Source organism: Gammaproteobacteria bacterium (assembly GCA_022340215.1).
Lineage (GTDB): Bacteria > Pseudomonadota > Gammaproteobacteria > JAJDOJ01 > JAJDOJ01 > JAJDOJ01.
This window is the reverse complement of the sequence record JAJDOJ010000024.1, coordinates 1-40,829: the sequence shown is the minus strand read 5'-3', so window position 1 is coordinate 40,829 and position 40,829 is coordinate 1. Positions and strand designations below refer to the sequence as shown.

The 40,829-nt window shown below is 60.4% G+C and carries 40 protein-coding genes, 1 tRNA gene and 1 pseudogene; 26 read left to right on the top strand and 16 right to left on the bottom strand.

The features are described from left to right. The 5 genes from LJE91_01590 to gmk form a co-directional block, all read right to left on the bottom strand. A partial coding sequence (locus LJE91_01590; GenBank protein MCG6867449.1) for a DEAD/DEAH box helicase occupies window positions 1–1,001 on the bottom strand: 1,001 nt, incomplete at its 3' end. A gap of 5 nt (window positions 1,002–1,006) precedes the next feature. Then, window positions 1,007–1,396: a RidA family protein gene (locus LJE91_01585; GenBank protein ID MCG6867448.1), complete on the bottom strand. Its 390-nt coding sequence runs from the start codon at window positions 1,394–1,396 to the stop codon at window positions 1,007–1,009. A 106-nt stretch (window positions 1,397–1,502) separates the two neighbouring features. Continuing rightward, on the bottom strand, window positions 1,503–3,671 hold the full coding sequence (spoT, locus tag LJE91_01580) for a bifunctional GTP diphosphokinase/guanosine-3',5'-bis pyrophosphate 3'-pyrophosphohydrolase (protein ID MCG6867447.1): 2,169 nt from the start codon (window positions 3,669–3,671) through the stop codon (window positions 1,503–1,505). 131 nt (window positions 3,672–3,802) lie between these two features. After that, the gene (gene rpoZ / locus LJE91_01575) at window positions 3,803–4,150 is read right to left on the bottom strand and encodes a DNA-directed RNA polymerase subunit omega (GenBank protein MCG6867446.1); all 348 of its coding nucleotides are present in this window, start codon (window positions 4,148–4,150) and stop codon (window positions 3,803–3,805) included. A gap of 279 nt (window positions 4,151–4,429) precedes the next feature. After that, window positions 4,430–5,059, bottom strand: a complete 630-nt coding sequence (gmk, locus tag LJE91_01570) for a guanylate kinase (GenBank protein ID MCG6867445.1) — start codon at window positions 5,057–5,059, stop codon at window positions 4,430–4,432. A gap of 124 nt (window positions 5,060–5,183) precedes the next feature. On the opposite strand from gmk, the gene LJE91_01565 reads away from it, so the two are divergent. Continuing rightward, on the top strand, window positions 5,184–5,696 hold the full coding sequence (locus LJE91_01565; GenBank protein MCG6867444.1) for a DUF1269 domain-containing protein: 513 nt from the start codon (window positions 5,184–5,186) through the stop codon (window positions 5,694–5,696). Between the two features lie 119 nt (window positions 5,697–5,815). Here LJE91_01565 and LJE91_01560 read toward each other — a convergent pair whose 3' ends face one another. Next, window positions 5,816–6,103: a metalloregulator ArsR/SmtB family transcription factor gene (locus LJE91_01560; protein MCG6867443.1), complete on the bottom strand. Its 288-nt coding sequence runs from the start codon at window positions 6,101–6,103 to the stop codon at window positions 5,816–5,818. 191 nt (window positions 6,104–6,294) lie between these two features. Between LJE91_01560 and LJE91_01555 the strand changes: the two genes are divergently transcribed. The 3 genes from LJE91_01555 to LJE91_01545 all read left to right on the top strand — a co-directional run bounded on the left by LJE91_01555 (window position 6,295) and on the right by LJE91_01545 (window position 9,707). After that, window positions 6,295–7,467, top strand: a complete 1,173-nt coding sequence (locus LJE91_01555; GenBank protein ID MCG6867442.1) for a peptidoglycan DD-metalloendopeptidase family protein — start codon at window positions 6,295–6,297, stop codon at window positions 7,465–7,467. Between the two features lie 325 nt (window positions 7,468–7,792). Continuing rightward, window positions 7,793–9,076, top strand: a complete 1,284-nt coding sequence (locus LJE91_01550) for a S41 family peptidase (GenBank protein ID MCG6867441.1) — start codon at window positions 7,793–7,795, stop codon at window positions 9,074–9,076. A 73-nt stretch (window positions 9,077–9,149) separates the two neighbouring features. After that, window positions 9,150–9,707, top strand: coding sequence for a DJ-1/PfpI family protein (locus LJE91_01545; GenBank protein MCG6867440.1), 558 nt, complete (start codon window positions 9,150–9,152; stop codon window positions 9,705–9,707). A 10-nt stretch (window positions 9,708–9,717) separates the two neighbouring features. On the opposite strand, the gene glmS is transcribed toward LJE91_01545, so the two are convergent. The 3 genes from glmS to LJE91_01530 all read right to left on the bottom strand — a co-directional run bounded on the left by glmS (window position 9,718) and on the right by LJE91_01530 (window position 13,418). Further along, on the bottom strand, window positions 9,718–11,553 hold the full coding sequence (gene glmS / locus LJE91_01540; GenBank protein MCG6867439.1) for a glutamine--fructose-6-phosphate transaminase (isomerizing): 1,836 nt from the start codon (window positions 11,551–11,553) through the stop codon (window positions 9,718–9,720). 146 nt (window positions 11,554–11,699) lie between these two features. Beyond that, window positions 11,700–13,073, bottom strand: a complete 1,374-nt coding sequence (gene glmU, locus LJE91_01535) for a bifunctional UDP-N-acetylglucosamine diphosphorylase/glucosamine-1-phosphate N-acetyltransferase GlmU (protein ID MCG6867438.1) — start codon at window positions 13,071–13,073, stop codon at window positions 11,700–11,702. Between the two features lie 177 nt (window positions 13,074–13,250). Continuing rightward, the gene (locus tag LJE91_01530; GenBank protein MCG6867437.1) at window positions 13,251–13,418 is read right to left on the bottom strand and encodes a hypothetical protein; all 168 of its coding nucleotides are present in this window, start codon (window positions 13,416–13,418) and stop codon (window positions 13,251–13,253) included. Between the two features lie 210 nt (window positions 13,419–13,628). Between LJE91_01530 and LJE91_01525 the strand changes: the two genes are divergently transcribed. From LJE91_01525 to LJE91_01500, 6 genes are all read left to right on the top strand, one after another. Next, window positions 13,629–13,997, top strand: coding sequence for a hypothetical protein (locus LJE91_01525; GenBank protein ID MCG6867436.1), 369 nt, complete (start codon window positions 13,629–13,631; stop codon window positions 13,995–13,997). Further along, entirely contained in the window at window positions 13,998–15,143 is a 1,146-nt protein-coding gene (locus LJE91_01520) for an HlyD family secretion protein (GenBank protein ID MCG6867435.1), read from the top strand. Between the two features lie 228 nt (window positions 15,144–15,371). Further along, window positions 15,372–15,848: a hypothetical protein gene (locus LJE91_01515; protein MCG6867434.1), complete on the top strand. Its 477-nt coding sequence runs from the start codon at window positions 15,372–15,374 to the stop codon at window positions 15,846–15,848. 1 nt (window position 15,849) lies between these two features. Then, entirely contained in the window at window positions 15,850–17,127 is a 1,278-nt protein-coding gene (locus LJE91_01510; protein ID MCG6867433.1) for a relaxase, read from the top strand. A gap of 101 nt (window positions 17,128–17,228) precedes the next feature. Beyond that, window positions 17,229–17,480, top strand: a complete 252-nt coding sequence (locus LJE91_01505; GenBank protein MCG6867432.1) for a type II toxin-antitoxin system ParD family antitoxin — start codon at window positions 17,229–17,231, stop codon at window positions 17,478–17,480. Beyond that, window positions 17,473–17,763 carry a type II toxin-antitoxin system RelE/ParE family toxin gene (locus LJE91_01500; GenBank protein ID MCG6867431.1) on the top strand — a complete coding sequence of 97 codons (291 nt, stop codon included), beginning with the start codon at window positions 17,473–17,475 and terminating at the stop codon, window positions 17,761–17,763. Before LJE91_01505 ends, LJE91_01500 begins: the two co-directional genes overlap by 8 nt. 154 nt (window positions 17,764–17,917) lie before the next feature. Here LJE91_01500 and LJE91_01495 read toward each other — a convergent pair whose 3' ends face one another. Then, a complete protein-coding gene (locus LJE91_01495; protein ID MCG6867430.1) occupies window positions 17,918–18,103 on the bottom strand; it encodes a hypothetical protein in 186 nt (61 codons plus the stop codon). A gap of 100 nt (window positions 18,104–18,203) precedes the next feature. Between LJE91_01495 and LJE91_01490 the strand changes: the two are divergent. Then, window positions 18,204–18,723, top strand: a pseudogene (locus LJE91_01490) (DNA repair protein). A gap of 108 nt (window positions 18,724–18,831) precedes the next feature. Here LJE91_01490 and LJE91_01485 read toward each other — a convergent pair. After that, the gene (locus tag LJE91_01485) at window positions 18,832–19,182 is read right to left on the bottom strand and encodes a hypothetical protein (protein MCG6867429.1); all 351 of its coding nucleotides are present in this window, start codon (window positions 19,180–19,182) and stop codon (window positions 18,832–18,834) included. Between the two features lie 365 nt (window positions 19,183–19,547). On the opposite strand from LJE91_01485, the gene LJE91_01480 reads away from it, so the two are divergent. Then, complete coding sequence (locus LJE91_01480) at window positions 19,548–21,455, top strand: IS1634 family transposase (protein MCG6867428.1); 1,908 nt, start codon at window positions 19,548–19,550, stop codon at window positions 21,453–21,455. A 161-nt stretch (window positions 21,456–21,616) separates the two neighbouring features. On the opposite strand, the gene LJE91_01475 is transcribed toward LJE91_01480, so the two are convergent. Next, window positions 21,617–21,693, bottom strand: a tRNA-Arg gene (locus LJE91_01475). A gap of 319 nt (window positions 21,694–22,012) precedes the next feature. On the opposite strand from LJE91_01475, the gene LJE91_01470 reads away from it, so the two are divergent. Next, window positions 22,013–22,510 (top strand): c-type cytochrome, encoded by a 498-nt coding sequence (locus LJE91_01470; protein ID MCG6867427.1) that lies wholly within the window; start codon window positions 22,013–22,015, stop codon window positions 22,508–22,510. Between the two features lie 101 nt (window positions 22,511–22,611). On the opposite strand, the gene LJE91_01465 is transcribed toward LJE91_01470, so the two are convergent. Continuing rightward, window positions 22,612–24,120, bottom strand: a complete 1,509-nt coding sequence (locus tag LJE91_01465; protein ID MCG6867426.1) for a YifB family Mg chelatase-like AAA ATPase — start codon at window positions 24,118–24,120, stop codon at window positions 22,612–22,614. Window positions 24,121–24,272: 152 nt separating this feature from the next. Next, window positions 24,273–24,545 (bottom strand): accessory factor UbiK family protein, encoded by a 273-nt coding sequence (locus LJE91_01460; GenBank protein ID MCG6867425.1) that lies wholly within the window; start codon window positions 24,543–24,545, stop codon window positions 24,273–24,275. Between the two features lie 243 nt (window positions 24,546–24,788). Here LJE91_01460 and LJE91_01455 point away from each other — a divergent pair, with 243 nt between their 5' ends. From LJE91_01455 to LJE91_01405, 11 genes are all read left to right on the top strand, one after another. Further along, window positions 24,789–25,505, top strand: a complete 717-nt coding sequence (locus LJE91_01455) for a TorF family putative porin (GenBank protein MCG6867424.1) — start codon at window positions 24,789–24,791, stop codon at window positions 25,503–25,505. A gap of 325 nt (window positions 25,506–25,830) precedes the next feature. Further along, window positions 25,831–26,169 carry a P-II family nitrogen regulator gene (locus tag LJE91_01450; GenBank protein ID MCG6867423.1) on the top strand — a complete coding sequence of 113 codons (339 nt, stop codon included), beginning with the start codon at window positions 25,831–25,833 and terminating at the stop codon, window positions 26,167–26,169. Between the two features lie 45 nt (window positions 26,170–26,214). Then, entirely contained in the window at window positions 26,215–27,483 is a 1,269-nt protein-coding gene (locus LJE91_01445; protein MCG6867422.1) for an ammonium transporter, read from the top strand. 200 nt (window positions 27,484–27,683) lie between these two features. Then, the gene (locus LJE91_01440; protein ID MCG6867421.1) at window positions 27,684–28,325 is read left to right on the top strand and encodes an ABC transporter ATP-binding protein; all 642 of its coding nucleotides are present in this window, start codon (window positions 27,684–27,686) and stop codon (window positions 28,323–28,325) included. Further along, a complete protein-coding gene (fetB, locus tag LJE91_01435; protein ID MCG6867420.1) occupies window positions 28,325–29,119 on the top strand; it encodes an iron export ABC transporter permease subunit FetB in 795 nt (264 codons plus the stop codon). The genes LJE91_01440 and fetB overlap by 1 nt, the downstream gene beginning before the upstream one ends. Window positions 29,120–29,427: 308 nt before the next feature. Further along, a complete protein-coding gene (locus LJE91_01430) occupies window positions 29,428–30,243 on the top strand; it encodes a hypothetical protein (GenBank protein ID MCG6867419.1) in 816 nt (271 codons plus the stop codon). Window positions 30,244–30,258: 15 nt separating this feature from the next. Next, complete coding sequence (locus LJE91_01425) at window positions 30,259–30,510, top strand: YcgL domain-containing protein (protein ID MCG6867418.1); 252 nt, start codon at window positions 30,259–30,261, stop codon at window positions 30,508–30,510. A 108-nt stretch (window positions 30,511–30,618) separates the two neighbouring features. After that, the gene (locus tag LJE91_01420; GenBank protein ID MCG6867417.1) at window positions 30,619–31,056 is read left to right on the top strand and encodes a hypothetical protein; all 438 of its coding nucleotides are present in this window, start codon (window positions 30,619–30,621) and stop codon (window positions 31,054–31,056) included. A gap of 86 nt (window positions 31,057–31,142) precedes the next feature. Further along, entirely contained in the window at window positions 31,143–32,969 is a 1,827-nt protein-coding gene (gene typA, locus LJE91_01415; protein MCG6867416.1) for a translational GTPase TypA, read from the top strand. Between the two features lie 276 nt (window positions 32,970–33,245). Next, entirely contained in the window at window positions 33,246–34,427 is a 1,182-nt protein-coding gene (locus LJE91_01410; GenBank protein ID MCG6867415.1) for a response regulator, read from the top strand. Between the two features lie 181 nt (window positions 34,428–34,608). Then, window positions 34,609–36,009: a PAS domain-containing protein gene (locus LJE91_01405; GenBank protein ID MCG6867414.1), complete on the top strand. Its 1,401-nt coding sequence runs from the start codon at window positions 34,609–34,611 to the stop codon at window positions 36,007–36,009. A gap of 98 nt (window positions 36,010–36,107) precedes the next feature. On the opposite strand, the gene LJE91_01400 is transcribed toward LJE91_01405, so the two are convergent. Together LJE91_01400 and nadA are read right to left on the bottom strand one after the other, a co-directional pair. After that, entirely contained in the window at window positions 36,108–37,265 is a 1,158-nt protein-coding gene (locus LJE91_01400; protein MCG6867413.1) for a hypothetical protein, read from the bottom strand. A gap of 175 nt (window positions 37,266–37,440) precedes the next feature. After that, window positions 37,441–38,496 carry a quinolinate synthase NadA gene (gene nadA, locus LJE91_01395; GenBank protein ID MCG6867412.1) on the bottom strand — a complete coding sequence of 352 codons (1,056 nt, stop codon included), beginning with the start codon at window positions 38,494–38,496 and terminating at the stop codon, window positions 37,441–37,443. On the opposite strand from nadA, the gene LJE91_01390 reads away from it, so the two are divergent. Both LJE91_01390 and LJE91_01385 read left to right on the top strand, forming a co-directional pair. Next, window positions 38,480–38,824: a hypothetical protein gene (locus tag LJE91_01390; protein MCG6867411.1), complete on the top strand. Its 345-nt coding sequence runs from the start codon at window positions 38,480–38,482 to the stop codon at window positions 38,822–38,824. The two genes, nadA and LJE91_01390, sit on opposite strands and share 17 nt — an antisense overlap. A 46-nt stretch (window positions 38,825–38,870) precedes the next feature. Beyond that, on the top strand, window positions 38,871–40,691 hold the full coding sequence (locus tag LJE91_01385) for a long-chain fatty acid--CoA ligase (protein ID MCG6867410.1): 1,821 nt from the start codon (window positions 38,871–38,873) through the stop codon (window positions 40,689–40,691). Window positions 40,692–40,829 lie beyond the last annotated feature (138 nt).

Here is a 40,829-nt window from a genome sequence, read left to right as displayed (position 1 = left end):
CAGCGCAGGTGCTGCTCGGCCAGCAGTTCGGTCGGCGCCATCACGGCCGCCTGATGCCCCGATTTTGCGGCCAGCAAGCAGGCTGCCGCGGCGACCACCGTTTTTCCCGAGCCGACGTCACCCTGGACCAGTCTCAGCATCGGCCCGCTCGAGGCCAGATCATTCCTGATTTCCTCAATTATGCGGGATTGCGCAGCGGTCAGCGCGAAAGGAAGCGAGTCGAGAAAGGGCCCCAGCACCGCCCGTCCGGCGGACAGGATCGGGGCCGGGTTGCGTTTCAAGCTACAGCGCACGCGGGCAAGACCGAGCTGCTGTGCCAGCAGTTCCTCGAATGCCAGTCTCGTCCGCGCGGGGTTGCGGTGCGAATTGAGCAGCGCCGGATTGGTACCGCGGGGAGGGCGATGGAGAAAGTCGAGGGCGGCGACGGTGCCGATACGCAGTTCGTGTGGGACCAGCTCATCGGGAAGCCAGTCGGGCAGCGACCACTCGCCACGGGCCAGTAGATCGAACGCCCCCTCGATGAGGTTTCGCAGGGCCACCTGGCTCACCCCCTCCGTAGAGGGGTAGACCGCGGTAAGGTGCCCGGGCGCCGAAATCGTGCCGCTTCCCACCGCTTCGATCTCGGGGTGAATCATTTCCTTCGTTCGCGGGTCGGGTCGGACCATGCCGAAACATCGGACCCTCGAGCCGGGCCGAAGGGTCTGACGAAGGGCGGGATAGAAGTGGAAGAACCGGAGTCTCAACACATCGTCGCCGTCCGATAATTCCACGAGCAGCGCGCGGCGCCGTGTTCTCACCATTTCCGCACGGATGACCATGCCCTCGACAGCGACCTCAGCGCCGGGTATCAGCTTTCCGAAAGGTACGGTGGTGCAGCGATCCTGATACCGAAGCGGCAGGTGCAGGAGAAGGTCGCGGAGGTCTACGATGCCGAGCTTTCGCAGTCTTCCCGCAATGGCCGGACCCGTGCCCCTGAGTGCGGTGACCGGTGGCGGCGTCACACCCTCTATCGGTCGGTCAGGTGAAGGATGGCGTCCATTTCGACGCCCGCGCCCTTCGGCAGGGACGACACCCCAATGACTGCACGAGCCGGATAGGGCTCGCGAAAGTACTGCGCCATGATCTCGTTGACCACGGGAAAGTCCCCGAGGTCGGTCAGGAACACGTTGAGTTTGACGACATCCGCGAGGTCGCCTCCGGCGGCACGGGCCACTGCCGCGAGATTGTCGAAAACGTGTCGGACCTGCAACCCGATGTCGCCCTCCACCAGTGTCATGGTTTCCGGCACCAGGGGGATCTGGCCCGACAGGTATACGGTGTCGCCGACGCGGACTGCCTGGGAATAGGTACCGATTGCCTGTGGGGCATCGGGTGTCGTGATGATCTGCCTGAACACGGGTATCGGTCTCCGGTTTCTGCTGACGGTGGTTTCCGGGACAGGGCTTCGGGCAATGACGTCGTCCCGGGAACGGGTTTCCGGATTGCTTCGACCCGCGGCTGGATCATCCTCGGATGCGCGCGACCCGGTATACTTCCGGAATCTTTCGCAGCATTTGCATGATTCTGGCCAGATGCTTCCTGTTCCTGGCGGTCAGGACAAACGACATGGTCACGCTGCTGCCATCATGGCGTTCGATCGTGATGTTTTCGATATTGGATCCGAGATCGGACATCTTAGAGGCCAGGTTCGCGAGCACGCCCCGCTGATTCTCGGACTGGACCCGGATCGCCGCCGTGAACTCCCTGTCGGGTGTGGCCGACCACATCACCTGAACCCATTTTTCCTGGTTCTCCCTGTAAGCCTTGATGTTGCGGCAGGACTCGCGATGGACCACGAGCCCGCGACCGGCGCTCATGACGCCGACGATGGGATCTCCCGGCAGGGGATAACAACACTTGCCGAAGTTGACGACGATCCCTTCCGTGCCCCTTATCGCGAGCGGCGTATGCGCTGCGCTGGCGGAGCATTGCCCTGGGCCCTCTTCGTCGGCCAGTTTCCTGGCGATGATCTGGGCCATGCGCTTTCCTAGGCCTACCTGCTCGAGCAGGGTTTCTCGACTGTCGATATCCAGTTCTTCGAGCAGCGCCGCCATGCGGTCCGCACCGATGTCATCCACGGAGGTTTTCAGTGACGCGAGTTCCTTGTCGAGCAGTCGGCGGCCCAGCCTTGCCGCCTCTCCCTGGCGAAGGTTCTTCAGGTACTGGCGAATGCGTGATCTCGCCTTGGCGGTGACGACGAAATTGAGCCAGTTCGGGTTGGGGCGTCCGTTGTGGGCGGTGATCACCTCAACGGTCTGGCCGCTCTGCAGCACGGTACTCAGGGGCGAGAGCTGCCTGTCGATCTTCACCGCGACGCAGGTGTTACCGATATCCGAGTGAACCGAGTAGGCGTAGTCTACCGCCGTTGCGCAGTGAGGCAGTTCCCGAATCTCGCCTGCCGGCGTAAAGACGTAGATCTCGTCGGGAAACAGGTCGACCTTGATACTTTCCAGGAACTCAAGCGAGTTACCGGAACTCTTCTGGATCTCCAGCACATCCTTCAGCCATCGTCGCACCCGGGCCTGGGCCCAGGCGCCGCTCTTGTCCTCGGTCTTGTAAAGACTGTGGGCTGCGATGCCGGCTTGTGCGACGCGATCCATTTCCTCGTTTCGGATCTGGACCTCGATCGGAATGCCGTGGGGACCGAACAGCGTCGTGTGCAGGGACTGATAGCCATTGACCTTCGGGATGGCGATATAGTCCTTGAAGCGGCCGGGCACCGGCTTGTGAAGGTTGTGCACCGCGCCGAGGGAACGGTAGCAGGTGTCGACGTCCTTGACGATGATGCGGATGGCGAAGACATCGAAGACCTCCGAGAACGGGAGGCGTTTGGCCTTCATTTTCTTGTAGATGCTGTAGAGGTTCTTTTCGCGGCCATGGATACGGGCCTCGATTCCAACCTCTTCCAGCCGGTTGCAGATCTGTGCCTCGACCTGCTGCATCAATTCCTTCCGGTGCCCGCGACTGCGCTTCACCGCGGCCTCGAGGATCCGGTAACGCATCGGATAGAGGGCCTCGAAACCCAGATGCTCAAGTTCCACACGCATCGTGTTCATGCCCAGACGCTGGGCGATCGGGGCATAGATGCCGAGCGTCTCTCGGGCGATACGCCGGCGTTTGTCCGGTCGCATCACCCCCAGGGTGTGCATGTTGTGCAGGCGGTCCGCCAGTTTCACCATGATGACGCGCAGGTCCTTGGCGACGGCAAGCATCATCTTGCGGAAGCTCTCGGCCTCGGCCTCGGCGCGAGATTCGAAGCTCAAGTGAGACAGTTTGCTGACGCCGTCGACGAGTTCCGCGACGTCCGCGCCGAATTCCTTCTCTATCTGCCCCTTGACGGTGGGCGTATCCTCGATGACGTCGTGCAGGATGGCGGCGATGATGCTGCGAGCATCCATTCGCATCTCACCCATGGTCCGCGCCACGGCGAGCGGATGGTAGATGTAGGGCTCTCCCGATAGCCGCGTCTGTCCTTCGTGGGCCTCGGCACCGAACAGGTAGGCGTGGTAAACCTCGCGTATCTCCTCCGGTTCGAGATACGAGTCGAGCAGTGAACAGAGATTGCTGATCAGAAAACGTGTCGGGTCGGACGTGCCGGCCTTGCCGCTGTTCAGGGGTGCGACGTCTGCCACGGCGTTATGCGTCGGGCGGAACCGTTCCGGGTCCCGGTCGACACGTCCACAGGGGCCGGTTGGTGCGGGGGGCCGGTCTGGCCCTCGTCTGGGCAGCGTGAATGTTAATGCTCACGCGGGGCCCCGGGGCGTTATGGTGTGTCGGCGGGGCCCGGAGACGGCTTGCCTTCCCTGGCGCCTTCCACGGGAGAGCCGGATTCGGCGGCCTGCTGTTCGGCCTGGGCGGCCAGGCTTTCAAAGGCAGCGACGGTGTCAATGTCGGAAGTGCCAACTTCGAAGTCGTGCTGGTCCAGCAAATCTCGGCTGATCTTCCCGTCCGCTATCTCCCGCAGCGCCATGACAGTCGGTTTGTCGTTTTCCCATTCCAGGTAGGGTTCTGTGCCCCGGGCAAGTTGCCGCGCTCGCTTGCTCGCCAGCAGAACGAGCTGGAAGCGGTTGTCAACGAACGCCAGACAATCTTCAACGGTAACGCGTGCCATAGGTCTCCTCAGTCGCAGGTTTGCGGGACGCCCCCAACAGTTGGGTATTGTGCTGAGGCGGGGACCCCGCGCTTGTCTCTGCCGTTACGGCAACGTACGCCGCCATGGAGCGGGAGCGTTGACATAGCGTTTCAATACTAAACGATTGGCAGGATGCACGCTAGCCGAGTTCAGCGGAGGTTCGCAACCGCAACGCCCGTCAACCCGGACACTGCCTCCCAGCGGCGACGCCAACGGGTAGACAATCCCCGGATCCGGCAAATCCGATCTTTCAGGCGGTCAACCGGGATTATCCCTGCGCATCAATGAGTCCAGCAGTGTCGCGGAGCGGCTCTGGACGGCGGCAAGGGTGAGACGGCTGCTGCGTACGAGACAACAGAGTTCCTCGAGTGCCGTGCCGAAATCGTCGTTGATCACCACGTAGTCGAATTCGGCGTAGTGGCTCATTTCGGCTTCGGCATCACGCATGCGCCTGCTTACCACTTCCCCGCAATCCTGGCCCCGGGAGGTCAGCCGTGCCTCGAGAGCGGCGCGTGACGGTGGCAGGATGAAGATCGACGAACAATCCGGGGCGTGGTTTCTTACCTGTCGGGCGCCCTGCCAGTCGATTTCGAGGATTGCATCATCACCGCTGTCCAGGATGTTCGTGACCGACGACCTGGCGGTCCCGTAGGCATTGTCGAAGACGCGGGCGTGTTCCAGAAACTCTCCCGCGTTGATCATTTCCCCAAAACGCCTGGGGGAGACAAAGTGATAGTGCAAGCCTTCTTCCTCGCCAGGCCGAGGCGTACGGGTCGTGTGGGAGACGCAGACCTGCACGCCGTCCATGGTCGATACGAGGGCCTTGACCAGCGAGGTCTTTCCGGCCCCGGAGGGGGCGGAAACAACGAATAGTGAAGCGGTTGTCACGCGAGATCGCTCCGTGCGGAATCCGGCGTTGCCGGGGGAGACAGCGCCGGGGAAAAGACTATAATGGGGTGGGATAGAAGCATAAATTTACAATCTTCCACAGTCTTTACACTGGAGGTGGCTCATGAGAAGACGCTTGTATTTTATGCTGCCGGATATCGAGATGGCCAAGAAACTGGAACGCGAGTTGCTGCTTGCCCACATCGACGACAGCCATATCCATTTTCACGCGACGGTAGACGCCAAGCTGGCGGAGTTACCCAAGGCAAACCTACTCCAGCGCACGGACCTTCTGCATGGCATGTTCATCGGGCTGGTGGTTGGTGCGGTTGTCGGCAGCGCGCTCGGGTATCTGCTGTATCTCTACCCGGCGTTCGGAGATAGCCTGGGGATGGGGCCGATACTCGGTTTGGCCATCGCCGGTGCAGTATTCGGCAGCTGGGCCTCGGGCATGGTGGCGATCAGTATGCCCAATTCACGGCTCAAGGGGTTTCAGAGCGCGATCGACAACGGGCAAATCCTGCTGATGGTGGACGTGCCGAAAGAAAAGGTCGAAGAAATCACGCAAATGATCCATTCACATTACCCGGAAGCGGCTGACAAAGGAGTCGAGGCCCACATGCCGGCGTTTCCGTAACCGGGTTTTCGCGCGTTTGGGTTCCGACGCTCTATAAAAACGGGTAAGAGCCGGGCTTGCGGCCCGGCTCTTACCCGTTTTGCGGAAATGCTCTTCATTCGGCCGCCACGGCCGGATCGCTACCTGCTGCAGAAGACCTGATGCATCATGGTAATCAACTGCAGGGTGCGCGCGTCGCTGACGCGATAATAGACCCGGTTCGCGTCCTTGCGTGAGGCCAGAATGCCCTTGTCCCGCAGTATTGCCAGGTGTTGTGAAATATTACTTTGGGAGGTGCCCACACGTTCGACGATATCCTGCACGCTGACTTCCTGGTCACCCAGGGTGCAGAGGATTTTAAGTCGCAGTGGGTGGGACATCGCCTTGAGGGACCTTGACGCACGTTCTATGTCGTCGTCCCGGGTCATCAGGTCGGTGATGTTCGGGTCCGTTTCCAGTTTCTGCTGATTGGTGTGCATAATCCGATCCTGCATATTAGAATTATACTATAGAATTATACTACACATTCATGACGGTACCATGTGCACTCGTTTCTCTGACTGCCAAGGCCAATATTCGCGGTTGTCACGAATCATTCACCCGGCCGTTCGGAGCGGTCTTGCCGGATCCACGCCGAGCTCTGTTAACCGGAATTCTGATCGTTACCTCCTTTCTGGCCGGTATGGCGGATGGCGTATCCGGTTCCAGCCGAAACGAGGCCGAGATTAGGGCTCGCCTGGAGTCGATCCAGCGGGAGATATCCGGCCTCCGGACCCGTGTTGCCCAGACTGAAGGGCGAACCGGACAACTGGTCACTGAATTGGCGGAACTGGAGACATCCATTGGAACGCTGTCCCGAAAGGAACGCTCTCTCGACAGCCAGCTGAATGACCTGGAAACCCGCGCAGAGGGATTGATCGCCCGCAAGCAAGTCTTACGCAAAGCGCTGGCGGCTCAGCGCGAGGCTATCGGCAATCTGGTTCGTGCGCGCTATGCAAATGGTCGTGAAGCGTATCTCAAGTTGCTTCTCAACCTCGAATCCCCGGTCCATTTCAGTCGTTACCACATCTACTATGACTACCTCAATCGGGCACGCCTCGCTCGTATCGATGCAGTGACGCGAACACTCGATGACATGAGCGAGGTCGAAGTGGCGCTGAAGAGAAATGCCGAGCGTCTCTCGCAATCCAGGGAAGACTTGAAGGTGGAACGTGCCAGGCTGAAGGCCGCCCAAGACGGGAGGATGGTCACGCTCAAGGCGTTACAGGCGGAGATCGGCAAGGGCAACAGATCCATTGCCGCATTGAAGGCCGAACACGAGGGACTGAAGTCCTTGCTGAACAAATTGCGCATGGCGCTTGACGACATACCGGTCCATCCCGGTGGTGAACAACCCTTCAAACGACAAAAGGGAAAGCTACCGTGGCCGGCCACGGGTCGGATCGTCAGGGGAGGCACCGGTGGCGCCTCTGCCCAGGGTGTTCTTATCCGGGCCGGCGAGGACGAGGCGGTGCGAGCGATCGAAAGAGGTCGCGTGGCGTTCGCAGACTGGATCCGTGGCTACGGGCTGCTTCTGATCATAGATCATGGGAAGGGTTACATGAGTCTGTATGGGTACAACCGCAGTCTGTACAAATCACCCGGTGACTGGGTGGAAGCCGGAGATCTGATCGCCAGGGTGGGCGCCAGCGCGGGTCGTTCGACCCCGGGGTTGTATTTCGGGATTCGCCATAACGGCAAGCCCCTCGATCCCACCTCCTGGTGTACGAAACGCGTCAGCCTGGCCGATTGAGCAAGTCGCTGCAGGGCGGGGTGGCGTGCCAACGCGGCAGTCTCTTTGGAAATCAGCAGAGGCGGGGTTGGGCCGGAATTCGGAATTATCGGCCCGTATCCGGGTCAAACGCTTCAATTCTCATTGGGTTTGCCTTCCGGACAGCGGAAATCGTCCGTTCGTAGCGCAAGCGTGGCGCAGTTTCGGGATATGGGGTAATGTGTCCGTTTGCGGCCGCTGTCCCGTGGGCGGCGGGCCAACGGTTCGAACTGAGTCAGATATACTGAAAATGAGCACAAATCGTAGTCTTTCTGCCCGTACCCCTAAAATGGGGATAGGCCTGGTGATGGGAATCATCATCGGTATTTCCCTCGGTGTGGGGCACGGCGTATTCGCCGAAAGGGAAAAGCAGGTCAAGTTGCCACTGGAGGATCTGCGCACATTCACTGATGTCTACGCCCGCATAAAAAACGACTACGTCGTCGAGGTCAGCGACAAGGAACTGCTGGAGAGCGCCATCCGCGGGATGCTGGCGGGGCTTGATCCGCATTCGACCTATCTCAACGAAGAGGAATTCAGAGAGCTGCAGATCGGGACAACGGGCGAGTTCGGGGGTCTCGGGATCGAGGTGGGCATGGAGGACGGGTTCGTCAAGGTCATTGCGCCCATCGACGATACACCTGCCGAGCGGGCGGGGATCAAGGCCGGGGATCTCATCATTCGCCTTGACGACCAACCGGTCAAGGGCATGACCCTTAATGACGCAGTCAAGATAATGCGCGGTAAGAAGGGTACGGATATCATGCTGACTGTCGTGCGCGATGGAGCGGATAAACCGCTCAAGATCTCGATTACCCGCGACGTGATTCGCGTCAAGAGCGTCAAGTCCAGGATGCTTCAACCGGGGTTCGGTTACGCGCGGATTACGAACTTCCAGTCCAAGACGGCTCGAAACCTGATCGACGCCATCGAGGAGTTAAAAAAGGAGAACAAGGGACCGTTGCAGGGGCTGGTATTGGATCTGCGAAACAACCCCGGGGGCGTACTGACCGGTGCGGTTGGCGTTTCGGATGCTTTTCTCGACAAGGGTTTGATCGTCTATACCGAGGGTCGCGTTCAGGACTCCGAACTGCGTTACAACGCGACCGACGGTGATGTCCTCGACGGGGTGCCGATGGTGATCCTGATCAACGGTGGTTCGGCGTCCGCCTCCGAGATCGTAGCCGGCGCCATGCAGGACCACAAGCGGGCCATTATTCTTGGCTCCAAGTCCTTCGGGAAGGGATCTGTCCAGACAATCCTTCCACTCAAGGAGAGCGCTGCGCTGAAGCTCACCACTGCCCGCTACTACACACCGTCGGGCAAGTCGATCCAGGCCGAAGGCATCAACCCTGACATCGTTCTGGAAAACCTGAAGGTCTCTCAGGCGGAGGACACGGGTTTCGACCCCGTCAAGGAGGCCGATCTCGCCGGGCACCTCGATAACGGTAATTCGAAACAAAACCCTGACAAGTCAGGGAAGGACGACGCGGAAGGCCCACTCGCCGAGGAGGATTACCAGCTCAACGAGGCGCTGAACATCCTCAAGGGGATCGCTATATTGAACCGTGTCAACGCCAGCAGCGGCTGAGCGGAGGATGGTGCGGGTGGGTGATCTGGGTTGTTTCAGGTTTGCGGCTTCTCAAGACTGAGGATAACTAGCGATGACGCGCGTACTTGTTCCGCTTGCCCAGGGCTGCGAGGAGCTCGAAGCGGTGACCATCATCGATCTCCTTCGTCGAGCGGGCATCGAGGTAGTCACCGCAGGTCTCGACAGAGGACCGGTCAAGGCCTCACGCGGCACCGTGTTAATGCCGGATACCGGGCTGGACGACGTCGTGGACCAGGATTTCGATATGATCGTGCTTCCCGGTGGGCTTCCCGGCGCGGACCACCTCAACGAGGACCCGCGCATCCATACCCTTCTGAAGCGCTTGTCCGCTGAAGGGAAATATACCGCCGCCATTTGCGCGGCGCCCAAGGTCCTGGCAACCGCCGGGTTGCTGGACTCCCGACAGGCTACCGGATTTCCGGGTGTGCTCGAATCCCTGGCGCTGAACGAGACCCGCATTACGAGCCGTCCCGTACAGGTTGACGGCAAGGTGGTGACCTCCAGAGGGCCGGGCACGGCCATGGATTTTGCACTGGAACTGATCGAACTGATGCTGGGTCGGGAAGCGCGGACCGCAGTGGAGACGCCACTGCAGCGTCCCGCCGCCTGATTCCCTTCCGCTACTCCACCGTGACCGATTTGGCCAGGTTGCGGGGCTGATCCACGTCGGTACCCTTCAACACCGCGGTGTGGTAAGCCAGCAACTGAAGCGGTACCGTGAATATCAGTGGTGCAACCACCTCGTGGGTCGGTGCCACGTGCATGACGTGAACGTTCGGGTCTGCGACGAGTTCCGTATCGATGTCCGCAAATACATAGAGTTCCCCACCCCGCGATCGAACCTCTTCCAGATTCGACTTGAGTTTCTCCAGCAGCGCGTCGTTGGGTGCAACGGCGACCACTGGCATGTCACTGTCGACCAGCGCCAGTGGTCCGTGTTTGAGTTCCCCGGCCGCATACGCTTCGGCATGGATGTAGGAGATCTCCTTGAGCTTCAGGGCCCCCTCCATCGCCACGGGGTAGTGGGATCCTCTGCCGAGAAACAGGGTATGCCGTTTGTCTACGAAACGTTCCGCCATAGCGGCAATTTTCGAATCCATGGACAGAACGCGCTCGATCTGTGAGGGCAGGGTCCTGAGCTCGGAGATCAGGGCTTGTTCCGTGTCGGGTGTGATTCCGTGACGGCGGCCGAGAACCAGAAGCAGTAGCAGCAGTGCAATGAGTTGAGTGGTGAATGCCTTGGTCGACGCCACACCGATCTCGGGACCCGCATGGGTCATCAGGGCCAGGTCCGAGGCCCGGACCAGGGAGCTTTCCGGCACGTTGCATATGGTGAGCGAGCCGGCGTAGCCGGCGGTTTCCGCGATCTGCGATAGCGCCGCCAGGGTGTCGGCCGTCTCTCCGGACTGCGAAACGCTGACGAACAGGGTCCCCGGCTGGACCACGTGCTTCCTGTATCGGAACTCGCTTGCGACCTCGACGTGGCAGGGAATGCCGGTCAGGGATTCGAACCAGTATTTGCCGATTAACCCTGCGTGAAAGCTGGTTCCGCAGGCCACGATCTGGATTGCGTTCACCTTATCGAGGATGCGGGCGGCGGAGGGCCCGAGAATCTCGTCGGGTACGCGGTCGCCTTCGATACGATCCTCGAGCGTGTCCGTGATGGCAACGGGTTGCTCGAAGATCTCCTTCAGCATGAAATGGCGGTATCTGCCGCGTTCCGAGGCGTCGGCGCTCAGTTCCAGGACCCGCGCGGATCGTTCGACGGGATTTCCGTCCTGGTCGCGGATCTCGACGGAGGAGATTTTGAGATCGGCGATGTCCCCGTTCTCGAGATAGACGAAACGTTGCGTGACGGGCTGGAGTGCCTGTACGTCGGAGGCGATGAAATGTTCACCGAGACCGATGCCGACGACCAGCGGACTGCCGTGCCGCGCGGCGACCAGCCGTTGCGGGTCCTCGCGATCGAGTACCCCGATGGCGTAGCTGCCCTCGAGCTCGGCGACGGTTTTCTGTGTGGCCTCGACCAGCCCCATCCCCGTCTCCAGATGCGAGACGATCAGATGTGCGATGACCTCGGAATCCGTGTTGGAGGTGAATTGGACGCCGTTTCTCTCCAGCCTTTGCCTGATTTCGGCGTGGTTCTCAATGATGCCGTTATGTACGACGGCAACCCGACCCTCTCCACCGAAATGCGGGTGGGCGTTGGACTCCGACGGGACGCCATGCGTAGCCCAGCGGGTGTGCGCGATACCCAGGCGCCCGGGTAACGGGGTCGCAGTCAAGGCGCCGGCAAGTTCCGAAACCTTTCCCTGCCGGCGTACCCGATTCAGCACGTGGTCATGCAGTACGGCGATGCCGGCCGAGTCATATCCACGATACTCGAGCCTGCGTAACCCCTCCATCAGGATGGGTTCAATCTCGCGCTGAGCGATTCCGCCTACGATGCCACACATGGTTTCTGTCCATTGATCGGTTGGAGTGGGATGCCTGGATTCCGAATCCGAATGATTCTGGTTGATTGGCCGATTTCAATCGAAACGAACCCCGGTTCGCAATGGGTCCGTCGCGGGGTCCGAAAGACGGGGCAGGCCAAATCCCATTATTTCCGCTGTTTTCGGGGCCGTTTCCAACCCTTGACCGTGGTTTGCGGGGCACGGGACAGGGTCAGCTCCCCGGCCGGGGTGTCCCGGGTAATGGTGGATCCCGCGCCGATCGTTGCGCCAGCGCCCACGCGGACTGGCGCGACCAGCTGCGTGTCGGAACCGATGAAGGCGTCGTCTTCGATGATCGTCCGGTGCTTATACGCCCCGTCGTAATTGCAGGTGATGGTTCCGGCGCCGACGTTGACCCGTGTACCGACATCGGTGTCGCCGATGTAACTCAGGTGATTGACCTTCGACAGGTCGCCTATGCGGGATTTCTTGATCTCGACGAAATTACCCAGATGGACGCCGTCCGCCAGGCGGGTCTCGGGGCGCACGCGGGAAAACGGACCGACCCGGCAATTCTTGCCGATCACGGCGTCCTCGATAACGGAATTCGGCAGGATCTCGGACCCGGCGCCGATCTCGGCATCGCGGACCGTGCAGTTGGGTCCGATTCTCGCGCGCTCTCCGAGGCGGACGGTTCCTTCGAGCACGACATTGACGTCGATGAATACGTCGGTTGCCGCTTCGATTTCGCCGCGAACGTCGAGCCGGGCCGGGTCCGCGAGTGTTACGCCATTGGCCATGAGCCGGTCCGCCTGCCGAAGCTGGAAAATCCGCTCGCAGCGAGCGAGCTGCGAGCGATCGTTGATTCCCGTGACCTCTTCCCGGTCCCTGCAGATGATGGCCACGGCCGTTGAACCCTCCCCCACTGCCAGCTCGATACAGTCCGTCAGATAGTACTCTCCCTGCGCGTTGCTATTGCCCACCGACCGCAACCAGCGCCGGAAATGACCTGCCCGGGCCGACATGATCCCGGTGTTGACCTCCCGGATCGCGCGTTCGGTGGGATCGGCGTCCTCTTCCTCGACGATGCGCAGCAGAGCGCCATGGGCGTCGCGGACGATTCGACCGTATCCGGCGGGATCCTCCAGCTCGACACTCAATACAGCCAGTCCTTCTTCGGGGCATCCGCCGAGCAGTGCACGCAGCGTTTCCGGTCGCAACAACGGCACATCGCCGTAGAGCACCAGCAGCCGCGCCCGGTCATCGATGCCGGGCAATGCCTGAACCAGGGCGTGACCGGTTCCGAGCCGTTCGCTCTGCTCGCGCCAGTCGATATCCTTATCGTCGAGCGCATCGGGGACCTGCCGACCTCCGTGTCCATAAACGACGCGAGGCCTCGACGAGCCCAGGGCGCGCGCGGTATCCAGGACGCGGGCGATCATCGGCCGGCCGCCGATCGGGTGAAGGACCTTTGGCAGGGCACTTTTCATCCTTGTCCCATGTCCGGCGGCGAGCACTACGACTGTCGGGGTGTCATTCATTGGTAGGGTACATGTCGATGCTGGAGGAAATCCGGGTAGCGAGAAACCGGCGATGTTTTGGGGGAAGGCGCTTGCGGAGGTGGTGCGGCGATGGAGCAGGTAACTCCGCCATGGCAAAGGTTTCCTCAGAGATGTGCGTTCGGAAATGTCCTGATTTCCGGCCAGTTCCAGTCGATTTTACGGTTCATGCTCGCCGGCGCCCCGCTGACCGGGGCGGTGCTTCCGGTCCCGCCTGTTGAAGTACCTGGCTAGGTGGACCAAAGCCAGCAGGTTGCCGACACCGATCGCAATCAAAGCGATGGCGAGCAGTAAGCCGAGCTGAAATCCACCGCCTTCGTCGGACATGACCACTTAGTGAGGTGTTCGTTTGCATACTAGCCCCTGCTTTGCGACGGGTAAAGCCGAAGCCACAGCGCACCCGTGGTAGGGAATGGTACACGGTTATGCTTCCATGTAACCCGCGCTGCCGGATAGACTCAGCGCTTCGGGCAGTCGTATTAATGGGGCCATCCCGCAACGCCCCGGCCGGATCCAACTCGGAGGGCAGGACGCAAGATGCATCTTGATTTCTGGAATGTCGTAACGTTTCTCGCGTTGCTGATCCTGTTGGCGGGCTTTACCGTGATCTTTGTGTGGTTCATTTCCCTGCCAGGGAAGCTTGCAGTGAAACGCAAGCATCCCCACGCCGAGGCGGTCAAGCTGATGGGGAACCTGGGATTCCTTGGGGGGGTGCCCTGGCTGCACGCCCTGATGTGGGCTATACACGACTCGGTGACCATCGATATCCGACGCCTCCCCAAGGAGGAAAGAGACCATATTGAAGCCGAGATCGCGGCTCTGCGCGGCGAGGAGAAAAAGAAAATTGATTCTCCCGGCAAGGCGGCTGATCGAGATTCCGATCCGTCGAACGGGACGGAGGCTTGAATGGTCGCCGCGCTTGTTATTACCTTTCTCTACGTCTTTGTCGTCTGGCTGTTTTTCTTCAAGCTCCAGGTAGCGAAGTTCAATGTCATCTGGGGCCTGGTCACCTTCTGGATCGGTGTCCACCTGCTGCTCGTGTTCCTGATCGGAACCCGCTTCTCGCAGCCCTACACCAAAGACGCGAGGATCGTCCGTCGCACCATACAGATCGTTCCGCGACTGCCCGAGCCGACACTGCTGAAGGAAGTGGTGGTCGAGCCGAACGTCACCGTCAGCAAGGGAGATCCGCTGTTCCGGTTTGACGATACCCTGTATCGACAGCGCGTCGCCGGCTTCGAAGCCGAACTGGTCGCGGCCAAACAGAATGTGCTGGTCCTCCAGGCGGACATCGATGCTGCTAATGATGCGATCCTGAAGGACGAGGCGGACATCAAGTACGCGCAGCAGCAGGTCAATCGTTACAGAGACATGTCGAAAAAGGGTGCGGCCCGTCAGGAAGACCTGGATCAGTGGCGCGACAAACTGGCCGAAGCACAGGCCTCGCTGGGCGTGGATCAGGCCAATCTGAAAAAGGCGCAGCTCCAGTACAATTCACAGATCAACGGCGTCAATACCTCCGTCGCGCAGGTGCAGTCCAAACTCGACCAGGCACGCTACTACCTCAATCAGACGGTCATCTACGCGCCTGAGGACGGATTCATCACAAACCTGCAGGCCCAACCGGGTCTGGTCGTGGGAACGCGGCGGATCGGTGCGATCGCCAGTTTCATCGTGGACAGCGACCCTTATCTGCTGGGGACCTACTTTCAGGAGCACCTCAAGTTCGTCAAACCCGGACAGCCCGTCGAGATCGCCCTGGACATGCATCCCGGAGAGATCTTTACCGGCACCGTGGAGAGCATCTGGTGGGCAACGGGGCAGGGCCAGTTGATGCCGAAGGGCGAGATCCCCCAATTCGTTCACAAGCAGGTCAAGGGAAGGTTCGCGGTCAAGATCAGGTTTGACGAAGAGGAAAAACTCCGCCTACCCGCCGGGGCGCAGGGTGCGGCTGCGATCTACACCGACGTGGGGAAGGGCTTCTCTCCCCTTCGCCGCGTCGTCATTCGCACCTACACCTGGGCGAACTGGCTCTATCCACTGCCCATCTAGCGATGGCAGGTAGCAACGGCTCTGGCCCTGTCCTGTCGAGCCGCGGGAAACGCCGGCTTGCGCCCGAGTGACCCGCGATTTCGCCTTTGAAACACCCTCTCACAGACATCCGGCGAGGGCTGAGATGGCGCGCCTCGAAGGACAGACTTCGAACGAATTGTTCGAAACTCTGGAAGAGTGGAACACCTACCTTAACCAGCATACGCCCTACTTTCAGGAGCCCCAGCCATGACGTTGCAGGACCAAACGGTCCTGCGGGCTTCGGACTCTTTCCAAAAGGCTTCTTGCGTAGCCCAACCGCTCACTAGCCGCAAGAAACCGCCATCTCCCTTCTCGATAAGGCTATCAGAGGATGAGCGCGCCTATCTGATCCAGCAAGCCGGAAGCAGGCCCCTGGGCGCGTATATCCGCTCTCGCCTGCTCGGCGACAGAGCAGAAAAACGCCGGACCTTCCGCAAACCCAAAATTGACGACAAGCAGATTGCGCAAGTATTGGCCGCGCTGGGAGCCTCGCGGCTTTCCTCCAACCTCAACCACCTCGCCAAATCGGCCAACATGGGAACGCTGGATGTGTCCCGGAACGTGGAGCAGGAACTGGAGGATGCCTGCGGGGCCGTGCTGGCCATGCGCGATGCTCTGCTCATGGCGCTGGGCCTGAAGACGGACACGAACGAAAAGTCCTCCGCCAATGCGTCGGAGGACTGACATGATCCTGCACGGAAACCAGCGCGGCGGAGCCAAGGACCTGGCCCTTCACCTGCTCAAGCAAGAAAACGAGCATGTGGAGGTCCATGAACTGCGTGGGTTCGTCTCCGACAATCTGGTTTCCGCCCTTAAAGAAATCCATGCGGTTAGCCGGGGCACGAAGGCCAAGCAGTTCTTGTTTTCCCTGAGCCTGAACCCTCCGCCGTCAAAAAACGTTCCCACGACGGTCTTCGAAGAGGCCATCGAGCGCATTGAGAAGAAGCTCGGCCTAACGGATCAACCCCGCGCCATTGTCTTCCACGAAAAGCAAGGCCGCCGTTACTGCCACGCCGTGTGGTCGCGGATCGACGCACTGGCAATGAAGGCGATCCCGCTGTCCTTCTCCAAGCGCAAGCTGATGGATGTCTCTCGGGAGCTGTATCTAGAACATGACTGGACCATGCCCCGTGGCCTGATGCACGCGGGGCAGTTCGATCCGAAGAACTTCACGCTCGCGCAGTGGCAGCAGGCCAAGCGGATCGGCAAAGACCCAAAGGCCATCAAGAAGATTTTTCAAAATTGCTGGGCGGTCAGCGACAACCAGGCCGCCTTTGCCCAAGCGCTCAAGGAATACGGCTACACCCTGGCCAGAGGCGACCGGCGGGGCTTCGTGGCGCTGGATCACCGCTGCGAGGTCTTTGCCGTGCCCAAGTGGGTCGGCATCCGGACCAAAGAGGCGCGATCAAAGCTCACGGATCAAACTGCTCTGCCGTCCGTAGACGAGGCCAGGGAAGAGATTGCCAGGACCATGATAGATCGTCTGGGCGAGATTCAAAGCCAGCACAGTGCCGCTATGGAGACCCGCCTGTCAGAGATTGAGCACAAGCGCGTGCAGATGGCACGCAAGCATGCTCGGGAGCGCGAAAGCCTACAGGAAGCACAGGACACGCGCTGGAAGGCAGAGACCCTACAACGCCAAGCTCGTTTTCGCAAAGGGTTACGAGGGCTGTTTGACCGCCTGGGCGGACAGCATCGCCGGATCAAAAAACGTAACGAGCAAGAAACCTATGAGGCTCTCAAGCGCGATCAGAAAGAAAAGGATGCTCTCATCTTCCAGCACCTGGATCAGCGCCGGGTCCTGCAGGCCCGCATGGACCGTCTCAGAAAGCTGGGGGATGCGCGGAGCCGGTCCATGTCCAAGGATCGGGACCAGTACCAGGAGATCAGAGAGCAAAAACGTGAAACGGCCAGATTCCAATCGCGCACGCAGCCTTATCGCCCTCCTGGTCGGGAGCGGTAAGGGCCGATTAGCTTTTCTCGTAAATTCAGAGTGTTGCATGTTTTTTCCTTGCTGATTACCAATAAATACGATAAATTGGTAAAAGAAGGAGGTGCTTTAAAATGGCCAAAAACACCAGTATTTCCCTGGGCGAACATTTCGAAGGGTTCATCGCTGAGCAAATCAGTCATGGACGTTACGGTTCCGCCAGCGAGGTTATCCGCGCCAGTTTGCGCTTGCTTGAGGAGCGTGAACAAAAGCTTGCAGCCTTGCGCCGGGTTCTGATCGAAGGCGAAGAAAGCGGAGCGGATTCACAGCTCGACATGGACGAAATCCGCCGCGCCGCGCGGGAAGCCGTGGGGCCGGATGCTTGAGATCGTCATACGTCCGCGTGCGCGCGAAGACCTGATCGACATCTGGCGCTACAGCTTCGACGAATGGGGCAAAGCCCAAGCCGACAAGTACCTCGCCGAGATCGAAGCAGGTATCAAGCAGCTTCAGAAAAACCCGAATCTAGGCAAAAACCGCGACGATGTCCGCACGGGCTACCGGTCTCTGCGACTGAACCAGCACATCGTCTATTACGTGCCCACGCCGTCCGTCATCCGCGTTGTCCGTGTGCTTCACGCACAGATGGACCCGGATCGCCACCTGTAAAGATTCTTTTTCAGGCGAAAAAAGAACATCCCTTTCCGGCATGGTAAGCCAAAAAGCGGAAGGGCTGAGCGGTGTCAAGGCAGAGCGTAGCGAACCCGAAAGGCCTGGCCTTTACAGCGTTCAGACGGGAGCGATCATCGAAAAAAGCCGGAAATCAGAACGGCATGAAACGCTCGGGATCGGTGTAGCAAAAAGGGCCGCCCTGCGCCCCAACATGCTCGCGCCAATCTTCGTTTTCAATCATCTCCTTCCGGGAGGCGCGGTATTCGCTTTCGTGCTGCTCACGAAATATTGTGCGAATGAAGACCTCGCCTTTCCTGGCGTTCCTTTTGCTGTCCATAGCGTTGTGTCTCCCTTTGTTAAGCTGTCCTCATTTTTTTCTTGCGCGTCTGCTCTTCAACCTATAAAGAACAAAAGAAGAACAAGCAAGGATGAAATTCATGATTCAAAGGGAGTTCAATTTATTAGCCTTAATGGTCAGGGACGAGAACGGACGCTACCGCCCGGCCAGAGGGGAGGAGATCATCGAGGCTGCTCTGTCGGAGATGAAACAGCGGTTTTGCCGGGGGGCTAAGATCACCTCGCCGGAGGAGACAAAATCATTCCTCCAGCTCAAACTTGGCGGTTTGGAGCATGAGGTCTTCGCCGCGCTTTGGCTTGATAACCGGCACCAGGTTATTGTTTTCGAAGAACTCTTTCGCGGAACCATCGACGGGGCCAGCGTCCATCCCAGGGAAGTCGTTAAATCTGCCCTTCGGCACAATGCCGCCGCCGCTATCTAATGCCGCCGCCGCTATCTACTGCCACAATCATCCTTCAGGGATTGCCGAGCCCAGCCAGGCCGACCAACGCATTACGCAACGTTTAAAAGAGACCCTTGATCTCGTGGACGTACGAACGCTGGATCACGTCATCGTCGGCGAGAATACTTTCTCCTTTGCTGAGCGTGGGTTGTTGTAAGAATTACATTACCGGTTAACTTTAGCAGCCGTGTTTCACGCGGTTTCCATACTGATACTTATCACGCTACTGTTTTTCTTTGCGCTTCTATAAGTCCTGTCTTTCTATCTACACCATATGGCTATCGGTTTGTTCTATCGCTATATCACACTCATCAATAATATACTGAGGAACTGGGGAATACTTTGAAGGGTCCAGTTGCGCTACGTATTCATTTTCCACATGAAATGCCTCATTGATGAATTTACGGATTACTTTATTCTCATGCAGATCGCTTTGGCTATCTCCTTGCATGATTATTCTATATAGCTGTAATTTCTCATAGTTATTCGATGTGTTCTGATATAGCAGATGCATACAATTTCCATCATTTAAGCGTGCCAAGATTGCAGCGTAGTCAAAACTAGGGATATGCTGGTGGATAGATGTGATTGCCACATCTATATCATTTTGCAGCATCACATTTTCGCCATTGCTATCCAGTGTTGGTGTTGTCCTTTTCTTTAACAGGCTAGATGGTACGTGATACTCGTTGCCTTGAAGATTTAATATCTCGTAATACCGACGCAAATAAATTGACCTGATGATATCATCTTGGGTTCTTACTATATTGTCCTCACAGACTTTTCCAAAGCTCTTAACCCATCTTTGTCACTTTCCACCCCGATTGTCTCCAATTTCTCCAAATAGCGGGCTATTGTCGAAATAAATTTCGTTAGAAAACATTGGAGTAGAGTTTTAGGGTTTGCAGATTAGTAAATGTAGTGACATAAAATAACGAATAGGGGTTGACGCCGAACGGCTGGGATGGTTTGCTTACCCCTATGTTCATCCGACGCGTCAGAACGCGCACTACACAGGACGGGACCTGTTACTACAGTCACCGTTTGGTCGACAGCTATCGAGTGGGGGACCGTGTTCGTCAACGCACCCTGCTCAATCTTGGCAACGCCTTTACCCTTCCCCGCGACCAGTGGCCGGAACTGGCGCAGCGTATCGAGCAACTCATCGCGGGACAGCACGATTTGCTTGCTTGTACCTCGGTGGAACTGGAGCAGCAGGCGCAATCCATTGCCGGTCTCCTGTTACGCAAGTATTCCGGTTGCGAACTGCTCGGCGCTTGTGAGACAGATGCGCGCGGCAAAGAACGGGATAACCCTAACCATCAGGGAGATGGGCGTGACCTGCACACCGTGGACCTCAATTGCGTGGAACACATCGATAATCGCACGGTGGGTGGAGAGGCGCTGGCGCTGGGCGCCGTGTTCGAGGCGCAACTGCCGGGGTATCTGGACTCGCTGGGATTCAATCGTAACCAGCTGCACGCAGCAATAGGGAACATCGTCGGGCGCATGATCCAGCCCAACAGTGAACTGTCGACGCATGAATGGCTGCAGAAACAAAGTGCGCTGGGGGAGTTGCTGGATTTCGAATATGAAAAGCAGGGGCTTTCCGCGCTGTATCGTGCTTCGGATCTGCTCTGGAAGCACCATGAAAGGATCGAAGGCTTTGTCTATCGACAGCACGTGGAGATGTTTGAGATCGAGGAGTCCATCACCCTCTACGACCTGACCAATACCTTCTTCGAGGGAAGCGGAAAGTACAACGAGCTGGCCGCCTATGGTCACTCCAAGGAGCGCCGTAACGATTGCCCCTTGGTCACGCTGGCGCTGATGCTCGATGGCAGCGGTTTCTCACGGCGCAGCCGGATCTTTCCCGGTAATGTCAGCGAACCCGCCACACTGAAAAAGATGATCGAACGATTGCGTCCGCCCGTCGATGCCGACGGCGGAAAAAATCGGTCCCTCGATCTGCGTCCCGTCCCCACTATTATCATGGATGCCGGTATTGCATCGGAAGCCAATATCCAGTGGCTGCGGGACCAGGGATACAAATACATTGTCGTCAGCCGAAAGCGCCATATGGAATTCGACGACCAACGCTGTGTCGCGGTCAGGGAGCGGGACAACGATACCGTACGCGCCATGCGTGTAGAGCGCGAGTCGGGTGAGGTCGAACTCTACTGCCACTCCCAGGGCAAAGAGGCGAAAGAGGATGCGATGAAACAACGCTTCTCCACTCGTCTGGAGGCGGAGTTGCAGCACCTGGCAGAGGGGCTAGACCAACCGCGCCGGCTCAAGAGCGCGAAAAAGGTCTGCGAAAAGATCGGTCGACTGCGACAGAAATACAGCCGCGCCTCGCGCTACTACCAGATCACCATGGAGACCGACCAGGCCGGGAAAACGGCCACCGCCGTCCACTACGAGCGCATCGAACCCAAGGCCGAAGACCCCAACGCCCACCCCGGGGTCTACTGTCTGCGCAGTAACCAGATGCAATGGGACGAACAACGACTGTGGTCAACCTACACCATGCTGACCGACCTGGAGGCCGTGTTCCGCAGTCTCAAGTCCGAACTCGGCATGCGCCCGGTTTATCACCAGAAGACACACCGCGTCGAAGGCCACATCTTCATCACGCTGCTGGCCTACAACCTGGTGCATCAGATCCGCCGCAGGCTCAGGGAACAAGGCATCGACGACAGCTGGGAGACGGTCCGTACTACGATGAGTACCCAGGTGCGCGTGACGACCAGTCTGCAGGGCGAGAACGCACAGCGCATACACGTACGCAAGAGTTCCCGCCCCAATGCCGATCAGCAGCGACTGCTGCGTGCCCTCGGGTTGGCGAGGCTACCGGGCAAAACGCAAAAGACGGTTGTTAAGACATAGAGATGCAAACAGTAGTGACATAACGAACGGCAAAAAAATGTAACCCATTGAATTCTCGATGCATTATTCATCATAGTGACAAAGATGGGTTAATTAAGGACTTCAAAAAAATAAGTATGCGCAGGCAAGGCTGTTCTTGCTTCATAACCTATTGATAAGTATGGCGCGCCCGACAGGATTCGAACCTGTGACCTCTGCCTCCGGAGGGCAGCGCTCTATCCAGCTGAGCTACGGGCGCGTAATGGGATCGCCTCGATTCCGATCGGGTCCGAGGGGAGAATCACTCCCTTCGGGATCGTCATCAGGTGACTCTGGAGAAGCGCACCATAGGATAACGTTCCCGGTTGGTGGCGTCCACGGGTCCGTATTCGAGAGTCCGATCGATGCATCCTCTCAGGATTCTATGGGCATCAGGAACCGGTGCCGAAATCGGGGGCGTCGGCAACCCCGACCTACGACGGCGGCGAGTCGGTTCTCCGTGATTCAATGGTGGCCGGGGTGTGAATCCGATATACTTCACGGAATTTTCTTATTACTAATGCGGTTCGGGGGAGTACGTGACTGACAGACAATTCATGACGGTATTTGTGGCGGTGATGGGCTCGCTGGTGATAATCGGCGTGCTTGCCTTCATCATGGCAAGGATCATCGCGGGTGAAAATACGGGGCAGTCCGATGATCCCATCGCCCAAAAGCAAGTCGAGCTCCGCATCGCCCCGGTTGGCCAGGTGTACGTAGGGTCCGTGCCGTCCGAGGCGCTGGTCGCCGCAGCCGGCGGCGCCGATTCGGAGGCCGAGTCCGGAGAATCGGAATTTGAATCGGGTGAGGACATCTACTCCGCCGTTTGTGCCGCTTGTCACGGCACCGGTGCCGCGGGGGCGCCGAAGCTGGATGACAAGGCCGCCTGGTCGGGTCGCCTCACGCAGGGTGTGGACGTGCTCTATCAGCATGCCATCAACGGCAAAGGTGCGATGCCGCCCAAAGGCGGGCGTGCGGACCTCTCGGACGATGACATAAAGATGACCGTGGACTACATGATGGAGACCGCTTCGTAGGTGCACCATCGAAGCGACTGGACGATGAGCGGCCTCCAAGAGAGGCCGCTTTTTGTATGGGGCATGATCTGGAATGCGCTTTGTCGCATCGGAGGTTTCGTTCAGATCAGCCTGTCGAGGCTGCGGTAGGCGATCGCTTCGCTTAGATGGCGTACATCGATGGATTCCTCGCCGGACAGGTCGGCAATGGTGCGGGCCACCTTCTGGATCCTGTGGCAGGCGCGAGACGACAGACGGAAACGCTCAGAGGCCTCGTCGAGCAGGCCGTGCTCCGTTTCCGTCAGTGTGCAGTACCGATCGATCTCCCGACCGAAGAGATCCGCGTTGACCTTGCTCTGGCGATAGAGTTGCCTTTTCCGGGCGCCGCCGACCCGGGCCGATACGATGGCGCTGGTTTCGGGCCTGGGTCGGTTTCGGTCCCGCACAGCCTTTCTCGATACCCTCTGCATGGCGACGTGCAGGTCGATACGGTCCAGTAAGGGGGCCGATACCCGCGACCGGTGACGCCGCTGCTGTTCCAGGCTGCACTCGCAACGGGCGCCGAGGTCGCAGTCGTAACCTTGCGGGCAGGGGTTCATGGCGGCGATCAACTGGAACCGGGCCGGGTATTCGGCCTGCGTGGCAGCCCGCGAGATGGTGATAGTCCCGGTTTCCATCGGTTCGCGCAGGACCTCGAGCACGCGGCGATCGAATTCGGTCAGTTCGTCGAGAAACAGTACCCCGTGGTGGGCCAGAGAGATTTCTCCCGGTCGGGGGTGGGACCCGCCTCCGACGAGCGCGACGCCGGACGCGGTGTGATGCGGCGCCCTGACGGGTCGCATGCGCCATTGTTCGATGCGAAACCCGCCTGTGCTGACCGAGTGGATCGCCGCAGATTCGAGCGCCTCGACATCCGTCATAGGAGGTAGAATGCCGGGCAGCCGTGCGGCGAGCATCGACTTGCCCGTACCCGGGGGGCCGATCATCAACATGTTGTGGCGTCCCGCCGCCGCAATCTCCAGGGCGCGTCTGGCGTGTTGCTGGCCGAGTACATCCTCCAGATCCGGGACGTCGGTGGGTGGGGGGGCAATCGCAGCCGTATCGATTGCGGGAATGCTGTCGCCGCCGCAAAGATGGGCGCAGATCTGCAGCAGGCTGCTCGCGGGGAGGATTCGGTCATGGCCGGTCAAGGCGGCCTCTCCCGCATTCTCGCAGGGTACGACGAGCCGCCGGTTCGTGCGCATGGTCTGGAGCGCAGCCGAAAGTGCGCCGTGAACCGGCCTCAGTCGACCGCTCAATCCTAGCTCGCCAATGAACTCGTACCCATCCAGTTCCTCGTCCGGTATCTGTCCGGACGCGGCGAGAATCCCGAGTGCAATCGGCAGGTCGAACCGGCCCCCTTCCTTGGGCAGGTCCGCAGGCGCCAGATTGACGGTGATTCGTCGCGGGGGAAAGGTATAGCGCGCGTTGAGTATCGCGGCGCGCACGCGGTCCTTGCTTTCTTTAACCGCCGTTTCCGGCAGGCCGACGATGGACAGGCCGGGGAGACCGTTGGAGAGGTGAACCTCGACCGTGACCGGTGGGGCGTCGATTCCGTCCTGCGCCCGGCTGTGAATGGTGGCGAGTGACAAGGTTTCCCTACCTCATGCGGACCCGTGTTCCTCCATACTAGTCTGACTCCCGGGATCGGGCAGTGAACTATTCACTTCGCCGGAACGCAGCAGCGTGCCAGATCGAGAGCGATACGGCTACCGTTCGTCGATTCCGTCGCGTCCGTATCGACTCAATTGTCCGAATCCCCCTTTTCAGGGATGTCATCGGCGGATTCCAGTGAGGATACGCGCGCTTCGAGGGCGGCCAGTTTCTCTCGTGTCCGGGCGAGGACAGCCACCTGAACGTCGTACTCCTCTCGGGTGACGAGGTCGAGGCGCTTGAACATCGCCTCGAGAAGCGCCCTGCTGTTCTTTTCGGCCTCCGCCTGCAGGTTTGTCAGCCCTTCCGGCATCAGTTTCGCCATCCGGTGGGCGAACTCGTCGAGCACCCGAGCATCGATCATTCGTCAACCTCCCACATCGCATCTCCAGTATGAGAAGAAGTATAGCAGCCGCGCCACGCGGGAGATCCGCACCATTTCTGGGCAGATCCGCGTCTTGTTGGTGCATGTTGCTCTTTCAACACAAGGTGTGGCAACAAAGCACGCAGCTAACGCGCTGTAAACCATGGGACAGTCATTAATGGCATGACTTATGCTTATGGGAGAGCGGGCCATTCTACTCTTAACGCAAACGGAACAATGGAGATGAAGATGAACAAGTTGTTCAAACCCCTGGCAGTCAGCGCGCTCGCGGCCGTTTCGGGTCTGGCGGGGACCGCGCAGGCAGAAGTCTCGGCCAATATCGGGGCCACGAGTAACTATATCTGGCGTGGTGTGTCGCAGACCTCGGATCAGGCCGCCATACAGGGTGGTGTCGATTACAACCACGACAAAGGCTTCTACCTGGGAACCTGGACGTCGAACGTTGACTTCGGCGACGGAAACACCGGCTACGAGCTCGACCTCTACGGTGGTTACGGCGGAGAATTCGGCGGAGTCGTTTACGACGTCGGCTATCTCTACTACCTCTATCCCGCTCAGACCTCAGGCGAGGCGGCGGACTTCAGTGAAATCTACGGCACGCTGGGCTATGGCCCCGTCAGCACGGGACTCTACTACACCGTGACGCAGCAGGGCGATGGCGATGCCGGCAGCTTCTACATCCCGCTCGCCTTCGACTGGACCTTCGAGAATCTGCCCAAGGTCGGGAGCATCGACCTGTCGGTCTACGGTGGTTATTACGACTATGAAGAGGATGTCGGAATCGATTATCTCCACTGGGGTGTGGGCGTGAGCAAGGACGCCGACAAGTGGGGCACCTTCAGGATCGCCTACGACCAGGTCAAGGAAGTAGAGGATCCGGACGACCTGCTTCGCCCGACGGTCAACGTCAGCTGGACGAAGGACTTCGACCTCATGTAATCCCCCGGAAAACGCCCGCGACCGAGTGGGCGTTTTCGCTCCGGCACTCTTAACGCTGCATACCGTGACCATCCAGGTGGTCTGTTGACACACCTGCTCGGTCCAGGGGATCTGTCCCGCATGACCGGTCCCTCCCTGTTCTCTCCTTGCTGCACAAGACTGGTGCGGTACATGGCGGTAGTGGCGGGTTTGGCTCTGCGGAAGAACCGTTTCGCACCGTTATGGTGGATCGGCGGGCGTGGGGAGTCAGGATTGGCATGGAAGGTGCTTTGATAGATGGGTGTCGCAAGATTCATGCGCACACAAATTCAGGAGACATGAAGCAATGAAAATGATTTCGGCGATTATTAAGCCCTTCAAGCTTGATGACGTTCGCGAAGCATTGTCCGAGATCGGCGTGCAGGGCGTAACGGTCATCGAGGTGAAAGGTTTCGGCAGGCAAAAGGGCCATACCGAACTCTACAGGGGCGCGGAGTACGTCGTGGATTTCCTGCCCAAGGTGAAACTCGAGGTCGCGGTCGATGACGATCTCGCAGAGCGGACGATCGAGGCAATCACCGGTGCGGCGAATACAGGGAAGATCGGGGACGGCAAGATCTTCGTCCATTCGCTGGAAGAGGCGGTGCGTATCCGCACCGGCGAGACCGGGCCGGAGGCGCTCTAGCCTGATGCCGAACCATTCAACATTTTTCTCAAAGGAGCAACTATCGTGGAAGGGCAAATACTGGAATTGAGCTACGCGCTCGATACGTTTTATCTTCTCGTGTCGGGCGCGCTCGTCATGTGGATGGCGGCTGGATTCGCCATGCTCGAGTCGGGGCTGGTGCGGGCGAAGAGCACCGTCGAGATCCTGACCAAGAACGTCGCGCTGTATGCGATCGCCAGCATCATGTACATGCTCGTCGGCTATAACCTGATGTATCCGGGTGACGCTGCTGTGAACGCCTGGTGGCCCGGCATCAGCTTCCTCCTTGGCGGCGACAATGTCGCGGCGGCCGTAACCGCCGGCGGGGACGACGCACCGGCTTACTCCAACCTGGCGGATTTCTTCTTCCAGGTGGTGTTCGTCGCGACCGCCATGTCCGTGGTGTCCGGTGCGGTGGCCGAGCGTATGAAGCTGTGGTCGTTCTTCTTGTTCGCGGTCGTGATGACCGGGTTCATCTATCCCATGGAGGGTTACTGGAAATGGGGCGGCGGGTTTCTCGATCAGAACGGATTCCTGGACTTCGCCGGTTCGGGTGTGGTCCACCTGACCGGTGCGACGGCCGCACTGGCGGGTGTCCTGCTGCTCGGCGCTCGCAAGGGCAAGTACGGGCCGAAGGGGCAGATCAACGCGATCCCCGGTGCCAACCTTCCCCTGGCGACCCTGGGTACCTTCATCCTGTGGCTCGGCTGGTTCGGGTTCAATGGCGGCTCCGAACTTAAGATCTCGGACGTCAGTGAAGCCAATGCCGTCGCCACGGTGTTCGTGAACACCAATACCGCGGCCGCCGGCGGCGTGGTCGCCGCGTTGATCATAGCTCGCATCCTGTTCGGCAAGGCGGATCTGACCATGGCACTGAACGGCGCCCTGGCAGGTCTGGTCGCCATCACGGCCGAACCGCTCACCCCGACACCGCTCTGGGCCACCCTGGTCGGCGCCATCGGCGGCGTCATCGTCGTATTTGCTATCGTCACGATCGACAAGATGCGAATCGACGATCCCGTCGGTGCGATCTCGGTCCACGGCGTGGTCGGTATCTGGGGACTGCTGGCGGTGCCGCTGTCCAACGAAGACGGGAGCTTCGCGGCGCAGGGTCTGGGTATCGGTGTCATCTTCGTCTGGGTGTTCGTGGCGAGCTTCGTCACCTGGCTGGTGATCAGGCTCATTCTCGGCCTGCGTATCAGCGAGGAAGAGGAATACGAAGGAGCGGACCAGTCCGAATGCGGCATGGAGGCCTATCCGGAGTTTGTCGGCGCCTCGGGTTCCGGTAAGTAGGGCGCCTGTATTGCAGGCAGGTCAGGGGCGCCCGTCGTGGCGCCCCTTTTTCGTTCTGGTCCAGAATTCCCCGAGGGTCCGCCGGTCTGCCCCATTGATATCCTTGTTTTCCTTCATTCAGACGTACGATTCGGTAGACTGGGGTCCTTTGTCCACAGTCCCGCCATTCCACCACCAGCCACTCGAGGTGCGATTGCACGATGCCTCCAGTCCGATCCGGGGCCGCTCAACCGTCTGGTGAACCCCTGCTGGCTGTCGAATCGCTGACCGGCCCTCATTTCGGTCCCGTGACCCTCGACGTCCCGGCCGGTGAGGTGCTGGTGCTCTCGGGTGCCTCGGGTGTCGGCAAGAGCCTGATCCTCAGAGGGATCGCGGATCTCGATCCTGTTGACGGGGGGGTGTGCGTACAGGGGGTGGCGCGGGACCGGTACTCGCCGACCGAATGGCGAAGGCTGGTTGGCCTGCTGCCGTCGGAGTCGCACTGGTGGTCGGATCGTGTCGGCGACCATTTTCCCGATGAAGGGTGCAGATCGCTGGAGGCGCTGGGACTGGATGGCGAGGCTCTCTCGTGGACCGTTTCCCGCCTGAGCAGTGGAGAACGCCAACGCCTGGCACTACTCAGGATGCTCGCCATCGAACCCCGGGTCCTGCTTCTCGACGAGCCGACCGCCAATCTCGACCCGGAATCGACGCGTGCCGCCGAGAGCCTGGTGAAGCGGTATCTCGACGAGCGCGCGGCCTGTGCCGTCTGGGTCAGCCACCTGCAGGCACAGGTTGACCGGATCGGCAGCAGGATTGTTCGGATCGGGGCGGGAGGCAAGGTCAGCGACACGGAAGCCTGATGGACACGATCTGGATCAGTACATCGGACCTCGCGATCGCGGCAGCTTTGGTGCTGATGCTTGCCCTGCTGACCTGGCGGCTGCATCTGGGGACCGGTCGTCAGATCGTCGTTTCCGCGATCCGGACCACGGTGCAACTGCTGCTGATCGGTCTGGTTCTCAAGACCCTGTTCACGCATGCCGAGCCGGGCTGGGTGGCACTCATGTCTGTGGTCATGTTGCTGCTCGCGGGCCGCGAGGTCATGGTCAGGCAGGACCATCGGTTTGCCGGTTGGTGGGGCTACGGTCTCGGCACGCTCACCATGTTCGTCTCTTCGTTTTCGGTGGCGCTGCTGACCCTGATCGCACTTATCGAGCCCGAACCCTGGTACGACCCGCGGTACGCCATCCCCCTGCTGGGCATGATCCTCGGGAACACGATGACGGGGATCTCGCTGGCACTCGACAGCCTGACGCGTCTGGCGATCCAGCAGCGCCCCGCGATCGAGGCGCGGCTGATGCTGGGGCACGGCTGGCGCGAAGCGATCGGTGAGGCCGAGCGCCAGAGCATGCGCAGCGGCCTGATGCCGGTGGTCAATGCCATGGCCGCGGCCGGGATCGTCAGTCTGCCCGGTATGATGACCGGGCAGATCCTGGCGGGGAGTCCGCCGATGGAGGCCGTCAAGTATCAGATACTGATCATGTTCCTGATCGCCATCGGCACTGGATTCGGCACCCTGGCCGCAATTCGGCTCGGTGCGAGACGCCTTTTCGATGCCCGGGAACGGCTTCGGCTGGATAGACTGAAACACTGATCGGTCTCCGGATCCGGTGCCGGTGTCCTTGATCCGGGGTAACGAGCGGCGTTACCCGGCGGACGGGCTGACGGATTCGGGCTGGCACGGGCCGGGCCCGTACCCTTAGACTCCCCCGTTCCCGCGGACCTGGGCTGGCGTGACGGATTCGTGCAGGGCGTCAAGTCACTACCGGCCTGTTTGACTACACTAAAGGGCAAGGCTGGATTCGCGGGCAACGAAAAGGGCCCCGCAACCAGCGGTCGATTCGCTTTTTCGGTCGGGTATGCGGGGTTTGGTGACCCGACCTGCCCTGGAGATTATTGAAAATGAATCAGGACACGATCATGTCTTTGCTGCTGGCCGGCGGGTTGATAGTGTTTCTCATCGGCTTCGTGATGGTCGTGTCGGTCGCGTTTCGCAGGAGCGTGATCGTGGGTCTCGTGATCCTGATACTGCCGGTGATCTATCCGCTGTATGCGCTGATCAAGTGGGCGGAGCCTAGAGCGCGGAACGGTCTTCTCGTCTCACTGGTGGGGATCATGGTCGCATTCGCCGCCTTCTACGGTGGTGCAGGACATCGAGTCGACGAGGTCGTCGAGCTGATCCCCGACGAGCAGTTGCGCGCATGGGTTGCCGATCTCACCGGACAACTGCCCCAGGCGAGTCCCACGCAGGATACGCTTCGCAACGAGGCCGAGGCGCAGCGGGTCGAGCGGGAACTGGGTGAGGACTATGATCCGCTCGCGAAGAACGAATACCTCCCTGTGGAAGAGATCGTGCCGCTGGCGCTCGAGGACGAGAAGCAGGTGGACACCGTGGCGAGGCCGGCGGTTCAATGGCAGTATCAGCGGATCAGCAAGGACCTCGTGCCGGGATTCATGGGCGAGAAGCTGCGCATCCGTCTGGAGAACGGGCAGGTCAAGGAGGGCAAGCTGGTCAAGAACACATCCACCGCGATGACGCTGGAGTTTGGCGTTCAGCAGGGCACCATCGCTTTGCCGACGCCCTATGAAGCGATCGCGCAGATCGAGGTCTACGCCAGGCGGGGCGCTGTGGCGGCGGCCCGAAGAAACGCCGAAACCCGTACTGATCAATCCGATTCAACCGCTGGGGATGTCCCGACCGGTACGGTGCGTCCCTAGCGGCAGGTCACACCCGTGGCAGTGAGATGCTATGTCTACAAGAGCAGCCGCAAGCCCGGTGTCTATCTCTATCTCACCGATAGGGAGGGATTCGCCAATGTGCCGGAGGTACTTCTCGATCTCTTCGGAAAGACCGAATTGGTGCTCGAGTTCGATCTGACCCCGGAGCGGAAGCTGGCGCGGGCCGATGCGCTCGAGGTCCTCGACAGTATCGAGCAGTACGGTTATTACATGCAGATGCCACCGGCCAACCACCTCCCGGTGTAGCGAGCGCCCGCCGGAGATCCGCCCGTCCTTTGCCATACAGGGACGCATCCGCCCCGTTTTGCGGAATTTCCATTCCACCCGCCCCTGCGCAGCCAATATAATGCGGCGATGAAACTTCGCCTCGCGTTCCACCTGTTGTTGTTGATCTCGCTCGGGGCCGTGGGCGCGCGCCTCCTGCAGCTGGAATTGATGCCAGTGGAACAAGGCGGTATCCAGTGGCTCGACGGCCTGGTCGGCGCCATGTACTGGTTTGCCTTTCTGGTCTTCGGTCTCCTCAGTTCCCTGTTCTATCTTGCCCTGAGGCGTGTTGGAGTCGTACCCCTGGTGGCAGGGTATCTCGTCAGCGCCGCGCTGGCCGCGGGCGCGACACTCGCCATCGTCCGGGCCGGCCGACAGGCCGCCGTCCCGGACGATGCGGGAGTGTTGCAACTGCCGCAGCAGAGCGAGTCGGGTGTATCGGTCCCTTGTCACAGGCCTGTCGGGTGGGGGCATCTGGTCGATTTCTCGTCGCCAGGTGGTGGATCGCCGCGCGACGGGACTGCGTGATTCCCGGGTCTGCCGGTTCCATTGAAATCTTCCCCCGATCCGCTTCCGGTCGCCTGTTGCGCCGGGACCTTGGAGTGTCTCCCTCGATGATTGAATCCTTACGCAACGTTGCCATTATCGCCCACGTCGATCACGGCAAGACGACCCTGGTCGACAAGCTGCTCCAGCAGTCGGGCACCCTGGGGGAACGGGCGGCGCCGCCCGAGCGGGTGATGGATTCCAACGATCTGGAGAAGGAGCGGGGCATCACCATTCTGGCCAAGAACACGGCCATCGACTGGAAGGGATATCACGTCAACATCGTGGACACCCCCGGACACTCGGATTTCGGTGGAGAGGTCGAGCGCGTCCTGTCGATGGTCGATTCCGTACTGCTGCTGGTCGATGCCGTGGAGGGGCCGATGCCCCAGACACGTTTCGTCACCCGCAAGGCGTTCGACATGGGATTTCGCCCGATCGTCGTCATCAACAAGGTCGACCGGCCGGGTAGCCGTCCCGACTGGGTGCTCGATCAGACCTTCGAGTTGTTCGATCGCCTCGGTGCGAGCGACGAACAACTGGATTTCCCCGTGGTCTATGCCTCGGCACTGGAAGGCTACGCCTCATTGGAGTCCGAGTCCCGCGGCTCGGATATGGCGCCGCTCTTCCAGGCCATCGTCGATCATGTCCCGCCGCCCGAGGTCGACCCGGACGGACCGTTCCAGCTCCAGGTCAGTTCGCTGGACTACAGCAGCTATCTGGGCTTGATCGGTATCGGTCGTGTCACGCGTGGGATGATTCGATCCAACTCGCCCATCAAGTCGATCGACACCGAGGGGATCGTGCGCGGCGGCCGCATCCTGCAGATATTCGGTTTCCAGGGCCTCAAACGGGTCGAGGTCCCGCAAGCGCGTGCCGGTGACATCATCGCGTTCACGGGCATGGACGAGCTGTATATCTCGGACACGCTCTGTGATCCCGCTGCCGTGGAACCGCTCCCGCATCTTCGGGTGGACGAGCCGACCGTGAGCATGACGTTCCAGGTCAACACCTCCCCCTTCGCCGGACAGGACGGCAAGTTCGTCACCAGCCGCAAGCTGGGTGAGCGACTGCGGGAGGAGACCCTGCACAATGTCGCCCTTCGCGTCGAGGAGACCGCGGATCCAGACAAGTTCAAGGTGTCGGGGCGCGGCGAGCTGCACCTGGGCGTGCTTATCGAGAACATGCGCCGCGAGGGCTACGAGCTGGGGGTCTCCCGCCCCGAGGTGATCCTTCGGGAACGCGACGGCGAGTTGCAGGAGCCCTACGAGATGGTGACCGCCGATGTCGAGGAGGCCTCGCAGGGGGCCGTGATGGAAAAGCTCGGGGCAAGGGGCGGGATGCTCCTGGATATGTTGCCGGACGGCCGCGGCAGGGTGCGGCTCGACTACCGGGTACCGGCGCGGGGGTTGATCGGTTTTCAGACCGAGTTCATGACCGCGACCTCGGGTACCGGCATCCTGCATCACGTATTCGACAGTTACGACACCTTTCGCAAGAACCCGCCCGCCTCCCGGATCAACGGCGCGCTCATCTCGAACGTGGCGGGCAAGTCGCTCGCCTATGCCCTGTTCAGCCTGCAGGAACGTGGCCGCCTGTTCATCGGGCCTGGCGAGCCGGTCTACGAGGGGATGATCGTCGGGATTCACGCGCGCGACAACGATCTGGTGGTCAATCCGACACGGGCCAAGCAACTCACCAATATCCGGGCTTCCGGCAGCGACGAGAACATCCTGCTGACGCCGCACATCAAGCTGACCCTGGAGCAGGCGCTCGAAACCATCGAGGACGACGAACTGGTGGAGATCACGCCACGCAGCATTCGCCTGCGCAAGAAGATGCTCAGTGAACCGGACCGCCGGCGGGCCGTCAGGCAGTCCGGCAGCACGCGATAAACCGTCCCCGAACGCAGGGAACCGCGCCGGCGCGACAAGCGGTCCTGGCCCTCGGACGAGCGGGCGCCCCAACGACTGCCGGATCGGCTATCTTGTAGTGAGGCATCAGGGCGACCTGTGATTCGTCCATGCGAAGCTCTGGGATTCGCGGGAACCCCGACCCCTGTCAGACCGACGATATTCTCCGGTTTCCGGGGGCGGGAATGGGCCGCAAATCGAATCCGGGCAGACAGCAAGATCAGGTATGGCAGGTAGATTATGTTTTCAGATTCATCAGTGCAGGATTCATCCCAGGCGGTGCCCCTCGAGAAGCCGGTCATTCTCGTTGTTGACGATTCCGCGATGATGCGCCGCGCCGTGAACCGGACGCTCTGCGATGAATTTCGCGTCATCGAGGCCAAGGACGGCAATGAGGCATGGGACATCATCGGTCGCGAGCATGGCATCCAGGTGATCTTTTCCGACCTGATGATGCCGAACAAGAACGGTTTTCAGCTCCTGCGGGACATCAGGGAATCGATACACAGCCGGATCAACCAGTTGCCGGTCATACTGCTGACCGGGCACGAGGACGACGAGACCATGAAGCGCCGCGCCATGGCGCTCGGTGCGACCGACTTCATTTCCAAACCATTCGATCCCATACAGATCGAGGCGCGGGCGAAATCCTATGCGAAGCAGGGCGACATGATGCTCAAGCTCGAGCAGACCCGCCAGTTGCTCGCCAGTCAGAGCACGATCGACTCCCTGACCGGGCTGGGTAATTCCCGGCACTTCACGCAACACGGCCCCGAACTGCTGGCGCTGGTCACCCGGCAGGGCGTGGGCATGTCGATGTTGCGGCTCGATGTGGACAAATTCGGGCTGTTGCAGAACAAGACCAGCCGCCAGGTGAGCGACAAGATCATCACCAACGTCGCTCAGACGGTGCGCGCCTGTGTGCGCCGCGAGGATCCCGTATCGCGCATCGGTACGGCCAAGTTCGGTGTCCTGATGCCGGGGGCCAGCGTAGAGATTGCACGTCGGATCGCCGAGAGGATTCAGGAGCAGGTCAACCAGACCGTCTTTCGACTCGGCGAGACCCGTTTCAGGTTGACCATGTCCGGCGGGCTGGTTTGCGGCGCGACGACCGACGATTTCGAGGCCCTGTCCGAAAAGACCGAGGGACTCGCCTCACAGGCCGCCAAAGAAGGCGGTGGAAAACTCGTGGTCGATGACCTGTCGGCGGAGGCCGCCGCCGTCTCCGAGGCCGGTCATCCCTCCGTCCCGACGCTGGGACTCGACGAGGCAGTGGCGCTGATCCGAGAGGGGCAAGGTGACCGGGTGCACCCGCAGATCGAGCCCCTCCTGTATGCGCTTCTGCCGCTACTGGAGCTCGGCGGTTCCACCCTGGGACTCGGCATCGACGAGCTGGTCGATGCGTTGCGCGAGCGTCTGGGGTCTGCCAACGCCGCCTAGCCGACGGACCGATCTGGTCGGTATCTCCAATCATTCGGCGCCCCGAACCCGCTCGGGGCGCGACCACACCCTTTTCCCACTTCCCCGTTTCATCGCGTTCGCTGCCGGTGCCGTCGGAACGGTTGACGCATCCCGCGTTTCGGATACGCTAGTCCGATTCTCCGGATGAAGGAAACGGCGGATGGAGCAGGTACTGAAGGACGCGAGACTGCTCAGGCGCGACGATACGCTCACGCGCCTGGTCGTGCTCCTGTGGTTGTTCATGGCGGTGCTGCTGATTGGCTATGGCGAACACGCCCAGCATCTGTTCGAACGCCACCAGCGCGAGCTGTCTGAAAAGGCGACCCAGGGGGTGGCCGATCTGGGACGGTTTTTCCTCAACGAGGAACGTCGAGAGGCACAGGTCTTTGCCCATGAATATCGCGGCTTACTCGAGGCGCTGGCCGCGGATCCGACGGATACCGAGCGCTATGCATCGCTGGTTGACCGGGTTACCGCGCGCTTTCAGTACGCATTCTCCGTTGCGATCGCCTCGACCGACGGCGAGGTGATCGTCGACGGCTTCGACGGACGCATCGAGGAGGCCTGCCGGGGTGACATTCACGCCTTTGCCCAGGGCGAAGGCCCCACAGATGTCGTGATTCATCCCAATCCGCTGGGATACCACTTCGATATCATGACGAATTGGGACACAGATCGCGGCGTGGGCGGCATCCTGTTCATCAGCATGTCACCGGATGTGTTCGCTCGTATCCTCTCCAGGAGTGAATTGCCGGGGCATGAGTTGTATCTGGTCAACCGCCTGGTCCCGGGTCTGATCGAGGTCGGTTCGGAAGGATCCAGGAACCGTCTGCAACGTCCCTTCAGGTTGTCCGAGGACGAGATCGGGCGGATCGCCTCACAGAGAAGTCTGCCAGGTACGGCCTGGGATATCGTGGACATCCCTTCGGCCGGGATCGCGGCGAGGCAGGCGTTCAGAGTCCGCATGCAGGTGCTGGCGGTTTTCGTCTGTTTCCTCTCGGTGACCCTTTATATGACCTATCTCATCCGGCGGGAAGAGCAGGGCCGGCAACGCGCAGAGGAAGCGCTGGGGGATACCTCCCGACTTTTACAGGGCGATCACTGGCAGCACCGTGAGGACCTGAAACGGCTCGACCAGAGTGTCAGGCAGGAACGTCTGCGCCGGGATTCGATGGCGCGGGAGCTCAAAGACATCCGCTGGCGCCTGTCGCTGGCGATGAAGGGTGCCGGAGGCGTCATGTGGCACATCGATCCGGAAAGCGGGAAGTTCTCGTTCTTCCCGGCTCGCCAGGATGCCGCCGGCGATCCTAACGACAACTCCCCAGGGACCCTGCGCGCCTGGCTGGAACACGTCCATCCGGACGACAGGCCGCAGGCGCGCAGCGCGGTCGAGGCTGCCGTGAATGGCGATTCACCGCAGGTGCACGCCGAGCTGCGCCTTCGGCGGCGGAGTGGGGGCTACAGGTCGTTCGTCATGAGCGGCTCGGTGGAGCGAGACAGCACCGGCAGTGTTGTCTCCGCGGCCGGATTTCTATCTCCGCTGCCGGAGACCGATGGATGAATACGCTACTGCGACAGACTGGGTGAGATGGTGCCGGCCACGTGGTGGGCGACGCGGATCGCCAATCCGTCGTCCGGACGTGCCGGGCCTGTGAACGACTACCTGGCAGCGATCTTGTTCGCCCGCCGCAGCTCGGACAACAGGTCCTTCTGCAGCCTGTCCAGTTCGTCGATCCTGGATTTCGCCGCGCCGCTCAACCAGGCGGTCGTATCCTTCTTCTTGTTCGCGAAGTAGTCGAGAATGAACTGCTCGGAGCGGAGCACGTACCGGATCGCCTTTTCCGGCTCTACGTGCATAAACGGATTCTGGGCGATCTGAAGCGCAGATTCTTCCTGCTTCCTGCAATACATGGTGAGCAGAAAATAGAGAGAGATTCGAGCATCGCGCACCGCTCTTGACGACCGCTGCACCAATTGCGCGTTGATACTGGCGTCCACGATCGCGTCCAGCCAGAGGGTCAGGTCGGTCTCCGAGATCACGACCTCGTTCTGCTTCATCTCGTTCATCAGGTCGGAGATCTGCTGCTGGATTTCCAGTGCCTGGTTCGCGGTCTTGTTGGGGTTCAGGGTACGTTTCCAGAACGTCCGCGATCCCTCGAGTTTGCCGCGAAGCTCGGCGAGGAGTTTGGGTATGTGGGCATTCCTGGGCTCCTCTTCTTCGACGGCCTTGCGCTTCTCATGGATGGCGCGAGCCATGATCTTGATGCGGAATATGTAGTACTCCGACAGCAGCCGTTCGATCGTCTCGCGCTGCTTCTCGAGCTGCTGTTTCGCAAGTTCGAAGCGCCGCGCATCCGCCTCGTTCTTCGCTTCGATGGAATTCAGCAGTTCGATGGTCCTGCAAACGGACGCAAGCTGGCTGCGAACGTCGATGAGCAGGTCGTTGACGTTGACGATGTTCTTAGAGAACAGGGCGATCGGATAGGGTTTCCTGATGCGCTGGTAGTCCTGAAGCATGGACACCATGTTTAGGATCTTGTCCTTGAATATCCTTATGTTGGCCGTTTCCCCCGAGGAACGTGCTCGATCGAGGGCCGCGACGATGGGTTTTCCGTAGACACCCTCTTCCTGCAGCCGGCGCGCCAGATGGTAGGAGTTCGCCGCCAGAAGCAGGCTGTCGATGGCCTGCCGGGTCGCGGAAGGTAGCTGGTGTGCAATATTCGAGGGAATGTTGTCGGGAAGGCTTTCCACGGGAATGCTGGAAATCCTCTCCGGGGGAAGCGTCTGCACCAGGCGCAGAAAAGTGCCTACCGTCATGGGTTCTTTTTCTGAACCGCTTTGCTGTTCGGTCATAGCACGGGTGCCCAGGTTCTCAAACTAGGGATACTTGCGCGACCCGGGGTAATTGTCAATCGGTGCCGCGCCGGATTGGGTCTTGGGGTGACCCACCGGAAACTGCAATCGAACCACATAGAGTCGATGTGTGTTCCGCTCAGGTAGAACGGGCGAACTCCACCATACGCAAGGTCGAGCGCAACGCCTTCTTGCGGATCGTTTCGTCGATCTCGATCTCGTTCTCGCCGGTTTCCAGGACGTGTAGCAGGTTATGCAGGCCATTCATTGCCATCCATGGGCAGTGGGCGCAGCTGCGGCAGGTCGCACCCACCCCGCCGGTTGGCGCCTCGATCAGCAGCTTGTCCGGCGCGGCCTGCTCCATCTTGTAGAAGATCCCACGGTCGGTCGCGACGATGAGCTTCCGGTTCGGCAGCTCGCGGGCCGCCTCGATGAGACGAGTGGTGGACCCGACAACATCCGCGGCCTCGATCACAGCCGCGGGTGACTCAGGGTGCACCAGGACCGCGGCATCCGGGTGACGCTCCTTCAGCTCCAGCAGAGCGCTGGACCGGAATTCCTCGTGGACGACACAGGATCCCTGCCAGAGCAGCATGTCCGCACCGGTCATTTTTTGGATGTATGCCCCCAGATAACGGTCCGGTGCCCAGAGGATCCTGCGCTCTTCGTCCATCAGGTGTGAAACGACGCGGACCGCGATGCTCGAGGTCACGACCCAGTCCGCGCGCGCCTTGACCGCGGCGCTGGTGTTCGAATAGACGACGACCGTGCGGTCCGGATGCCGGTCGCAGAAGGCGTTGAACTGCTCGCCCGGGCAACTCAGGTCAAGAGAGCACTCGGCCTCCAGCGTCGGCATGAGCACCCGTTTTTCCGGGTTGAGGATCTTCGCCGTCTCTCCCATGAAACGCACACCCGCAACGACCAGGGTGGTGGCGGGGTGCTCGTTTCCGAACCGCGCCATGTCGAGGGAGTCGGAGACGTAGCCCCCCGTTTCCTCGGCCACCTGCTGGATGTCGCGCTCGGTGTAGTAATGCGCGACCAGGGTGGCATCCTGCTCCTTCAGGAGCTGTTTGATGCGATCGACGGTCTTCTTGCGCGCCTCACCCGTGTATCGGGGGATGTGTGCGCAAACGTCCGCCGTTACGGGGGATGCGACGACAATCGGCGAACTGCCGGCAATGTCCGGAGTACTCATTGATGGCTGGCTCCTGCTGCCGGTCGTTCAGGTCAGGCCCCCGTTCTACCGTGGAGGCCTCTGGACTACCGGCTGGGCTTCGGGAGATACTGCGACGATCGTGATGGAAAGTCGTTATCCCCAATGGCTTAGATCCAAGTGGCTCAGACACATTGCCTGGGCGATCCTGATTGTGCTACTAGCGACGGGTATACGCCACTGGCAGCCGAGAGGTCTGGCCTCCGGCGCCGCGCCTGTGTTCGAGCTGGAAGGCATACGGTTCCGTGAGTTCGGCTATACCACCGGGCCGGGCGGCCAACTGCGATTGTGGCTGGCGCAGCTGTCGTGACTGCCGGGCTCGGGCATGCGGGTCTCGACGACGGCGGAGGGCCCTGATGCCGCATCGGCGGCTGGAGCCCGTCACACCCGCCGAGGCGGGTACGCTGTACGGGCTGTTTCTGGCGCGCCTCTCGCGTTCCCCGGATACCATGGCCTATACCCACTATGACGTTGCCGCAAAGGAATGGGTCGATACCACGTGGAGCCAGGTGGCGCGTGAGGTCGGGCGCTGGCAGGCCGCGCTGCGCAAGGAAGGACTGAAACGGGGTGACCGCGTCGGCCTGATGCTTCGCAATGGCAGGGATTGGGTCGTATTCGATCTCGCGGCGCAGGGACTCGGATTGGTCGTGGTGCCGGCGTTTACCAACGACCGGGTCGAAAACGTCGCCTACATTGCGCGAAAGACCGGGATCCAGCTGCTGCTAGTCGAGGGACGCCGGCAGTGGCTGAACCTGCAGGAGGCCAGCGACGGACTGCCGGACGTCAGGCGGATCGTCAGTGTCGGCACCGTGGAAGCCGGGCACGAAGACGAGGATCCGCGTCTTGTGTCTCTGAACGAGTGGTTGTCCGGTCTGGACGGAGACCTGCAACCGCGGGAAGGCGAGCCCGAGGATCTCGCGACCATTGTGTTCACCTCCGGGACCACGGGGCAACCGAAGGGCGTGATGTTGAGCCATGCCAATATCCTGAGCAATGCATGGGCCGCCGGGCGCTGCTCTGAATTCGACGTCAACGACGCCTTCCTGTCCTTCCTGCCGCTGTCGCACATGCTCGAACGCACCGGGGGCTACTACCTGCCCATGATGGTCGGTGCCCGGGTAGCCTTCGCCAGATCTGTCATGCAGCTTGCAGAGGATTTCAGGCGTATTCGTCCCACCGTATTGATCTCCGTCCCGCGGATCTACGAACGTATCCACGCCAGGGTCCTTGCCCAGTTGGAAAAGGCGTCGCCGGGCCGGCGACGCCTGTTCGAACTGACCGTGGAGACGGGATGGCGGCGCTACCAGAGGCATCAGGGGCGCGCGGGATGGTCGCCGGCGATGCTGCTGTGGCCCGCGCTCAAACCCCTGGTGGCGGACAACATCCGCAATCTCTTCGGGGGGCGCCTCAAGTTCGCGATCAGCGGCGGTGCGCCGATGTCGCCCGAGATCTCTCGCGTCTTCCTGGCCTGCGGCGTGCCCGTTCTCCAGGGCTACGGCATGACCGAGCTGAGTCCTGTCGTATCGGTGAACCGCCCGCGAGACAACGTGCCGGAGAGTATCGGCAAGGCGCTGGACGGCATCGAGGTCGACATCGGCGAGAAGGACGAGCTCAGGGTGCGTGGACCGAACGTCATGCAGGGTTACTGGCAGGACGAAGGGGCGACCGCCGCGATCCTCGATGGCGATGGATGGCTCAGTACGGGCGATACGGCGCGCATCGACGAGGAGGGCCACATCTTTCTAACGGGGCGGATCAAGGAGATCATCGTGCTGGCCAACGGGGAAAAGGTTCCGCCTGGCGAGATGGAGATGGCCATCTCCCGCGATCCCCTGTTCGAACAGGTCATGGTGGTGGGGGAGGGTCGGGCGTTCCTCTCTGCGCTCGTCGTCCTGGACCGGCAGCACTGGAAGGATCTTCTGCATGAACTCGCGCTCGATACCGCCGACGACAAGGCCCTGGGCGACAGGTCGGCCGAGAAGGCCGTGCTGCGGAGGATCGCCGCGCAGATCGAGAAATTCCCGGGTTACGCGCAGATTCGGCGGGCGGCTCTGACACTGAATCCCTGGACCATCGAGGACGGCCTGCTGACGCCGACACTGAAACTGCGGCGCGCCCAGATCCTGGGCCAGTTCCAGGACGCGATTGACGCCCTTTACACCGAGTACAGGGCGTAAGGCGATTGCCGGAAAATGACATACCAGATCGCGCCGGGTGAACTGCGAAGCAGTGAACGGCTTGGGCAGGAAGCCCAAGACCGGTGCCCAAGCAAAGCAGGGACAGCGCAGCGCCGGGATCGTTCGTCAACAAGACGC

Excerpts from the sequence above, each read along its gene's own strand:
- LJE91_01420 (MCG6867417.1), top strand. The coding sequence starts at position 30,619 with ATGAAACTTCGCCTCGCGTTCCACCTGTTGTTGTTGATCTCGCTCGGG.
- LJE91_01515 (MCG6867434.1), top strand. The coding sequence starts at position 15,372 with ATGACGTTGCAGGACCAAACGGTCCTGCGGGCTTCGGACTCTTTCCAA.
- LJE91_01485 (MCG6867429.1), bottom strand. The coding sequence starts at position 19,182 with ATGCTGCAAAATGATATAGATGTGGCAATCACATCTATCCACCAGCAT.
- LJE91_01520 (MCG6867435.1), top strand. The coding sequence starts at position 13,998 with ATGGTCGCCGCGCTTGTTATTACCTTTCTCTACGTCTTTGTCGTCTGG.
- glmS (MCG6867439.1), bottom strand. The coding sequence starts at position 11,553 with ATGTGTGGCATCGTAGGCGGAATCGCTCAGCGCGAGATTGAACCCATC.
- LJE91_01480 (MCG6867428.1), top strand. The coding sequence starts at position 19,548 with ATGTTCATCCGACGCGTCAGAACGCGCACTACACAGGACGGGACCTGT.
- LJE91_01495 (MCG6867430.1), bottom strand. The coding sequence starts at position 18,103 with ATGGACAGCAAAAGGAACGCCAGGAAAGGCGAGGTCTTCATTCGCACA.
- LJE91_01565 (MCG6867444.1), top strand. The coding sequence starts at position 5,184 with ATGAGAAGACGCTTGTATTTTATGCTGCCGGATATCGAGATGGCCAAG.
- LJE91_01405 (MCG6867414.1), top strand. The coding sequence starts at position 34,609 with ATGGAGCAGGTACTGAAGGACGCGAGACTGCTCAGGCGCGACGATACG.
- LJE91_01460 (MCG6867425.1), bottom strand. The coding sequence starts at position 24,545 with ATGATCGATGCTCGGGTGCTCGACGAGTTCGCCCACCGGATGGCGAAA.
- fetB (MCG6867420.1), top strand. The coding sequence starts at position 28,325 with ATGGACACGATCTGGATCAGTACATCGGACCTCGCGATCGCGGCAGCT.
- LJE91_01500 (MCG6867431.1), top strand. The coding sequence starts at position 17,473 with ATGCTTGAGATCGTCATACGTCCGCGTGCGCGCGAAGACCTGATCGAC.
- nadA (MCG6867412.1), bottom strand. The coding sequence starts at position 38,496 with ATGAGTACTCCGGACATTGCCGGCAGTTCGCCGATTGTCGTCGCATCC.
- LJE91_01385 (MCG6867410.1), top strand. The coding sequence starts at position 38,871 with ATGCCGCATCGGCGGCTGGAGCCCGTCACACCCGCCGAGGCGGGTACG.
- rpoZ (MCG6867446.1), bottom strand. The coding sequence starts at position 4,150 with ATGGCACGCGTTACCGTTGAAGATTGTCTGGCGTTCGTTGACAACCGC.
- LJE91_01450 (MCG6867423.1), top strand. The coding sequence starts at position 25,831 with ATGAAAATGATTTCGGCGATTATTAAGCCCTTCAAGCTTGATGACGTT.
- typA (MCG6867416.1), top strand. The coding sequence starts at position 31,143 with ATGATTGAATCCTTACGCAACGTTGCCATTATCGCCCACGTCGATCAC.
- LJE91_01505 (MCG6867432.1), top strand. The coding sequence starts at position 17,229 with ATGGCCAAAAACACCAGTATTTCCCTGGGCGAACATTTCGAAGGGTTC.
- LJE91_01530 (MCG6867437.1), bottom strand. The coding sequence starts at position 13,418 with ATGTCCGACGAAGGCGGTGGATTTCAGCTCGGCTTACTGCTCGCCATC.
- LJE91_01545 (MCG6867440.1), top strand. The coding sequence starts at position 9,150 with ATGACGCGCGTACTTGTTCCGCTTGCCCAGGGCTGCGAGGAGCTCGAA.
- LJE91_01455 (MCG6867424.1), top strand. The coding sequence starts at position 24,789 with ATGAAGATGAACAAGTTGTTCAAACCCCTGGCAGTCAGCGCGCTCGCG.
- LJE91_01440 (MCG6867421.1), top strand. The coding sequence starts at position 27,684 with ATGCCTCCAGTCCGATCCGGGGCCGCTCAACCGTCTGGTGAACCCCTG.
- LJE91_01400 (MCG6867413.1), bottom strand. The coding sequence starts at position 37,265 with ATGACGGTAGGCACTTTTCTGCGCCTGGTGCAGACGCTTCCCCCGGAG.
- LJE91_01550 (MCG6867441.1), top strand. The coding sequence starts at position 7,793 with ATGGGAATCATCATCGGTATTTCCCTCGGTGTGGGGCACGGCGTATTC.
- glmU (MCG6867438.1), bottom strand. The coding sequence starts at position 13,073 with ATGAATGACACCCCGACAGTCGTAGTGCTCGCCGCCGGACATGGGACA.
- LJE91_01560 (MCG6867443.1), bottom strand. The coding sequence starts at position 6,103 with ATGACCCGGGACGACGACATAGAACGTGCGTCAAGGTCCCTCAAGGCG.
- LJE91_01430 (MCG6867419.1), top strand. The coding sequence starts at position 29,428 with ATGAATCAGGACACGATCATGTCTTTGCTGCTGGCCGGCGGGTTGATA.
- LJE91_01525 (MCG6867436.1), top strand. The coding sequence starts at position 13,629 with ATGCATCTTGATTTCTGGAATGTCGTAACGTTTCTCGCGTTGCTGATC.
- LJE91_01510 (MCG6867433.1), top strand. The coding sequence starts at position 15,850 with ATGATCCTGCACGGAAACCAGCGCGGCGGAGCCAAGGACCTGGCCCTT.
- LJE91_01390 (MCG6867411.1), top strand. The coding sequence starts at position 38,480 with ATGTCCGGAGTACTCATTGATGGCTGGCTCCTGCTGCCGGTCGTTCAG.